Genomic DNA, 57,671 nt, shown 5'->3' on the forward strand with positions numbered 1-57,671 from the left:
CTAAGCGGTTTAAACCCCGTTCAGCAGGAAGCTGTCAAAACAACGGACGGGCCTCTTTTGCTGATGGCGGGAGCGGGAAGCGGAAAGACGCGTGTCCTGACACATAGAATTGCTTATTTAATGGCAGAAAAGCATGTGGCGCCGTGGAACATTCTGGCAATCACATTTACAAATAAAGCGGCACGCGAAATGAAAGAACGTGTGGAAAGCATCCTCGGACCCGGCGCGGACGATATCTGGATTTCCACATTCCACAGCATGTGCGTGCGGATCTTGCGCAGAGATATCGACCGGATTGGGATCAACCGAAATTTCTCCATTCTTGATACGGCTGACCAGCTTTCAGTGATCAAGGGGATTTTGAAGGAGCGCAATCTTGATCCGAAGAAGTTTGACCCGAGAAGCATCCTCGGTACGATCAGCAGTGCGAAAAACGAATTGACCGAACCGGAGGAATTCTCTAAAGTTGCCGGCGGCTACTACGATCAGGTGGTCAGCGATGTATATGCTGATTATCAGAAGAAGCTATTGAAAAACCAGTCGCTCGATTTTGACGATTTGATTATGACGACGATTAAACTGTTTGACCGAGTGCCGGAAGTACTTGAATTTTATCAGCGCAAATTCCAGTACATCCATGTTGATGAGTATCAGGATACGAACAGGGCGCAATACATGCTCGTTAAGCAGCTTGCCGAGCGTTTCCAGAACCTTTGCGTTGTGGGGGATTCAGATCAGTCAATCTACAGATGGCGCGGCGCGGATATCACCAACATCCTTTCATTTGAAAAAGATTATCCGAATGCAAGCGTGATTTTGCTAGAACAAAACTATCGTTCAACGAAACGGATTTTGCGCGCGGCAAACGAGGTCATTAAAAACAACTCTAACCGCAAACCGAAAAATTTGTGGACGGAAAACGATGAAGGCATCAAAATTTCCTATTATAGCGGTGATAATGAATTCGGTGAAGGACAGTTTGTGGCCGGTAAAATTCATCAGCTTCACAGCTCAGGCAAGCGGAAGCTGTCTGATATCGCCATATTATACCGGACAAACGCGCAGTCCCGTGTGATCGAGGAAACGCTTCTCAAAGCGGGCTTGAACTATAACATTGTCGGCGGCACAAAGTTCTATGACAGAAAAGAAATTAAAGACATTCTTGCGTACCTGCGCCTCGTATCCAATCCGGATGACGATATCAGTTTCACGCGCATTGTCAATGTGCCGAAGCGCGGAGTCGGCGCGACATCACTTGAAAAAATCGCTTCGTATGCGGCCATAAACGGCTTGTCATTTTTCCAAGCGATTCAGCAGGTTGATTTTATCGGCGTCAGTGCCAAAGCGGCAAACGCGCTTGACAGCTTTAGACAGATGATTGAAAACCTGACCAATATGCAGGATTACTTATCCATTACAGAGCTGACAGAAGAAATTCTTGATAAGACGGAATACAGAGAAATGCTGAAGGCTGAGAAATCGATCGAAGCCCAAAGCCGTTTAGAAAATATCGACGAGTTCCTGTCTGTTACGAAAAACTTTGAACAGAAAAGTGAAGACAAGACACTCGTTGCGTTCCTGACAGACTTGGCGTTAATCGCAGATATTGATCAGCTCGATCAGAAGGAGGAAGAGTCAGGCGGCAAGGATGCAATCACGCTGATGACACTGCACGCCGCGAAAGGACTGGAGTTCCCGGTTGTTTTCTTGATGGGGCTTGAAGAAGGCGTCTTCCCGCACAGCCGTTCACTCATGGAGGAAGCGGAAATGGAAGAAGAACGCCGCCTTGCGTACGTTGGGATTACAAGGGCGGAACAGGAGCTTTATCTGACCAATGCTAAAATGCGCACCTTGTTTGGCCGGACAAATATGAACCCGGAATCTCGCTTCATTGCTGAAATACCGGATGATTTATTGGAAAACCTAAATGAGAAAAAAGAAACAAGAGCGACGTCTGCGAGAAAAATGCAGCCGAGACGCGGCCCTGTTTCACGCCCGGTATCCTACGCCAGCAAAACAGGCGGCGACACCTTGAACTGGGCAGTCGGAGATAAGGCGGGCCATAAAAAATGGGGAACAGGAACTGTTGTCAGCGTGAAAGGCGAGGGAGAAGGGACGGAGCTCGATATTGCCTTCCCGAGCCCTGTCGGCGTGAAACGCCTGTTAGCAGCATTTGCTCCTATTGAAAAGCAGTAATTGAAGAGAGGAAAGGAAGAAGCAGATGGACAAAGAAACAGCGAAGCAGCGGGCAGAAGAACTGCGCCGCACCATCAACAAGTATAGCTATGAATATTACACCTTAGATGAACCGAGCGTCCCAGATGCCGAATACGACAGATTGATGCAGGAGCTGATTGCGATTGAGGAGGAGCACCCAGACCTCAGAACGCCTGACTCTCCTACGCAGCGCGTCGGCGGAGCTGTGCTTGAAGCGTTTCAGAAAGTCACCCACGGCACACCGATGCTCAGTCTGGGCAACGCCTTTAATGCTGATGATCTTCGTGATTTCGACCGCCGTGTGCGCCAAGCCGTCGGCGACGATGTGGCGTATAATGTGGAGCTGAAAATAGACGGTCTTGCTGTTTCTCTCCGTTATGAAGACGGCTATTTTGTCAGAGGGGCCACAAGAGGTGACGGAACGACGGGAGAGGATATTACGGAGAATCTGAAGACGATCCGCAATATCCCGCTCAAAATGAACCGTGAGCTGTCAATCGAAGTGCGCGGCGAGGCGTATATGCCGAAGCGTTCGTTTGAAGCTCTTAATGAGGAACGAATTAAAAATGAGGAAGAACCGTTCGCCAATCCGCGAAATGCCGCGGCGGGATCACTCAGGCAGCTCGACCCGAAAATTGCAGCGAAACGAAACCTCGATATCTTCGTCTACAGTATAGCGGAGCTTGACGAGATGGGTGTGGAGACGCAAAGCCAAGGGCTTGATTTTCTCGACGAACTCGGATTTAAAACGAATCAGGAACGAAAAAAATGCGGCGACATAGAAGAAGTCATTACGCTGATCGATGAGCTTCAGGCGAAGCGCGCTGACCTGCCGTATGAAATAGACGGCATTGTCATTAAAGTCGATTCCCTCGATCAACAGGAGGAGCTCGGTTTTACGGCGAAAAGCCCGCGCTGGGCCATCGCGTATAAGTTTCCTGCTGAAGAGGTCGTGACGAAGCTTCTTGATATCGAATTAAATGTCGGCAGAACGGGTGTGATCACGCCGACCGCGATTCTTGAGCCGGTAAAAGTTGCCGGCACAACGGTCTCAAGAGCATCCCTTCATAACGAAGATTTAATTAAAGAGAAGGACATTCGGATTTTGGATAAGGTTGTCGTCAAAAAAGCGGGGGATATCATCCCGGAAGTTGTGAATGTCCTCGTTGAACAGCGCACAGGAGAAGAAAAGGAATTCAGCATGCCGACGGAATGTCCTGAATGCGGCAGTGAGCTCGTCCGGATCGAAGGAGAAGTGGCGCTTCGCTGCATAAATCCTGAATGTCCGGCGCAAATCCGGGAAGGGCTGATCCATTTCGTTTCTCGCAATGCCATGAACATTGACGGGCTCGGCGAACGAGTGATCACACAGCTGTTTGAGGAAAACCTTGTCCGCAATGTGGCAGATTTATATAAGCTGACGAAGGAACGAGTCATCCAGCTCGAGCGCATGGGTGAAAAGTCCACTGAAAACCTGATCAGCTCTATCCAAAAATCAAAAGAAAATTCGTTAGAGCGTTTGCTGTTTGGGCTTGGCATCCGTTTTATCGGATCAAAGGCTACAAAGACGCTTGCCATGCATTTTGAAAGCTTGGAGAACCTGAAAAAAGCCTCAAAAGAGGAACTTCTCGCGGTAGATGAAATCGGTGAAAAAATGGCTGATGCTGTGATCACCTATTTTCATAAAGAAGAAATGCTTGAACTCTTGAATGAACTTCAGGAGCTGGGCGTAAACACACTCTACAAAGGCCCGAAAAAAGTAAAAGCAGAGGACAGCGATTCTTACTTTGCCGGTAAAACAATTGTTCTGACAGGAAAGCTGGAAGAGCTGTCAAGAAACGAAGCCAAAGCGCAAATTGAAGCGCTGGGCGGAAAGCTGACTGGAAGCGTCAGCAAAAACACAGACTTGGTCATCGCCGGAGAAGCGGCGGGAAGCAAGCTGACAAAAGCACAAGAGCTGAACATTGAAGTGTGGAATGAAGAACAGTTAATGGGAGAGCTAAAGAAATAAGAGGAGTGTTTTCTATTGAAAAAGACGTTGGCATTGGCGGCAACGGCGGCAGTATTAATGCTGTCTGCCTGCTCGTCAGGTTTCGGGGGGGAGAAGGAGGAAGAGATTACGCAAAAGACGGCGAAATCGTCAGAAAAAGCGATTGTCCCGAAATATAATATCTCTGACTCCTATTACAAAATGGTGCTGCCGTTTAAGGCAGGCAAAGCGCGCGGCTTAACAACGGAACAGCTGAACACAAGGCTGGACATTGACGAATTTGAAACAGGGCTGATGCGTCTTGCCCAAGATTCTTTCTCGACTGACGATTATCTGTTCCAAGAAGGACAATATTTAGATGAGGATACAGTATTAAGCTGGCTGGCCCGGAAAAAAACGGGCTCTGATTTGAAAAAAGCCGAAAAAGAAGATAAAAACTTCAAAAATGAAGGCTTGAACCCGGCGCTCCCGAGTTCTGGTTCAACAGAAGAAAAGAATGAAAGCAGCCCGATTTATTTAGCCTCCATGCTTGAGCACGATTATTTAGTCAGAAAAGACAAGAATTCTATCCAGCTTGGCGGCGTCATGATCGGACTGGCGTTAAACTCCGTGTATTACTATCGTGAAAAAACTGGCGACCCGCAAAAAGAAGTGGAGATTAAAGACAGCACGCTTCGCCAGCAGGGAGAAAAAATTGCACAGGAGGTTATTAACCGCCTCCGTAAAAAGGATAATTTGAAGAATGTGCCGATTACCGTCGCGCTTTATAAGCAGGCGTCAAAAACATCGATTGTGCCGGGGAACTTCATCGCCAAAACAGAGGTCAAAGCAGGCTCTACTGATATCTCAAATTGGGATGACATCAATGAAAAATATGTATTCTATCCGGCGGATACAACCACAGCAGAAAAATACCCGGATGACACCGAGGTCTTTAAGCGGTTCAAAAATTCAATTGAAGAATATTTCCCGAACTATACAGGCGTTGTCGGTACAGCGCTGTATGATAATGATGAAATGAAGAAAATGAAGATTGACATACCAATGCAATTCTACGGAAAAAGTGAAGTTGTCGCGTTTACCCAGTTCTTAACGGGTGAAGTGATGGACTACTACTCTAAGAGCTCAGTTGATGTCGAAGTCAATATCACGTCCTCAGACGGACAGGAAGCGGTCATTATCCGCAATGCTGGAGATAAAGAGCCGACTGTTCACATTTATGACTGATAGAAAACCCTTGTGCCATATTGGCACAAGGGTTTTTATGTTACAATTAACAGGAAAAGGGAAAATATTTCCGCTTCTGCCGAAACACAAATCAAGGGGAGGTATGTTGATGCTGGAAATCGTGTGAAAACAATCATTATCAAATCTATAGCAATGAAAGGATGTTAGACGTGCATAAAGATATCAAAAAAATATTTCATGAAGAGCAGGTTTTGGCAGAAGCTGCAGCGAGATACGGTTTCTCAAAAGATCAGGTGCGTTTTCTGGCTGATGCGGAAAACTATGTATATGAATGTATGAAAGACAATCAACCTTATATTTTAAAGATTACCCATACGATTCGGAGATCTTCTGATTATATAATGGGAGAGATGGAATGGCTCCGTCACCTTGCAATAGGGGGAATTTCAGTAGCCAAACCGCTCCCGTCGCTGAACGGAAAAGACGTAGAAGCAGTGCCGGACGGAAACGGCGGGTCATTTTTATTGAGAGTGTATGAGAAAGCGCCAGGGCAAAAAGTGGATGAATCGGACTGGAATGAAACGCTATTTTATGAGCTTGGCAGATACACAGGCAGCATGCACAGCCTGACAAAAAGCTACAAATTGAGCAATCCCGCTTTCAAAAGACAGGAATGGGATGAAGAGGAGCAATTAAAGCTGAGAAAATATGTGCCTGAAGATCAGATAAAGGTGTTTCAGCAAGCCGATTCTTTGATGAATGAACTGCGGAGGCTCCCGAAAAGCCAGGACAGCTACGGCTTGGTACATGCGGATCTGCACCACGGCAATTTTAACTGGGATCATGGCAAAATCACGGCATTTGATTTTGATGATATCGGCTACAACTGGTTTGTTAACGATATTAGCATTCTTCTCTACAATGTCCTGTGGTATCCTGTTGTGCCATATGATGATAAAGCTGCGTTTACAGAAAAATTTATGACGCATTTTATGAAAGGGTACTGGGAGGAAAATGAGCTTGATCCTGCATGGCTGATGATAATACCTGATTTCCTCCGCCTTCGCCATATGCTGATTTACGGATTGCTGCATCAGATGTTTGACCTTAACACAATAGGAGAAGAGGAAAAAGAAATGCTGGCCGGTTTCAGAAGAGATATAGAGAATGGCACGCCGATTACAGCATTTGATTTTTCAGCACTGGTGTAGATAGAAAAAGCCAATGGGATTCCAGTCCCATTGGCTTTTATAATGTATCACACTTCACGCCGACTACGCCTTCAATGGCTTTAATGTCATAGTAGACATCGGTCGTGTATCTGTTTTTATGGACGCGGACCTTCACTTCCATAATTGGAAAATCCTTTTCGCCCAGGTCGTCGATCCGAACGGAGTGTGCTTTGATATCTCTTCTTTTCATTTCTTTTAAAATCTCTGTCATTTTGTCTTTATCAGAAAGTGACATTCTGATGCGGATGTCTTTTTCCTGCAGGCGGTCGGGGCCGATTTTTCTGACCACCCATGGGAGAAATTCCACACTGATCAGGATGAACAGAAGACTGGCAAACGCTTCTTTATAAAAACCGGCTCCCGTAGCCAGCCCGAGCCCCGCTGCCCCCCAGATCATGGCCGATGTCGTCAGGCCGGAAATGACATCATTGCTTTTTCGCAGGATGACACCGGCGCCGATAAACCCGACGCCGGAGATGATTTGTGCCGGCAGACGAAGCGGATCCATCATGATGCGGTAGTATTTAGGGAAATGATATGCCGCATTAATACTGACGATCGTCAGCATGCATGAGCTGACTGCGATGACGATACAGGTTTTTAATCCGAGCGGCTTATTTTTTAATTCGCGTTCAAGCCCGATGACCATGCCAATCAATGTGGCAATGCCCAATTTCAATAAAATATCAGGATCAATATACCAGCTCAACAGCAACTTCCCCCTTCTCTAAGGTGTTTTTAAATAAATATGATTTTCTCACAGTATTTATAGCAAAACAAGAGCACAAAAGCCACCAAGCTGCGCTTGATGGCTTATTGCTTACTTTTTGCGTTTTAACAGCTTTTCCATGACACCGAATAATCGGTAAGAGGCTTTTGCAGGACGTTTTGTGATCATGCTGACAATGATGCCGGCAATCATACTGAGAATAAACCCAGGGATGATTTCGTACACACCGGTTGATTTTGCCAGGCCGGTTGTAATCCAGATCAACACGGTCGCAGCCCCGACAATCATGGCAGCAAGCGCGCCCCATTCGTTCATTCGCTTCCAATACAGACTGAGCAGAATCGCTGGCCCGAAAGCTGAACCGAAGCCGGCCCAAGCGTATCCGACCAAATCAAGAATGGTGCTGTTCGGGTTCAATGATAAGAGTACCGCGATAACGGCAATGACTAAGACGGACAAACGCCCGATCATGACCAATTCTTTATCAGAAGCTTTTCGTCTGAAAAATGACCGGTATAAATCCTCTGTTACAGCACTTGCTGTGACTAAGAGCTGTGAGGAAATCGAACTCATGATGGCAGCCAAAATAGCTGACAATAAGAACCCTGTAATTAATGGGTGGAACAAGATTTTAGAGAAGATAATGAAAATCATCTCCGGATCCTTTACAGCAACTCCGAATTTATGGGCGTATGCAACACCGATTAAACCCGTCAGCACGGAACCTAGAACTGTAATGATCATCCAGCTCATACCGATTCGGCGTGCAGGTTTTAAATCTTTAATGTCTTTAATGGCCATAAATCGGACGATGATATGAGGCTGGCCGTAGTAGCCCAACCCCCAGGCTAAATAGGAAATAATGCTAATGACGCTCGCGCCTTTAAAAATATCCAATAAATGTGGATTAACAGCGTCGATTTCATGGAAAGTCGGAGCAACGCCGCCCACATGGGTAAAAGCAACGATCGGCACAAGCACTAGTGCTGCAAACATGATCGCACCCTGCACGAAGTCAGTCAGACTGACAGCAAGGAAACCGCCAAACAGTGTGTATAACACGACAACTGCAGTGGTCAGAAACAAGCCTAATTTGTAATCCGCACCAAAAGCAGATTCAAACAGCCGTCCGCCAGATACCATACCGGAAGAGGTATACAATGTGAAAAAGATCATGATGATCAATGCAGATACGATTTTCAGCAGTGATGAAGAATGCTGGAATCGTTTATCAAAGAAATCAGGAATCGTAATCGCATCATCCGCCGCTTCCGTATAAGCACGCAGCCTTGGAGCCAGCAGCAAGTAATTTGAGTACGCCCCGATTGTAAGACCTAAAGCAAGCCATAAGGTGGACAGCCCTGTCGCAAACATCGCGCCGGGAACACCCATCAGCATCCATCCGCTCATATCGGCCGCACCGGCAGACAAAGCAGTAACGAATGGTCCGAGGCCTCTTCCTCCAAGCATGTAATCATTGATGTCAGTGGTTTTCTTGAATGCATACCAGCCGATTAACAGCATGGCAATAAAGTAAATTCCTAAAGATATAATAATTTCAATACTCACGTTTTACCCTCTCTTCATTTCTAATAATGTTGCATCACCTCTCAAATTGATGGTGCCAGTTAAGCAGCCTGGCGTAAGTGCAAATCAAAAGAAATTCTTTTGCGGGTGCACTTGGTAACTTAACCTAACAAAGTATTCCCGGCCATTCAAGCGATGAAACCTTGATCATGAGCGAGAAATACCGTTACAAACCTAGAAGGGAATAAAGAATAAAACGCTTTCAAAAAATAATTAAAGTAAAAATATTCAGAAAAATATTTCGTTTCTCCTTCTCCTCATTTTAGTATAAAATATATAGGGTATTGTTTCGAAAACACAGGCCTGTCTTAAGGCGTTTTGTTGCTTTAAAGGGCTTGTTTTTGATATGATCAGTATTATATGACTTAACGGAGAAATATGTGGAGGTGGATCATATGTCACGAATTTCAATAGAAGAAGTAAAGCACGTTGCGCACCTTGCAAGACTTGCGATTACTGAAGAAGAAGCAAAAATGTTCACTGAACAGCTCGACAGTATCATTTCATTTGCCGAGGAGCTTAATGAGGTTAACACAGACAATGTGGAGCCTACAACTCACGTGCTGAAAATGAAAAATGTCATGAGAGAAGATGAAGCGGGTAAAGGTCTTCCGGTTGAGGATGTCATGAAAAATGCGCCTGACCATAAAGACGGCTATATTCGTGTGCCATCAATTCTGGACTAAAGGAGGGACACAAGAATGTCATTATTTGATCATAAAATCACAGAATTAAAACAGCTCATACATAAAAAAGAAATTAAGATTTCTGATCTGGTTGACGAATCTTATAAACGCATCCAAGCGGTTGATGATAAGGTACAAGCCTTTTTGGCATTAGATGAAGAAAGAGCGCGCGCATACGCGAAGGAGCTTGATGAGGCGGTTGACGGCCGTTCTGAGCACGGTCTTCTTTTCGGTATGCCGATCGGCGTGAAAGATAATATCGTAACAAAAGGGCTGCGCACAACATGCTCCAGCAAAATTCTCGAAAACTTTGACCCGATCTATGACGCTACTGTCGTTCAGCGCCTTCAAGACGCTGAAGCGGTCACAATCGGAAAACTGAACATGGACGAATTCGCCATGGGGTCATCTACCGAAAACTCTGCTTACAAGCTGACGAAAAACCCTTGGAACCTGGATACAGTTCCCGGCGGTTCAAGCGGCGGATCTGCGGCTGCGGTTGCTGCGGGAGAAGTTCCGTTTTCTCTTGGATCTGACACAGGCGGCTCCATCCGTCAGCCGGCATCTTTCTGCGGCGTTGTCGGATTAAAACCTACATACGGACGTGTATCTCGTTACGGCCTGGTCGCATTTGCGTCTTCATTAGACCAAATCGGGCCGATTACACGTACGGTTGAGGATAACGCGTTTTTACTTCAAGCGATTTCCGGCGTAGACAAAATGGACTCCACGAGTGCAAATGTGGACGTGCCTGATTTTCTTTCTTCATTAACTGGCGACATCAAGGGACTGAAAATCGCCGTTCCGAAAGAATACCTTGGTGAAGGTGTCGGCAAAGAAGCGAGAGAATCTGTCCTGGCAGCGCTAAAAGTTCTTGAAGGCCTCGGCGCTACATGGGAAGAAGTGTCTCTTCCGCACAGTAAATACGCGCTTGCGACATATTATCTGCTGTCATCTTCTGAAGCGTCAGCGAACCTTGCACGCTTTGACGGCATCCGCTACGGCTACCGCACAGACAACGCGGATAACCTGATCGACCTTTACAAGCAAACGCGCGCTGAAGGTTTTGGAAATGAAGTCAAACGCCGCATCATGCTTGGAACGTTTGCTTTAAGTTCAGGCTACTACGATGCGTACTACAAAAAAGCGCAAAAAGTGCGTACGTTGATTAAGAAGGATTTCGAGGACGTATTTGAAAAATATGATGTTATTGTTGGACCGACTACACCGACACCTGCGTTTAAAATCGGTGAAAACACGAAGGATCCGCTCACAATGTACGCAAACGATATCTTAACGATTCCGGTCAACCTTGCCGGCGTACCGGGAATCAGCGTGCCATGCGGATTAGCAGACGGACTTCCGCTCGGCCTGCAAATCATCGGAAAACACTTTGACGAAAGCACTGTATACCGCGTTGCTCATGCATTTGAACAAGCGACAGACCATCATAAAGCAAAACCTGAACTGTAAGGGGTGAAAAGAATTGAACTTTGAAACGGTAATCGGACTTGAAGTCCACGTTGAGTTAAAAACAAAATCAAAAATTTTCTCAAGCTCTCCAACGCCATTCGGCGCGGAGGCGAATACGCAGACAAGCGTTATTGACCTCGGATATCCGGGCGTCCTGCCTGTTCTGAACAAAGAAGCCGTTGAATTCGCAATGAAAGCCGCTATGGCGCTCAACTGTGAGATCGCAACGGATACGAAGTTTGACCGCAAAAACTATTTCTATCCTGATAACCCGAAAGCGTATCAGATTTCTCAATTTGATAAGCCAATCGGCGAAAACGGCTGGATCGAAATTGAAGTCGGCGGCAAAACAAAACGCATCGGCATCACGCGCCTTCATCTTGAAGAGGATGCCGGAAAACTGACGCATACGGGCGACGGCTATTCCCTTGTTGACTTCAACCGCCAAGGAACGCCGCTTGTTGAGATCGTATCAGAGCCGGACATCCGCACGCCGGAAGAAGCGTACGCGTATCTTGAAAAGCTGAAATCCATCATCCAGTATACAGGCGTTTCTGACTGTAAAATGGAAGAAGGCTCACTTCGCTGTGACGCCAATATCTCTCTTCGTCCGATCGGCCAAGAGGAATTCGGCACAAAAACAGAATTGAAAAACTTGAACTCCTTTGCGTTTGTTCAAAAAGGCCTTGAGCATGAAGAAAAACGCCAAGAGCAGGTTCTTCTTTCCGGCGGCGTCATCCAGCAAGAAACTCGCCGTTATGATGAAGCAACGAAGAAAACCATTCTTATGCGTGTCAAAGAGGGATCTGACGACTACCGTTACTTCCCAGAGCCGGATCTAGTCGAGCTCTACATTGATGATGAATGGAAGGAACGCGTAAAAGCAAGCATTCCCGAGCTTCCGGATGAGCGCCGCAAGCGTTATATCGAAGAGCTTGGCTTGCCTGCATATGACGCGATGGTTCTGACGCTGACAAAAGAAATGGCTGATTTCTTCGAAGAAACCGTTCAAAAAGGCGCTGAAGCCAAACAAGCGTCTAACTGGCTGATGGGTGAAGTGTCAGCTTACCTAAACGCTGAGCAAAAAGAGCTTGCCGACGTTGCCCTGACACCTGAAGGCCTTGCCGGCATGATCAAATTGATTGAAAAAGGAACCATTTCTTCTAAGATCGCGAAGAAAGTGTTTAAAGAATTGATTGAAAAAGGCGGCGACGCTGAGAAGATTGTGAAAGAGAAAGGCCTTGTTCAGATTTCTGACGAAGGCGTGCTTCTGAAGCTTGTCACTGAGGCACTTGACAACAATCCTCAATCAATCGAAGACTTTAAAAACGGAAAAGACCGCGCGATCGGCTTCCTAGTCGGACAGATTATGAAAGCGTCCAAAGGACAAGCCAACCCGCCGATGGTCAACAAAATTCTGCTTGAAGAAATTAAAAAACGCTAATAAAAAAGCAGCCCTTAGAGGCTGCTTTTTTATGGTCAAATTGAGATAAAGACAGAGATGAGGGCACGAAGCCTTTCAACTTCTTTGTCGTTGGTTCCGGTCAAATTGGACAGCATGCCTTTAATAATCGGCTTGCGCGGTTTATCCTGAGTCAATTCTTCCTCGATAACATCAAGTGACACGGTGATATCCTCGGGCAGCGTGCTGTTTTCTTTCACTTTCTGAATGTCCTCAAGCAGCTGGTCCTTCCCCGCAGGCATCGGGTTGAAAATGTCTTTTGACACAATCGGATTGAGTGCAGAACGGCTCAGCCCCTGTACAAGATCATCCAGTCTCTCAATAATAAAGGCTGAGATTTCTTCTGCATCGATATTAAGCTCACCGTTAAATACCATCACGTTCATATAAGAATGCACAATGCCTCTTGCCATGATGGACAGATCTGCGACATACCGCTCGATTCCTTCGCCATAGGATACCAGCAAGGCGTTCCGGTACAGCTTATCCGTCTCCATGGTTACTTTGTAAAAGTATTGCTTGATTTCTTGATTTTCCGGAATGATATTTTCGGTAAGCAAAAGAACGATAAAATCTTTATGATCACGAAAATCCTCAAATTGAGCGCCAATTTGTTTTTTCAAAACTTCTTTAGGCGGCTTTCCTGCGAGATCTTCTTCTATATTTTTCATTTTGTTCATAGACATACCGATATAATATTCACAGGCAGATAACAGCAGCGCTTCTTTCGATTTGAAGTGCAAATAAAAAGCGCCCTTCGAAATGCCGCATTCACTGGCGATTTCTTGGATCGTCGTAGCTGCGAATCCTTTTTTCGCAAATAAACGAATGCTGGTTTTTATGATTCTCTCTTTTTTTTCATTCATGACGTGCTTCCCCTTAATCCTTGAAAAATTTAGTAAAATTTTCTGGTATATGAGTTGACGTTGTTGCGTTATAACGTTTAGTATTATATAGAATGACCAGTCAGTCAATAAAAAATGTAATGGAGGATATGATGAATCACGTTATTAATTTCGTTCTGAAAAACAAATTCGCCGTATGGCTGATGACGATTATTGTAACGGCAGCCGGCTTGTATGCGGGTATGAATATGAAGCAAGAGTCTATTCCTGACGTGAACATGCCTTACTTGACGATCAGCACGACATATCCGGGTGCGACACCAAGCCAAGTGGCTGATGAAGTGACCAAACCGGTTGAACAAGCCGTACAGAACTTGGACGGTGTCAGCGTTGTGACGTCGACGTCCTATGAAAACGCATCGTCGGTCATGATTGAATATGATTATGAGAAAGATATGGACAAAGCGAAAACAGAAGCAGCTGAAGCGTTAGAAAACGTCAACCTGCCTGATGACGCGAAGGATCCGGAGATTTCACGCTACAGCTTGAACTCATTCCCGATTCTGACGTTAAGTGTGTCCAGTGATAAAGATAACCTGCAAGAGCTGACGAAACAAGTGGAGGACAGCCTCGTTTCTAAGCTTGAAGGCATAGAAGGCGTTGCGTCCGTCCAAGTATCGGGCCAGCAGGTGGAAGAGGTTGAATTCTCTTTCAAAGAAGACAAACTGAAGGAATACGGCCTTGATGAAGATACTGTGAAGAAAGTGATTCAAGGTTCAGATGTGACAACTCCGCTTGGATTGTACACATTCGGAAATGAAGAAAAATCTGTCGTCGTCAGCGGCGATATTGAAACAATTAAAGATTTGAAGAATATGAGAATCCCGACGGCATCAGCTTCAAGTGCAGGCAGCAGTGCAACATCTCAAGCGGCGGCGCAGAGTGCACAGGCAGCCCAAAGCGCACAAGCGGCAGCGCAGGCGCAGCAAAGCGCAAGCACAGCAGTGCCGACGGTCAAGCTTTCTGACATTGCCACAATTAAAGATGTGAAAAAAGCTGAATCTGTTTCACGCACAAATGGCAAAGACAGCATCGGCATCAATATCGTCAAAGCAAACGATGCGAATACGGTGGAGGTTGCCGACAATGTCAAAGCTGAGCTGAAGAAGTTCAAAGAAGACCATAAAGGCTTCAATTACAGCGCAACTCTCGACATGGCGGAGCCGATCACACAGTCAGTTGACACGATGTTAAGCAAAGCCATCTTCGGTGCTATTTTTGCGATTGTGATTATTCTCTTATTCTTAAGAGATATCAAATCAACATTAATTTCTGTTGTTTCAATTCCATTATCATTGCTGATCGCACTCCTTGTGCTGCAGCAGCTTGATATCACATTGAATATTATGACGCTCGGCGCAATGACCGTTGCCATCGGACGTGTAGTCGATGACTCCATCGTTGTCATCGAGAACATTTACCGCCGCATGAGACTCAAAGATGAGCCGCTCCGCGGAAAAGCATTGGTTCGTGAAGCGACGAAGGAAATGTTTAAACCGATCATGTCATCGACGATCGTGACAATCGCGGTATTCCTGCCGCTCGCACTTGTTGGCGGACAAATCGGTGAATTGTTTATTCCGTTTGCCTTAACGATTGTTTTTGCGCTTGCCGCATCCCTGGTGATTTCAATCACGCTTGTGCCGATGCTCGCACACAGCCTGTTCAAAAAATCATTAACCGGTGCGCCGATTAAAGCGAAAGAACACAAACCAGGCAGACTTGCAAACATCTATAAAAAAGTATTGAACTGGGCGCTGAGCCACAAATGGATCACGTCTATCATCGCTGTTCTGATGCTCCTTGGAAGCTTGTTCCTCGTACCGTTAATCGGTGCCAGCTACCTGCCGTCCGAGGAAGAAAAAACGATGCAGCTCACATACAGCCCAGAACCGGGTGAAACGAAAAAAGAAGCCGAAAATGAAGCTGAAAAAGCGGAAAAAATCCTGCTTGACCGCAAGCATGTCGATACGGTTCAGTATTCATTAGGCTCTGGCAGCCCGCTTGCCGGAGGAGATTCTAACGGCGCGTTATTCTATATCAAATATGAAAGCGACACACCTGACTTTGATAAAGAAAAAGATAACGTTCTGAAGGAAATCCAAAAGCAATCTGACCGCGGAGAATGGAAGTCACAGGACTTCAGCTCTTCAGGCAATAACAACGAATTAACATACTATGTGTATGGCGATTCTGAAAACGATATTAAAGACACGGTCAAAGACATTGAAAAAATCATGAAAGATGAAAAGGATCTGAAAAACGTAAACTCAGGCCTTTCCAGCACATATGATGAGTACACATTTGTCGCTGACCAAGAAAAACTAAGTAAACTCGGTTTAACTGCGTCTCAAATTTCTCAGGCCTTAATGTCACAAACATCGCAAGAACCGCTCACCACCGTGAAAAAAGACGGCAAAGAGCTTGATGTGAACATTAAGACAGAAAAAGACGAGTATAAGAGTGTGAAAGATTTAGAGAATAAAAAGATCACTTCCGCGACTGGCCAGGAAGTCAAAATCGGCGATGTGGCAAAAGTGAAAGAAGGATCAACATCAGATACCGTGTCAAAACGTGACGGAAAAGTCTATGCGGATGTCACAGGTGAGGTTACATCTGACAACGTCACAGCCGTATCAGCTGCTATCCAGAAGAAAATCGATAAGCTAGACCATCCTGATAACGTATCGATTGACACAGGCGGTGTATCAGCGGATATCGCTGATTCCTTCACGAAGCTCGGTTTAGCGATGCTGGCAGCAATAGCGATCGTTTACCTTGTGCTCGTGATTACCTTCGGCGGAGCATTAGCGCCATTTGCGATCCTGTTCTCATTGCCGTTCACAATCATCGGTGCCCTGGTTGGACTTTACGTATCAGGTGAAACGATCAGCCTGAACGCAATGATCGGTATGCTTATGCTGATCGGTATCGTTGTGACGAATGCGATTGTCTTAATTGACCGCGTGATTCATAAGGAAGCGGAAGGCTTGTCTACGAGAGAAGCGCTTCTGGAAGCCGGCTCTACACGACTCCGTCCGATCCTGATGACAGCCATTGCGACAATCGGCGCCTTGATTCCATTAGCGCTCGGCTTCGAAGGCGGAAGCCAGGTCATTTCAAAAGGACTCGGCGTCACGGTTATCGGCGGTTTAATCAGTTCAACGCTTCTGACGCTCTTGATCGTGCCAATCGTATATGAAGTATTGGCGAAGTTCCGCAAGAAAAAACCGGGAACGGAAGAAGAGTAAAAAAACAAAAAGCCTCAGCTCTGCTGGGGCTTTTGTGCGTTTTCACCTGTAAGATTATGTACATTTTGTTGCGATTTTTTTAACTCATAGTATAATTAAAGGTTGTTAGTGTAAAAATGGATCGGATACTCTTAAGTAGGATGATGAGATAATGAAACGTGCACGCATAATATACAATCCGACTTCAGGACGGGAGATTTTTAAAAAGCATCTTGCCCAGGTCCTGCAAAAATTTGAACAAGCCGGCTATGAAACTTCCACCCATGCCACGACATGCGCAGGAGACGCTACACACGCTGCCAAGGAAGCGGCATTGCGTGAGTTTGACCTGATCATTGCGGCAGGCGGAGACGGAACGATCAACGAGGTCGTCAACGGGCTTGCGCCTTTAGACAACCGTCCGACACTCGGTGTGATTCCAGTTGGCACAACAAACGACTTCGCCAGAGCGCTCGGCATTCCGCGAGAGGATATTTTAAAAGCGGCAGATACGGTCATTAACGGCGTCGCCCGCCCGATTGATATCGGACAGGTCAACGGCCAGTATTTTATCAATATCGCCGGAGGAGGCCGCCTGACGGAGCTGACGTACGACGTGCCAAGCAAACTCAAAACAATGCTAGGCCAGCTTGCTTATTATTTAAAGGGAATGGAAATGCTGCCTTCACTTCGTCCGACAGAAGTCGAGATTGAATATGACGGCAAGCTGTTTCAAGGTGAAATCATGCTGTTTTTGGTCACGCTGACAAATTCCGTCGGCGGGTTCGAAAAGCTCGCGCCGGATTCCAGCCTGAATGACGGCATGTTTGATTTGATGATATTAAAGAAAGCAAACCTTGCTGAATTTATCAGGGTCGCCACGATGGCGCTTCGCGGCGAACATATCAACGACCAGCACATTATTTATACAAAAGCGAACCGCGTGAAAGTCAATGTATCAGAAAAGATGCAGCTGAACCTGGACGGCGAGTACGGCGGCATGCTGCCGGGCGAATTCGTGAATCTGTATCGACACATTCACGTCGTCATGCCGAAGGAGAAAGCGGAACAGCTGGATGACTAAAACTTGGCTTTGTAAGCCAAGCTCAGAATGTTGACAAAATCCTAAAACAGTTTTCGTTTTAGGATTTTGTCATCTTTTCAGCGTGATTGAAAACCTTTGAAGTCTAGGAAGGACGAGCATTGGAGCGTACTTCCGCAGGATGCGGTGACAGCGGCGTTTGAGCAGGATGCTCTAGTTTTTAGCCGCTGGTCTTTTTACGTGAGCACCGAAGCACAGGACTGACAACGAATGCGAAGGTTTGCCTACACGCTGAAACTTGGCTTGAATAGGCCAAGTTTTTCTTTCGCTTAAAACTAGAGGTGATTATAGATGAAAATGAAACCCCCAGTAGAAAAAAACGAATACTATGACGTGACATTTGAGGATTTGACGCACGAAGGAGCGGGCGTCGCAAAGGTACAGGGATTCCCGATATTCGTGCCGAACGCCCTGCCGGAGGAAAAAGCCCAAATCAAAGTGACACGTGTAAAAAAAGGGTTCGCCTTCGGCCGCCTGATCGAGCTGAAGGAAGAAAGCCCGCATAGAACCGACGCTCCATGCCCGATTTACAAGCAATGCGGCGGCTGCCAGCTTCAGCACATGACCTACGAAGGCCAGCTCCTGTTTAAACAGAAGCAAGTCAAAGACGTCTTAGAACGCATCGGCAAGCTGGACCTTTCAAACGTCACCGTGCATCCGACACTCGGCATGGAAGACCCGTGGAACTACAGAAACAAAGCACAGGTGCCGGTAGGAGAACGGGAAGGCGGACTCGTCGCGGGATTCTATCAGCAAAGAAGCCATGACATCATCGACATGAGCGCCTGCCTGATCCAGCAATCCAAAAACGACGAAGCCGTCCAAGCTGTCAAAGACATTTGCGCAAACTATGGCATCAAAGCCTACAACGAAGAACGCCACAAAGGCTGGCTTCGCCACATCATGGTCAGATACGGTGTGGTAACGGGAGAAATGATGATCGTCTTCATCACAAGAACAAACGATTTCCCGCACAAAGCGAAGATCATCGAAGACATCACAGGGCAATTCCCGCACGTTAAATCAATCGTGCAAAACATCAACCCAAACAAAACAAACGTCATTTTTGGCAACGAAACAAACGTCATCTGGGGCGAAGAATACATCTACGACCTCATCGGAGACGTCAAATTCGCCATTTCCGCCAGATCGTTCTACCAGATCAACCCGGAGCAGACAAAAGTGCTCTACGACAAAGCGCTTGAGTACGCGGAGCTTCAAGGTGAAGAAACCGTCATCGACGCCTACTGCGGCATCGGAACGATTTCTCTATTTCTGGCGAAGCAGGCGAAAAAAGTGTACGGTGTAGAGATTGTGCCGGAGGCAATTGAGGACGCAAAGCGAAACGCAGAATTAAACGGCATCACAAACGCAGAATTTGCAGTCGGGGAAGCGGAAACCGTGATTCCAAAGTGGTATGAAGAAGGCATTACAGCTGATACGCTAGTCGTCGACCCACCAAGAAAAGGCTGCGACGAAGCCCTCCTACGCACGATTGTAGAGATGAAACCGAAGCGGGTTGTGTACGTGTCCTGTAATCCTGGCACGCTTGCGAGAGATTTGCGGGTGCTTGAGGATGGCGGGTATGCGACGCGCGAAGTGCAGCCAGTGGATATGTTTCCGCATACGAATCATGTGGAGTGTTGTGCATTGCTTGTACTAAACGACGAATAACCAACACTAAGTAAAAGAACATACAAATTAGACACAGAATTCATGAGAATTATTGAGCAAAAAAAGAAGACGTATATTGATCCGAGAACCTGTAAAAGATTCTCGGACTCCCATCTTCTTTTATTTTTTTCTGTTCGATTTATAAGTTTGGTGTACCATTTTTTCATCTAGGACAGGTTTTTGAGTGATTCCTTAATTTGCTGAATCAGCTTTGATAGGTCCTCGTTTTGTCTTTAATGAAAACTTTTTTCTAACATTACTCTTTTTTATTTATTTCTTTAATCTGTAAATTGTTGTCATCTATGAGCGTTTTGATATTCTTCATTTTGAATTTCACCACGTATGTTTCTCTGATGATTAATTCAATCCAAATGTTTTGGGGAAAGGAATAAACGTTGCTTATACAAGTCAAACAAATAGTGAGAAAATAGTTAATACTGTGAATTAATTATAGGAATATCCTTTGCTTTGAAAAAGTGAATAAAAAAGATTTTGAGTATCCATAAACTTTATGGTGGAAGACAAAACTTATTGTCTGAAGTTATTTTATGCAAGTAGTTTTCTTTTGGATAATATTGAAAGGGGAATGATTCGTAATTGTGAACCGGATTAGCGAGATTACAAAGCGCGATATTCTTGATTTGTTTCAAAACGGAATGGATATAGAAGAAATATTTGAAACGAAAAAAGTTACTTATCCTTATTCCGGACAATTGGATGAGATTGAATTTCTAAAAAGATTATATGATTTAAAAAGTATGCCAAGTTCTGATTATAGATTTTCAGATGCTGAAGGTGATATATGGCAACACACGATAAACAATGATGATTACCAATATTGTTGGGTGTTTGAGGACGAACGGTTTCATTTAAAAGATGGGAACGATGAAATATACTTGAGATTTATTTGTGAAATATTTCATCCGGCAGTTAGAATTGAAAAAGGGTATTGGATGAATTTTCTTACTGAGATAAATAAATTATTACAGCATGATGGGTATGAATTATATCCTGCCGAGAAAATCTCCAACCGTGATGTGTATAGTTGGAGAATATATCAAGCAGAAAATGACATGTTTGTTCCTTTTTCTCAAAGAAATAAGAAAGCGATAAAACAGAAAGAAATAGTATTTAAAATTAAACGGGAAGCAAGAAACCAAATTTACAAAATCTTCGAGAAATACGATTCCAGAATTAGAAAGGTAAGCGAGACGGGATGGGAATATGATGTTTTAGTAAGTGAAGAAATTCTTCAAGATATAAAGATGTTTTATACTCCCAAATGCTTTAATAAAGAGAATAAATATGTCGAAACTGATAGCCCCAAAGAATTTGTCTTGTCCACTTCGCCTTATAATGTGATAGATGCAATAGAGTTTTTTGAAAAGTACTGTAATAGTGATTTTGCGGCAGATATTAATACAATATTTAATTTGAATAGTATTTCTCTGAGGTTAAACAATGGAAAAATTGAAAGCTTGGTAACTAGTCATATAACAAATAGTTCATGGGCTTCGATTGGCGAGGCAGGACTGAAAGAACTACTTCAGGAAGCTAGTAGGTATTATGAGAAAGAGAATTTGAATATCGCTGTTGAAAAACTCTGGGATGCTTTTGAAAGACTAAAGACATATTATTCGCCAACTCTAGATAAGAAAAAATCAGTAAATAGAATTATTGAAAATATGAGTGGTAACAATGAGGTCTTTAAAGAATTATTTGAAAATGAATTTCATGAGCTTACTAGAATCGGAAACAACTTTAGAATCCGTCATCATGAAACCACAAAACTCGATATTGAAGATAATAGACATTACGATTATTTTTACAAACGCTGCCTTTCTTTAGTCACAACTGCCATTAGATACTTGGATAATAAAGGAGTGATTTAAGATAAATGTTATTAAAAAAATCTCGGGCTAGTACAGTTTCAATATCATTCTTTTATTAATTTAAGGGTTGGGAGGGTCATAATTGATTGTTGCTCTCTGTTAAGAACTATATGATTGCATCTAATATTTCTTCTACCTTTAGTAAAGAAATATTATGTTTTATATTTATGCCTATTATTCTTATGAAAATAGAGTTAATTAATATAGTGTTAACCAGCAAAAGCAAAAAGGTAGACAGAATCAACGTAACTCACATTAAAATGAAATTGAGGAATGAGTGACTAACATGAGTAATACAAATACAATATTAGTATTAATAAATAAAGTATGACAATCTCTCCAAGAAAAGAGTTCCGTTCTCCTCTACATGTTTCACCAGTTTCCTTAAAGTTTTTTGATGTTTTGTATAAGGAATATCATCACATCATTCTCAGAAGAAGCTTATCATAAAATTTAATTTATTACACAGATACAAAAATATTAATTTTGTGTAATTATTTAGAAATATGCAATTTATAGTATGACTGATTTAAGGATTACTTTCTTGCTCAGATAACTAAATCTTAATTATGAGTAAGAGGATATATACATTGATAACCAATAGAAGTTGATTAACTTAATTTTAAACTTACTAACAATAACTAGGATTTTTATCTTTTATAAAGAACTAGAGGTAAGGTAGCTTCTGTAAAAAAACAGGAGTTGCTTTTTAAGGAGGAGCATTATGAAAAAAAGAAGGATTAAAACTCTAAAACCGGATAACTATGCTAACTTTGGACCAATGGAATTAGCATCATTTGGAAAAGAGGTTATTGTGAGGAATAATATGACATAGAGATGCGGCAAGAATATATAAGTCACTTAGTTAAAGAATATCCAGATGTAAAAAACAAAATAGATAAACTAGTTTTTGAAATTCGTGAATTAGTTTCAGGTTGTGATCCTTTATTATTATTACATCAAAGTTATGGTAACTATTATATGGCAATGTTGGGTAAGACATCTGAAGTGAATTACGGTTTTGATGAAATTATTTCTTTACGGATGGTGGATTATCTACAAAGTGTTATTGCTTCAACGGAGCAGAAAAAAGGGGATAATATCAACAAAAACGTCACAGAAGTATGGGGAGAAATCCACAAAAAAGTCAGCGAACTTTATTCTAATTTAAGTTATTATCACATAACACATTCGGCATTTCTAGAGAGTACCGACCCAGAATATAATCCGGAATATGATTTCTTTTATGTTCAAGCTCAGGAAATGAGAACTTCGGTAAGAGGTAAAAGGTATCCAGTTCATGATATTATTCATCATCTAGAATTATTATCTCCTCATGATGAAGTCTTTGTTGAACTCTTTGGTGTAAATATTAACGATTTTCTTTTAAGCTTGGAAAAATTACAAATATCCTTAATGCGTGGAATGAGTGATACTGTCCGTGATCTTAGTTTTATTATGGATAAAACTCTTCCGGTATTAGGAGAAAGTGTTGAGGATACATCCAAAAACCCCCAAGAAAAAATGGATGAATTATTAGTGGAAATGGGTTTAAAAGATCTTAGCGATTCCTTTAAGGGACGCTTTATGGGATATGATTTATTTGATGTGGAAAAAGTAACGGGCTTGCCAAAAGCTTTGTTAAAGCACCTGTCATGGGAGGTTGGAGAGGAAAAAAGTTTTTATTCTGATGGAGATTTTTCAGGCTGGCCACTAAGAAGAACGCCTATAGAAGAGCGGCCTTTTATAAGTATTGAAGACGTTATCTATTGCTTCGATTATTATAGTCTTTTTGACAATTTGTATAGAGTGATACAAAGGTTGATATTCAGATTAAAACCAGAGTATAAAAAAGAGTGGAATGAAAAACAAAAGATAATATCTGAACAGATACCTTTTGATTTATTTAATAGGTTATTACCAAATTCAGATATTTATAGATCTATTTATTACCAAAGTAAGACTGGGAATAACGGAAAAAACCAATGGTGTGAATGTGATGGCATATTAATTTTTGATGACCAATTACTCGTGGTGGAAGTAAAGGGTGGATCATTTAGTTATACTCATCCTACTACTGACTTCGAAGCATTCATTAAATCAATAGAGAATCTAGCAAAGAAACCTCATGAACAAGCTAGTAGATTAATAGAAACACTAAAAAATGAGGGGAGAGTTATTGTATGCGATGAGGAACATAATCCTATAAAAGAATTAAATTTCTCCGAGTATAGGCATATAACTTTATGTAGTGTTACTATAGATAATTTTAATGAGTTTGCCGCAAGGATTGATAAACTCAAACCCCTTGGAATTGAACTTGGAGAGTTTCCATCTTGGAGTATATCGCTTGATGAGTTGAGGGTTTACGCTGACTACTTTGAATCACCAAGTACATTTCTTCACTTTTTGGAACAACGAGTGAAAGCTTCGCAATCCCCTGACCTAGAAGTGTTTGATGAACTCGATCATTTAGGGTTATATATTGAACACAATTTCTATACCAAAACAGCCGAGTCAAAAAAAGGTAGCTTTAAAGTTTGGCATGGTTATAGAGAAGAGTTAGATAATTACTTCTCTTCACTTATGATTGAAGAGATGGAAAGAGTAGAAAAACCACAACAAGAAGTGCCGAGAAAGTTACAAGAGATAATAGATGAACTAGATAAACAACGAAGAAGTGGTTTCACTAGAGTTGTTAGTGACTTACTTAATTTAAAAGGTGATACACGCATAGAAATTGAAGAAAAAATGGAGACATTATTTAAAAGACAAGTAGAAACAAAAAAAATTATGCCATTAAGTATTCATGGGGAATCTAAAATAACATTTATATGTAATATAGATGGAGTTACTAAGTTTGAGCTAGATCCAGCAAGAGATTACGTACTAGCAACAATGTTAAGACCAAATGAAGACGATAGATTAGCTCTGTATTTAGATTATAATAGCCAAAGGGAATTAATTAATGTTGAATTTGAATATCTGTGTAAAGATGATATCCCACCAGAAAGAGCATCAGAGTTTATCGAATTAGCCGATAAATATGCGGAAACACGCTTACTATCATATAAAAGACAATATGGAGTAAAAAAGATTGGTCGAAATGATTCATGTCCCTGTGGAAGTGGAAAGAAATATAAAAGATGCTGTGGTGCTTGAGGTGGGGAAGTGAGGTAAATAATTTATAAATTATTTACCTCACAATCCATGTATAAAGAATGGATTTTACCTTGAAATTAAAGGATACCATTAGATTAATTATAGAATTCTTATAAAGCTAATGAGTGTTTTTTTCATTAATTTATCTTTACCATCGAAAAGTTATTTCGCTTCTTACTTAAAGCCTCGTCCATTACATTACAGTAAGTAAGCCCTTAACTTATCAACTAAGTCCCAATTTATAACATCCAGCAAATACTGATATCCATATTTGAATTGAAGGACTCCACTTATTATGGTTGAAATCAAGATCATGTTTTATTTCTCTTAGTTCAGGAAATGATCAATTGGTATGAAATAAGTATCGATCTTGTTAGGCAAATCCGATAAATTTGTTATGATTTTGTTTAAACATAAAACATTTATCACCTAATGTTCGTTTTTAGACTGTATGTCCCGTTCTAGAAAAGTTCTTACCGACTCTCTCTTAGGATATGTCCCTAAGTGTGATTATGTATGGGGGATTATAAAACATCCTCATTATCGTATTCTATTAATAACTTTCCGTTTATCTCTAGCTGAAATGTCAAGTTTGTCCAGACATCCTGGTTATTTTCTTTGAACTCATCTTGTAATTCCTCAAATGAGTCATGTAATTATAATCATAATTCATCTTAAACATCCTCACTAACATGAAAATGTTCAGGAATATTATGAGAATAGATATAATCCTTAGTTTGCGGAGGATTGAAATAAAAGAAAACCTCAGATGAATGGTTGAGTATTTCTGCATAAAGAATGACTTTTTCCCATTCAGAAAGAATGATGTCGTTAATGCCTTCAGCTATCTGTTGATATAGTTGACACATTTTTGCAGTTTCCATGATGCCTCCAGCTTTTATTATTGATTTAGATAAGTAATTAAAAATTCTCTATCCCTTCCTCGTCTTCAGACAAAATTCCAAGGGTTTTGAATTCCCATAATGCAATTCTTTAGTATCCATCTAACAAAATATCGTCATCATTATAATTAAGTTGGAATTGACCATTTGCTCTGCAATGTCAATGTAAGGTTAGTCCAAACCTGATCAATATTCTTTTTGTGTTCAATTCTTAATTCCTTAAAAAGTTCTCGAATTTCTCTTAATAACGTTTTGAAGATATCTTTACTTACGTTGTATTGGACAGGTATATCTTGTGAATAAATAAGTTGATGTTTTTCTGATGCCTTGAAGTGAAAGAGAACCATAGTAGAGTCGGCTAATACTTCTGCATAAAGATAAATTATTGTCCATTCACAAGGTATGATGTCATTTGATTTTTCACAAATAATCTGGTACAATTCATGCATTTTCTTAATTTCCTTTTTCACCTCCAATCGTCGAGAATCCTAGTTATAAAAAATAGCCCAGCAGCGAAGGCTGAGCTATTTTTGATTATTGTAAAATAGATTATTCTTCTTCCGAATTGAGATAGTGTTCCAAGAACTCCCTGTTTTTCTTACCAGTAGGAACCAAACCTAAATGTTTATATTCCCAAACTATTTGACGTTGAGTACCGTTTAGTTCTGAAGCAATAACATCATCATAATCATAGTCAATTGATAACTTTCCGGTATGCTCTAGCTTGAGTGTAAGGTTAGTCCACACATCTGAGTTATTCGCTTTCCATTCATCTCTTAGTTCATCAAATAAATCTTGTAGTTCGATTAACAAGTCATCATAAATTTGTTCACTTACTTGATAATGTTCCGGAATATCATGCGAATAAATGAAATCTTCACTATTTTTTGTATTAAAGAAAAAGTATACTTCTCTAGAGTCATCTAAAATCTCTGCGTATAGAGCAACTTTATTCCATTCTGCTGGAATCATTTCATTAATTTGTTCTGCTATTTTTTGATATAATTGGCCCATTTTTTCTGTCTCCATAATATCAACCTCCTGCTTGGTTTCTTATTGTCATATTTTTATATCTGCCGTCACCAACTTTATACTTTACTTTAAATAAAGTTGGTCTTAGTGAATCGCCTTGATATACATTTTCTATTTGCACACTAACTGTTTCGGGAGGTTCTTCTTTAAGAGCCTTTGCCCACTCCTGTTCCATCTCATACCATTTCCCGCCGCTCCTATTAATCTGAGAATTCATCGGCACGATATTGTCAAACTGGCCTGAGCCTTTGAATTGGGTGGCGATTAAATGGCCTCCGTCATCGTCAGGCTTTCGGTCTTGGGGCTTTCCAGCATTCGTTTGTGCATATTGGTTTCGTTTTGCTTCTCCCAGCTGTAAGTCTGCTTTGACACTTGTAATTCTACCATAGTTGTCAGTCGTGTACGTGTAGCCTTCTTTTGTTTTGTAGATGATATTAGGCTTCAGTACTTTCTTTCTGCTCCATCGTGCGAAATGCTCGCCGTATTTGACTGTTACCGGCGGTACATGTGGCGCTGGAGTTCGTCTTCCGCTTGATGACGTTCCGTATGGTTTCGGAAGGATGACCTTGGCGAATTTTTGCAGTCCTTCTTTAAGCGTGACCCCGTTGACTGCGTTGTAAGGAACGCCTGCCGGCACTAAATCATGACGGGGATGATACGGGAGAATATCCGCAAGTGTGAGATCTCCGATTTGATTTAACTTGGTTTTGACGTGTTTTTTTGATACTTCAATGCCTGTGTTTACTTTTTGTTTGATGTGATCAACGGTTTGTTTTGAGACTGTTATGGCTTTTTGGGCTGTTGCAGATTTGCTTGCTGCTGTTTTGACTTTGGTCGTCACTTTGGCGGCTGTGCCAGTTTTTGAGACGGCTCCTACGCCTTTTGTGCCGACAATTGATGTGACAACAGTGCCAACCGCATATGACACCCATCTTGCTCTTGAGTAGGTGTCACCATTCACCATGTCTTTTTGATACGATTCTTCGATTGCCGCTGAAATGGCTTCATACGTTTTGATCGGGTGAGCCATCGCTCCGGTAATCGCTTCAACGGTTCCGCTCGGATCTGTGACCATATCCCATAGTCCTACGACCGCGTCTTTTCCGGAATCATAAAGGCCGACGGCGACCCCTTTGAAGCCAGCTTCAAGCTCACGCGTGTTTTCGATTTGGGTGAAGTATCTCTGTTGTTCAGCTGTCAGATTTTCATAGCCGATCGTTTTTGCCATTTCGTAGAATTCATCGGCATCCGCATAATCGTAGTTTTTCAGTCTTTCTTTTAGTTTTTCAATCTCACGTTCCTTCGCTTCCTCTTTCTTAATCTTCAAGTAAGCCTCTGTCCGCTTTTCAATGTCGCCTTTTTTCTTATGTATGTCACTCTCACGGTACGCTTTGGCGTTGTAGTGGATGGGTGTAGCGTTTTTGCCTTTGCCCGTTGCTTCTTGGAGCTTTTGGAAGTCGGATTTGATGAATTGTTCGTTTGGTTCTGACAGGGCGTATTCAGTCTGCAGATCTTCGTCCAAGGCGTCCAATTTTTCCAGTGTTTTTTTGCGTTTGTCGTTGGCATCGGCCAGCTCGTCTTTGAAGGTTTCTGTTGAAAACAAGTCGAGCGGGAGAATGTCGTCGATATCGTTCAGGATGTCTTTCATCGCTTTTTTCTGTTCGGACATGATGGATTTTGATTTTTTATTTGCATTTGCCAGTTCGTGCTCCAGGAAGGACTCTTCGATGTATGCGTCTGAGAGGCCTTTGTCTTCGGCGGCTCCGGCGATGCTGTTGAAAAATGCGATTTTCATGTCGATGTAGTCGATCCATTGGTCGGTGACGCCGACGTGGTCGTGGTAGAAGGCTTTGATGTTGCTGGCGCCTTTTCCTGAGAATTCGCTGTCACTGAGATCAGCGACGCTTTTTAACGCTTTTCTCAAGTTGACCATTTGCGTTCTTAGTTCTTTGTACTCTTTTGCACGGTCTGTCGCTTCCGAAAGCAGTGTTTTCGCTTCAAATACTTTCATGACCATTTCCCTTCTTTTGTTCGCTCAATATCAAAATTTTACCACGGGGCGGGATGGGGGTGGGTGTGAGAACGTGTTTTGGTGGAAAAATGAGTCATTTGGCTTGTGTCTTTATTCGTGGAGGGATTGGCAGAAACATGGTCGAAATGTATTGTCGCTACACATTTTTTGGAAGTTTGTATTCTATATTATTTTTTAAGGAGCATGGTGATGAAGAAAAAATGGATTACATTTGGTTTATTAGGGTTAATGGTATGCATCATACTGTTTGTTCAGTTACGCAATAAAGACAGTATTCCTGTCCAATCTTCCGCCATTCACCCCGAAGAAGACCGGATCTTTTTTATCTACTCCAATCCTTTCATAAAAGAAAGCGTGCTGCTTTCAACCTCTACAGGCGAACGGTTTAACAGGCGCACGTTTAAGGTGGCGGATGTGCCTTTTATTCAAACGAAGTCGTACAAATCCATAGACATTGTATTATTAGCGGAACACGAGCCTTTTTACTATACGTTAAAGAAGGATGCGATCAAAGAGCATCCGTTGTCAGATCCATTTGCGTTTTGGTATGAGGGGAAGGATGTCTCTATTAAGGCCTATAACGTTGATACGACGGGGAATGAGATTCACATAAATGATAAAAAAATGAAAAAGGAATATAGCCTTACCTTACCTTCGCTTGTCACGATGGGGGCCAGTGATGAGAACTATATTTATATCATTCAAAGCATGGCTATTTACGTGATTGACAGAAAAACAGAGGAAATGATTGAGACCCTGAGTTTAGCTTCGTACGCTGATCAATTCGCAGACTCGGAGGAATTTATTGTCGCGAGCTCGGAGCATGAATTGACTGTGATTGAAAAAGGGACATGGAAAACGACATATATTCCGTATCCTGAAGATCTTGAATATGCAGATACTGTGTATTATGACAAAGAAAGCGGCAGTTTTTACGTGGCGTACGAGGACAAAGAGGGTGAGGCGAACTTGCTGGAGTATGGGGAGGATTTTTCTTTTCACACATACAGCTTGAATTTCCCTTATATGGAGGCGAAGTTTAAGGGGGATTTATTGTATATTGTCGCCCAGGAAGAGCATAAAAAGGGCATCGGCGGGTATGTGGGTGTGTTTGATATCCATTCTAAGAAGATGCTTTATCAGTTTGATTTGCCTGAGGAACAGGTGAAGGTGCAGGGTTTTGTTGTGGTTGAGTAAGCTCATTTCACTCCCTTTCTTCTTCTGTAAAAATGAAATGTACAAACCGACAAAAGACCTATAAAATGAGAAAGCTACCATGAGAGAACAGAAGGGTGAGAAGAGACAATGAGTTATAAATTGGGTGCGCTGCTTTTATCTATTTTATTCCTATTATCGGCGTGTTCTGATAGCGGAGCTTCTGATAAGGATCAGGAAAAGCAAGCAGTGAAGAAAGCGAGCGTTGCGATGCTGACGGAGCAGGAAGTAAAATCAGCTTTGAAAAACGATATTGATTCGATCTTCAATGCATTTGATAAAGCAGGAAAAGAAAACGGCTGGATCACGGCAAACAAGGCGGATTTCAACAAGCTGCGGCCTAGTGTGCTGCCTTATGCAACAGACACGTTTGCAGATCAGACCTTAAAGGATTTGACCGGAGAGTACTATTGCGAGTGTGATGCTTCTTTTCAACCCGGCACTGATTTCGTTGTGCGTTTTACATATGAACAGTACAAGAATAAGATAGAGGCTTCATCAATAGACCCGGCAACAGAATTAAACAACATGGGCACGGCATGGACATTTGAATTGGTGAAGCAAGATGGCGATTGGAAGATCAACAAATGGGACAGCAAGTCGCTTCAAGGGGATGATATCAAGCTGACAAAAGAAGAAGCGAAAACGATTCTGTCGAGAAACGGTGAAACGGCGGAATTTGTGAAGTCTTATGAATCGAAGGCTGCCGGCGGAACAGCTTATTTTTTCAATGTAAAAAGTTCAAATGGGGAAAGACAGGCGGCGATCAGCTCAAAGGATACCAGTATAGTGAGTGATAAAGAAAACGAGACTGAGGCTCCAGAGCAAGAGACAGCTCAGAAGACTGCGGAAACCGCATCACCTGATACAGCGGATACACAGAGCAGTGAGCAGGCAACGGGAGGCATAAAAGCAGATTATGCTGCCAAATTGTCAGCAACAGAACAGAAAGAAAAGCACAATGACTATCAAAGTGATTATCAGATGATTGAGGATTACGGTTACAACTATCAAATGTGGGACGGATTGCTGAACGAGATATACGGCGTGCTGCAAAAACAGCTTCCTGCTTCAGACATGGCGGCATTAAAAGTTAAACAGCGCCAATGGATAAAGGATAGGGATGCTGCGGCCCAGAAACGATATGATGAGGAGGGCGGCGGTTCATTATCCCGGGTCGTCCAAACGGAAGAGCTTGCCAAACAGACGAAAGAGCGCTGTTACGAGCTGATGAATACGTATATGAAATAGAATGACAAAGACCCTTGCGTAAAGGGTCTTTTTTGCGTAGAAAAACAAATTGACAGGATGAAAAAACAATTTCTTCCTTCTGTATTGTTTTCAAAATTTGGGATTGATAGAATATGACATATCTCATAGAGAAGGAGGGAAGCTATTGAGTCAAGCCATACCGTCTTCGCGTGTCGGTGTTAAGATTAATGAATGGTATAAAATGATTCGCCAGTTCAGTGTTCCGGATGCTGAGATTCTGAAAGCGGAGGTTGAGCAGGACATTCAGAAGATGGAAGAGGATCAGGATTTACTGATCTATTATTCTCTGATGTGTTTTCGGCACCAGCTGATGCTGGATTATTTGGAGCCGGGACAAACATACGGGAATCGCCCTACAGTGACAGAGCTTCTTGAAACGATTGAGACCCCTCAGAAAAAACTCACAGGCCTTTTGAAATACTACTCTTTGTTTTTCCGCGGCATGTATGAATTTGATCAAAAAGAATATGTGGAAGCGATCGGGTATTATCGCGAGGCGGAGAAAGAACTGCCGTTTGTGTCAGATGAAATTGAGAAAGCGGAATTCCATTTTAAAGTGGCCGAAGCGTATTATCACATGAAGCAAACCCATGTGTCGATGCATCATATTCTTCAAGCCTTGGACATTTATCAAAAAAATCCCCTATACAGCATTAGAACGATACAAAGCTTGTCTGTGATCGCCGGCAACTATGATGATTTCAAACATTATGATAAAGCGCTCCCGCATTTAGAGGCGGCGCTGGAATTGGCAATGGACATTCAAAATGACAGGTTTATCGCCATTTCTCTATTGAACATCGCGAACAGCTATGACAGATCAGGAGACGATCAGATGGCTGTAGAACATTTCCAAAAAGCGGCGAAAGTAAGCAGAGAGAAAGTGCCTGATCTGCTTCCGAAAGTCTTGTTTGGATTAAGCTGGACATTATGTAAGACAGGCCAAACACAGCGGGCGTTTCAGTTCATAGAGGAAGGATTAGACCAAATGACAGCACATTCTCACAAATTTTATAAAGAATTGTTTCTGTTCTTGCAGGCCGTGTACAAGGAGACTGTTGATGAACGAAAAATTCATGATCTTTTAAGCTATTTCGAAAAAAAGAACTTGCATGCGTATATTGAAGCGTGTGCCCGGAGTGCTGCCGCTGTTTTTGAAAGCAGCTGTCACTTTGAACAAGCAGCTGCGTTTTATCGGAAAGTGCTGAAAGCCCAAGAAGATATTCTAAAAGGAGAGTGTTTATATGCCTATTAAGAAAAAAGTGATGATGTGTTTGGCTGTTACTCTAGTTTTCGGAAGCATGTCGTTTCCAACCCTGACAAACTCCGGTGGATTTAAGGAATCAACAGATCGAAATACGACGTATATTGATCATTCCCCTTACAAACTTAGTGATCAGAAGAAAGCCCATAGCTAGGGCTTTTTCTTGCTTTACGGAAGACGTTCCATTTTCCACATCGCGGCATTCCTTCTATTTCTAACGCAAGACACTCGAAACAACCAAACCATTTGAGGTATAATGGATAAAGTGAATAACAGTATTTAGATTGATATATATGAAAGAGAGTGGAACATCATGGGCCGTAAGTGGAACAATATTAAAGAGAAGAAGGCGTCTAAGGACGCAAATACGAGTCGAATTTATGCGAAGTTTGGCCGTGAGATTTATGTGGCGGCGAAACAGGGCGAGCCTGATCCGGAATCCAACCAGGCGCTGAAGGTTGTGCTTGAGCGTGCGAAGACTTACAGCGTGCCGAAAAACATCATTGAACGTGCGATCGAGAAGGCGAAGGGCGGAGCGGAAGAGAATTACGATGAGCTTCGTTATGAGGGCTTCGGGCCGAACGGATCAATGATTATCGTTGATGCGCTGACGAATAATGTAAACCGGACGGCGCCGGAAGTGCGTGCGGCGTTCGGGAAAAACGGCGGAAACATGGGTGTGAGCGGATCTGTTGCTTACATGTTTGACGCGACGGCTGTAATCGGTGTGGAAGGCAAAACTGCTGACGAAGCGCTTGAAATCCTGATGGAAGCGGATGTTGATGTGCGTGACATTTTAGAAGAGGATGACAGCGCGATCGTGTATGCCGAGCCTGATCAATTCCATGCGGTGCAAGAGGCGTTTAAAAACGCGGGTGTCGAGGAATTTACAGTAGCGGAGCTGACAATGCTTGCGCAAAGTGAAGTAACGCTTCCGGATGATGCAAAGGAACAGTTTGAAAAATTGATTGATGCATTAGAAGATTTGGAAGATGTTCAGCAGGTATATCATAACGTTGATTTAGGCGAGTAAGGAGTGAGCAGGCTGTTATGGCCTGCTTTTTTTGTCCTGGAAATTGTTTTAGCTGTATGTAGGCGGCCGCCTATACGATCAGTAAGATATTCTCATACTCTGGACTGTAACCTATGTGAAGGAGAGAGTGAATATGACTGATACAAGACATATGTATGGCGGACCTGGTTGTGGTCATTATCAGGGCTTTGGTATTGGCTATCCGGGCTATGGCATGCAAAGCACAGGCCACCCGGGTTATGGCATGTATGGAGGCCACCCGGGCTTTGGCATGTATGGAGGCTACCCAGATCACGGCATACATGGAGGTGTCGGCGGCTATCCGGGATATGGAACGTACGGAGGATACGGAGGATCCGGCGGTTACCCAAGCGGCGGCTATGGAGGCTCTCCGGGAACTGTAAGTTATCCGAACATGCACCATGAAAATGATGGCCATCACCACTATTATCACCATCATCATGATGGAAAAGATAATCTTCATCACCATCATCACCATGTTGGAAAGGATAATTATCACCACCATCATGATGGTCATTATGGCCACCATCACCACCATATGGGCCACTGGGGAAAAGACGGTTATAAATAAAGAAGATGATGGTATAAAGAGGACACTCTTGCAGATCAAGAGTGTTTTTTATCTTTTTTCTTGACTGTTCAGTCTGGAAACTGGTAACATTTGTTTCAGGAGGTGATCGTCTTTTGGGGAGGAATAAAGAATTTGATACGGCACTTGTTCTTCACAGGGCGATAGAGGTTTTTGGAGAGTATGGCTACGAAGGAACGTCTCTTCAGGATCTGCTCTCTCATTTAGGCATTGCGCGCCAAAGTTTGTATGATACGTATGGCACGAAGCGTGATTTGTTTTTGTCAGCTGTGAAAACGTATCTTGAAGGGAAAAACACTGCCGTTATGGAAAGGCTTGAAGCGCCAGGATCTGTAAAGGAAGCCATTCGTGATATTTTTCAAGAAGGTGTCAATGCTTTGAGGGATCCTGAACGGGCGAAGGCGTGCTATATCATTAACAGTGCGATTGAACAGATTCCGCATGACCCTGAGCTTGCCCGGTATTTTGAAAGACAATCCAAGCAGCTTGAGGACGCTTTTTATCAGGCGCTTTTAAGAGCGAAGGATCAAGGAGAATTGAATGGCGAAGATACTGATATATCTGCGCTTGCCCGGTACCTGAATCAAAGCAGGCTGTCTCTGACATTTGTTGCGAAAGTGACGGCTGATATGGATCGGCTTCAGGACCATGTTGACGTGAGTTTATCAGTGCTTGATTAACATGTGGTAAAGGATTCTTTGCCCATGTATGTACTTTTCGGACTGAATAGTCTAGAAATAAAAATGAGGTGATGATGAATGTTGATGAATGAGTTTGAAAAAGCATGTGAAACATTGAGAAAGTTTATGGCTTATATGCTTGAGAAGGACATGAAGAGCTGGACGGAGCTTTGGGATGAGAATGCTGTATTTGAGTTTCCTTATGCGCCGGAGGGATCGCCAAAAAGAATAGAAGGAAAAGCGGCCATTTACAATTATATTAAGGATTATCCTAAGCAGATCCATCTTTCTTCATTTACCGCTCCGACAGTGTATCGTTCAGCAGACACGAATACGATGATTGCGGAGTTTCAATGTGACGGCCATGTGATTGAGACTAGGCTGCCTTATCGCCAAAGCTATATCAGTGTCATCGAAACGAGAGATGGCCGCATTGTTCGTTATAAGGATTATTGGAATCCGCTTGTTGTAAAAGAGGCCTTTGGAGGATCATTTTTGCAAACAGAGGAGAGTGGAAAACGATGAAACAGAATCCGATTTTAATTACAGGCGGGACCGGCACAACCGGCAGCCGAATCGCCAGCCGTTTAATAGAGCTGGGGCACAGGGTGCGTATTGCGAGCCGGAAAAAGGGCGCGCTTGCTGATGCTGAGTATGTGTATTTTGATTGGAAGGACGCCTCCAGTTTTACGCCTGCTCTGGAACAGGTAAAACAGATCTATCTTGTTGCTCCGGTCGGTGTATTTGATCCGGCTCCCTATGTGCTCCCCTTTTTAAAGGAGGCAAAGCGTCTCGGTGCAAAGCGTGTAGTGATGCTAAGTGCGTCTGTTGTCCCTGAGAATGGTCCCGTGTTTGGCGCGATTCATCAGGCAGTGCGCGAATTTCCCGAATGGACGGTGCTGCGGCCTTCATACTTTATGCAAAATTTTATCAATGTCCAGCATCGAAAGTCGATTCAAACTGAGGGGCGCATCATCACGGCTTCGGGCGAGGGAAAGCTAGGATTCATTGATGCTGATGACATTGCAGAAACAGCCGTGTGTGCTTTGACTGATGCCGTCCCTCATCAGACACATCATATCCTGACAGGACCCGAGGCGCTGAGCTATGCCGAAGCGGCAGAGATGATCGGTGCTGCGGCGGGACGCCGGGTGGAGCATGTCAGCATTTCTCGTTCCGAGCTGCAGAATCGGATGGAGGCAGCTGGTTTGCCGGTTGATTATGCGGGATTTATGGCGGGGCTTGATGAGGCAATCAGACATGGTGCGGAACATCGGGTAACGGATACAGTGAAGCGTGTGACGGGAAAAGAACCTCGTTCGCTGTCAGAGTTTGCGGCTGCTCATGCTGCATATTGGAAACACTGACCTCATTTTGGACTGAATAGTCTAGAAAGACCTTCGGCTCTTCCGAAGGTCTTCTTATTGAAAAAGCTAAGCCGTGTTTCAGTCATAATCATGCCCCCTGCCTCATACCTATTAAGGTCATTGTTTTTGAGAAAGGAGGAGCCGGAATGAAGGATATGCAGCCGTTTACGCCTGTCAAATCATATACGCCCTTTCACAGCCGTTTTGATCCCTGTCCGCCTATAGGGAAGAAATTTTACAGAACGCCCCCTAACCTTTATATGACCTTTCAGCCTGAGCACATGGAGCAGTTTTCGCCGATGGAGGCTTTGAGGAAAGGCACCCTTTGGAAGGATCTCTATGATTTTTATGAAAACCCTTATCGAGGGGGAGACGCACATGGCAAAAAAGGTTGATGCCGAATATTATCGTCAGCTAGAGCAAATACAGGCTGCTGATTTTGTGCTTGTTGAGCTGAGTCTTTATTTAAATACACATCCTCATGATGAAGATGCGTTGAAGCAATTCAATCAATATTCCGGCTATTCAAGGCACTTAAAAAGACAGTTCGAATCCTCTTACGGACCGCTTCTGCAGTTCGGCAACAGCCCCGCGGGCAAGGATTGGGATTGGGGAAAAGGGCCATGGCCGTGGCAAGTATAAGGAGGAATGCCTGAATGTGGGTGTATGAAAAGAAGCTGCAATACCCTGTCAAGGTCAGTACGTGCAACCCGACGCTGGCGAAGTATTTGATTGAGCAGTATGGCGGAGCGGACGGCGAGCTGGCCGCGGCTCTCCGGTATTTGAACCAGCGTTATACGATTCCTGATAAGGTCATCGGCCTTTTAACAGATATCGGCACGGAGGAGTTTGCCCATTTGGAAATGATTGCGACCATGGTCTATAAGTTAACGAAAGACGCCACACCGGAGCAGCTGCGTGAAGCGGGGCTTGGCGATCATTACGTCAATCACGACAGCGCGCTTTTTTATCATAATGCGGCGGGCGTGCCGTTTACCGCGAGCTATATCCAAGCGAAGGGCGATCCGATTGCCGATTTATACGAAGATATTGCCGCAGAAGAAAAGGCGCGGGCGACGTATCAATGGCTGATTGATATTTCGGATGATCCTGATTTAAACGACTCCCTGCGTTTTTTGCGAGAGCGTGAAATCGTACACTCTATGCGCTTCAGAGAAGCGGTTGAAATTTTAAAAGAAGAACGGGATAAAAAGAAGATTTTCTAATAGGCAGATTGGCCTCTCTTTCATACACCCTTTTACATACAGAGAAAATGGTCTGTTTTTGCAGTTTGGTCTGCATTATAATCAAGGTGTGTGTGCAAGCTTACTTTTTGATTGGGAGGCCTTTATGTCAGCTTTTAAGATTGAGAACGAAACGATTGCAGATGGATTTTACGCGTGTCCGGCCGTCTATGAGGATGCAGAATCGATTACCGGGTTGCTCGTCCGAACAGCTGAATGGCTCCGGGATCGGGGTTCTAACCAATGGAGCGGACTTCTGAAAGGGCAAGATATACATGATATCACGGGGTCAATTGAAAAGGGACATGTGTTTGTGTTTAAAAAAGATGAAGAGCTTGCGGCTGTCGTGATGCTGCTGCCTGAACCGAGCGAGTGGGACCGGACGCTTTGGGGAGACGATGGGCATGAGGAGTCCATTTATTTGCATCGCCTCGCAGTAAGCCGCCGGTTTGCGGGACAGGGGCTTGGAGCCCGCGTCCTTCAGTGGGCGGAGACGGGCATACACTTTCCGGAAAAAACGCGGATACGGCTTGACTGTGTCGCTGATAGCGACGCCCTGCATTCCTTTTATCGGCGTATGGGATATGAATTCATGGGTGCTGATGCGTCCGGATATCATTTGTTTGAGAAAGAGATTACGGCAGAATAAGCGTCCTTTGCAGGGGGCTTTTTTGTCTTTTCTAAAAGGGAGGGCAGGCGATGTTGTGGCCAATTTTATTTGTGACAGGGTTGTGACGGCTTGTCTGTTTGCTGGCGTATCCGTTTTGATGCGGATGAGGTTTCCTGACAAAAGTCGGCCAGAATGGATGTTGGCCGTGCTGATCGTCCTTGGTATGTTTGCGATCTGGTACAGCCTCGTGTATGTACGCGGCTGGGAAGGGGCTGCGCTCGGAATGCTTGGATTCAATGTCATTTTCGGGGCCATTGCCGGATATTTGGTCGATAAGGCCATCCGGCGTTACAGGAAAAGATAAAGCTGCTGCCGTCTCTCATCATGTCGAAATTTTCACAGAACGGCAGGAATTTTCTTTCGAAAGGAGAAATACATATTACTTTAAAATGAAAGCGTTTTCCGAAGCGGGAAGGTGATGTTGATGATACAGAATGTGACAAATGGGCTGAATCGTTTTTGTACGTGGGTGATGAGACTGGCCTATTTGAATGTGCTTTGGATTTTGTTTTCTCTTGCAGGCCTGGTTGTGTTTGGACTGATGCCCGCTACTGCCGCGATGTTTACAGTGGCGAGAGAATGGGCGAAGGGGAATACAGATGCCCCGGTGTTTTCTGTCTTTATTCGGGCGTTTAAAAAGGAATGGCGGGCATCACAGATCCTCGGGCTTATCGTTGTGACGGCTGCCCTGTTTCTGTTTGCGGATATGCGGATAGCGGCTCAGATGGACCAGCCTGTGCTCGTCAATGTATTCCTGAGCATTAGTTTGATTTTCGCGTTTGTTGTGCTGTATGTGTTCCCGGTATTTTCTCATTTTGACGTGAAAATCAAAGAGGTGCTGAGCATCAGCTTTTTCATTGCCTTCAGCCGTCCGGCGGTGACGCTTTTGATGGCGGCTGGCGCTGTCGGTGTGCTTTGTCTCGTTCTGTTTCATGTCACGTTTCTATTGTTTTTCAGCGGGAGTTTACTCAGCCTGATCTTAACGAAGCTGTCCTTTAAAGCGTTTCGGTCAATGGATCAGCGGCAGGAGAAAGAAAAGGCGGCATGAAGAAAAGAGTTGCTGGCTGGTACAGGCGGATGAAGATTAAGGATAAGCTGTTTGTGTTTCTATCGTTGATTATGGCCGTATCCTTTCTGTTTGTATACAGCGGGGTCCAGTATGCCTTTCATGTGTATGATGAGCAGATTTACCGCAAGTCCTCGGAGGTGCTTCGCATGTCTTCTGAAAGGATCGAAGACGAGCTGAAGAAGATAGAGGATGTGTCATATGAAATCATTACAGACGAACAGATTCAGCGCATCCTGAGTATGCAAAATCGGGATGATACGTATGATCAATATCAAATGAAGCAGGAGCTTTGGGATCAGCTTGCGGGATATGCCAGTGATGAAAAGTACATCGATTCCATTCATTTGATTGATGCCCGCGGCTCAGAGTATTCAGCCGGAAGCAGTTCTTCAGATCTTTTGCAGCAGGAGCAGGAAGAGGTATTTAAGCGAGCGAAAGCGAAAAATGGAAGAAATCTTTGGATGACGCTCGGCGGGTCAGATCCTGTCCTGATTTCAGCACGGCAGATCAGGTCCTATCACCAGCTGAGTCTGAACGGCTTGGGCATGGTGCTGATCCAAGTCAATGTAAAACAAATGATTCGTGATGTGCCGAAGGATTGGGGCGATTCAGTCGGAGACATTATGATTGCTGACCAAGGCGGTAATTTGGTGTATACGGCACATGCATCAGCGCATGTTCCTGAGGCAGCAAAAGAGACGCTGAAGCACCCCGGTTATGACTTGATAAAAAAGAATGGCAAACGTTACTTTATTTCTTATCTTCAATCATCCTACCAAAATTGGAGCTACTATAACGTTATCCCCTTTGATCAGATGTTCGCGAAAATTTCCTTTATGAAAACAGTGATCGGCACATGCTTTCTCCTCTTTTTCTGTGTGGTTTTGCTTTTCGGAAGGAAAATCGCTAACAGTATCACGGAGCCGATTGAACAGCTTGTGACCGCGATGAAATCGGTACAGCACGGCGGCATTGAAGCGGGTGTGTCGCTTTCTCTGCCGGAACATACACAGGATGAGGCCGGCATGCTGAACCGCCATTTTACTGTCATGATGAAACGGATTAATGAGCTGATGGAAGAAAATGTGGAAAAACAGCTCATTATTAAAGAAACCGAATTGAAAGCACTGCAAGCCCAGATCAATCCGCATTTTTTATATAACACGCTCGAGTCCATCAATTGGCTGGCCAAGGCGAATCAGCAAAAGCAAATCTCAAAAATGGTGGAATCGCTCGGTTTTCTTCTGCGAAACAGCATACATATGAAAAAGGATATCGTGACCATTCAGGAGGAGGCGGACATTGTACGTCACTATATGACCATTCAGCGATTTCGATTTGAAGAGCGCCTGAATTTCACGTTGGATATTGACGATGAGGTGAAGCATTGCCTCATTCCGAAACTGACGCTCCAGCCGCTTGCGGAAAATGCGATTCAATACGCGCTTGAACCCTTTACAAGACCGTGCGCCATCCGGATTCAGGCGAAAAAGGCGAAGGAATGTGTCTGTATTACGGTCGAAGATAACGGCCCTGGCATGGATGGACGGATTCTTGAATCAACGGGCGGAAGAGGAATCGGACTTTGGAATATTCGCGAGCGCATCAGCCTGACATTCGGAGAGCCATACGGATTGCGGATTCATAGTGAGCATGGAAAGGGGACGAGGATTGTGATCACAATACCGTGCCAAAATGAGGTGGTGTGATGTATAAAATTCTGCTGGCTGATGATGAGAGGATTATCCTTGATGGAATGGCAGGAATCATTGAGTGGGAGTCGCTTGGCGCCTCATTGATCGATAAAGCGCAGAACGGACATGAAGCATATGAAAAGATTGTACATAAGCAGCCGCATATCGTCATCACAGACGTCAAAATGCCCGGCATGGACGGGCTTGAGCTGATCAAAAAGGTGTCAGCCGTCAGCCCGTCGGTGCAATTTATCGTCCTGTCCGGGTTTGGAGAGTTTGAGTACGCAAAGGAAGCCATGAAATATGGGGTGAAGCATTATTTGCTGAAGCCCTGCAATGAACAGCAGATTATCAGCTCGCTGGAGGAAATCATTGCTGAGCTGAAGCGGCAAGATGTGCACAAAAAGAAAACAGCCCATCTAAAACACGAGCTCGACCATATCCGTTCCTTTGCAGCCGATCAATACTTGGAAGGCTTGATCGCCGGTGTGGCCCAGCTGTCTCCGCCGCCTTCACTTGCCGGAAAAAAGATCCGCCTCTTGATCTTAAAAGGGGAACAATCTATTGATGCCACAGCCAGAGAGGCACTCGGGTCGGCACTGACAGCGGTTTGCAGCAGCGGAGAATGGACCGTGCTCGCCGTAGAGGAGAACGCCGCTGAAAAGGCGGCGGAGGTTTTTGCAACCCGCAAGCTGGCCATCAGTCAGGCGGGAGAACTCCGGCACGCGGGGCAGCTGTTTCGTGACACAGCTGAAGCGTCTGGTGACCTGCATGGGAGCGCAGTGATTTCAAAAATGATCAGGCTTATTGCCGACGAGCTCGGAAATCCGAATCTGTCCTTAAAATGGGCGGCGAAGGATATGCTGTTTATGAATCCTGATTATCTCGGGAAGTTATTTAAGCAGGAAACAGGCGAGAAATTTTCCCAATATGTTACACGAGTGCGTCTTGAACATGCGATGAAACAGATGAAAATGAGGCGGGATGCGAGTGTATCAGAAATTGCTGAAGAAATCGGGTTTGGCGATAATCCGAAGTATTTCAGTCTTGTTTTTAAAAAATATACCGGTCTGACACCGTCAGAATTCAGAAGAAAACAGGGAGGCGCTTCCGCAGGATAGCCATCTCTGTTTTTTTGACTTTCGCCACTGTTTTTTGAGTGTTTCGCCCTATCCGAACGCTTTAAAATAAAATGTAAGCACTTACATTAAAAGGGGGGATTGGTTTGAAGAAGATTTGTTACGTGCTGTTATCCCTTGTCTGCGTCTTTATTTTCAGCGGATGTTCAGCAGGTGAAGAGGCCTCGGGAAAAAAAGAAGACGTTACACTCAGAATCGCGTGGTGGGGCGGGCAGCCAAGGCATGATTATACAACAAAGGTAATTGAACTTTACGAAAAAAAGAATCCGCACGTCCATATTGAAGCGGAATTTGCGAACTGGGATGACTACTGGAAAAAGCTCGCGCCCATGTCTGCCGCCGGCCAGCTTCCGGATGTCATTCAAATGGATACCGCTTACTTAGCCCAATACGGAAAGAAGAACCAGCTGGAGGATTTAACGCCGTATACAAAGGATGGAACGATTGACGTCAGTTCAATCGACGAGAATATGCTGTCGGGCGGAAAAATCGACAATAAGCTATATGGATTTACGCTAGGTGTCAACGTGCTGTCTGTGATTGCCAATGAAGATTTGCTGAAAAAAGCCGGTGTGTCTATCAATCAGAAAAACTGGACGTGGGAGGATTACGAGAAGCTGGCGTATGATCTTCAGGAAAAAGCCGGTGTCTACGGTTCCAACGGAATGCATCCGCCTGATATTTTCTTCCCTTATTATTTGCGCACAAAGGGTGAGCGCTTTTATAAAGAAGACGGCACTGGCCTCGCGTATCAAGATGATCAGTTGTTTGTCGATTACTTTGAGCGGCAGCTGAGGCTGGTGAAAGCGAAAACGTCCCCAACACCTGATGAAAGCGCACAGATTAAAGGGATGGAAGACGATTTTATCGTCAAAGGCAAATCAGCGATTACATGGAACTACTCCAATCAATATTTGGGCTTTGCCCGGCTGACAGACTCGCCGCTGTCTCTCTATCTGCCGCCGGAGCAAATGAAGGAAAAGGCTCTGACATTGAAGCCGAGTATGCTGTTTTCCATTCCGAAAAGCTCTGAGCATAAAAAAGAGGCAGCGAAATTTATTAATTTCTTCGTGAATAATGAGGAAGCGAACCAGCTGATTAAAGGCGAGCGAGGCGTTCCAGTCTCCGACAAGGTGGCGGATGCGATTAAACCGAAGCTGAATGAGGAAGAAGCCAACATCGTGGAGTATGTAGAAACCGCGTCAAAAAACATCAGCAAAGCCGATCCGCCAGAGCCTGTGGGAAGCGCGGAGGTCATCAAGCTGCTGAAGGATACGTCAGATCAGATTCTGTATCAGAAGGTATCGCCGGAAAAAGCCGCCAAAACGTTCCGGAAAAAGGCCAATGAGATATTAGAGAGGAATAATTGACGGGAAATGGGGCTGACGCAATGAAAAAAAGCCGGAGTATAAGAAAAGACAATCTGGCGGGATATGCTTTTATTTCTCCGTTTATCATCGGGTTCCTATGCTTTACGGTGATCCCGATGGGGGCGTCCCTGTTTCTGTCCTTCACGAGCTATGACTTGTTTACGGCGCCGAAATGGATCGGGCTCGACAACTTTAAGGAAATGTTTACGGGTGACGAAAAGTATTGGCAGTCTCTGAAGGTGACATTTACGTATGTGCTTGCCGGGGTTCCGCTCCGCCTCGGCTTCGCGCTTTTTATCGCTGTCATTTTAAACAATGCAGCAAAAGGAACGGCCATTTACAGAACGCTCTTTTATCTGCCTTCGATCATCGGCGGGAGCGTCGCCGTGGCGATTATGTGGCGCAATATTTTTGGCAATGACGGGGTCATCAATGCGCTGCTGTTTTTTGTCGGGATTGATCAAAAAATTCTTTGGTACCAGAATCCGACAAGTGCGCTGTGGACATTGATTCTGCTGTCCGTCTGGCAGTTCGGGTCGTCAATGCTGATTTTTCTGGCCGGGCTGAAAAACATTCCGTCTTCGTATTTGGAAGCGGCAAGTGTGGATGGGGCAAATCGGGTGCAGCGTTTCTTCAAGATCACGCTTCCGATTCTTACACCGATTATTTTCTTTAATCTTGTGATGCAGACGATTTCTGCTTTTATGACATTTACACCTGCCTATATCATTTCGAAGGGCGAGGGCGGGCCGCTTGACGGGACACTTCTCTATTCGCTCTATTTGTTCCAGCGTGCGTTTAACTATTTTCAAATGGGCTACGCATCGGCGATGGCGTGGGTCATGCTTGTCATTGTCGGGCTGATTACGCTCATATTGTTTAAAACATCGTCATATTGGGTTCATTACGAGTCAAAGGAGGAATGACGGATGGAGCCGGTCAACCAGCCTGTCAGAGAAGCCCCGGTTTTTGAGAGAAAAAAAAGCCGGGCGCGTCAGTCCCAAACGCATACTGTTCCATGTTTGTACAGGAACACTGGCGGTGTTACTGCTGTACCCGGTCATTTGGCTGTTTGTCAGCTCGTTTAAAGAAAGCGCCAGTATTTTTACAACCTCTCATTCACTCATTCCAGACCCTTTTATTCTCAGTAACTATGCTGAAGGGTGGAAGGGGATCGCGGGACAGCCGTTTCTGACGTTTATTAAAAACTCGGCGATTATTGTCGGGCTGTCAACAATCGGTGCCGTCCTGTCATCGGCTGTCATTGCGTACGGATTTGCGCGTATTCCGTTTAAGGGGAAAAAATTTTGGTTTGCGTGCATGATGGGGACGTTAATGCTGCCTCATGAAGTATTGATGATTCCGCAGTATATTATGTTTGCGAAATTAGACTGGCTGAATTCCTTTAAACCAATTGTCGTTCCGCAATTTTTCGGGCATGCGTTTTTTATCTTTCTGATGATCCAGTTTATCCGGACGATTCCCGAGGAGCTGGATGAAGCCGCGCGAATCGACGGATGTGGGCGCTTTGCCTGCTTTTGGCGGATCATTCTCCCGCTGATTGCCCCCGCGCTTGCGACGTCTGCGATTTTCTCCTTCTATTGGAAGTGGGAGGAGCTGATTCAGCCGCTCTTGTATTTGAATAAGCCGGAGCTTTACCCTGTTTCACTTGCGCTGAAGCTTTTTCTCGATACAGAGTCGGCTTCGAACTGGGGCGCGATGTTTGCCATGTCGGCCGTCTCGTTATTGCCTGTGATTCTTGTATTCTTTTTGTTTCAGAAATATATCGTTCAGGGCATCAGTACGACCGGATTAAAATAAAAAGGAGTGTTGCAGATGGCACAGCTTATTTTTGATGAAGAAAAGGTGACGTCGGTTATTGACCGGATCGTGAAACGGACATTTCAGATGGATTTTGCGTGGGATTGGCCGGGCGGCGTCGCGTTTTACGGCGTAGCGGAGGCCTATGAAGCGACAGAAAACGAGGAATATATCAATCTGCTAAAAACGTGGGTGGATGAACAGCTGGAGGATGGGCTGCCGCCGCTTTCGATCAACGGAGTTTCCATCGGGCATACGCTTTTGTTCCTCCACAAGGTGACGGGTGATGACGTGTATTTGGAAACAGCGGCCGAGATGGCGGAATATGTGCTGCATAAGGCGCCGCGCTTTGGCGAGGGGATCCTTCAGCATACGGTGAATGCGGCAGAATACGTATTCCCTGAACAGGCATGGGCGGATACGCTGATGATGGCTGGGCTGTTTATGCTGAGAATCGGGCGGATCATGGAGCGTGAGGATTATTTTGAAGACGGCCTGCGTCAGTTTCACGGACATGAGGATGTGCTTCAGGACCCTGTCACGAATTTGTACTACCACGCCTGGGACAACAAAGCGCAAAATCATCTGTCGGGGATTTATTGGGGCAGGGCGAACGGCTGGGCGGCACTCACGATGGCAAAGGCGCTCCCGCTTATTGAGGTGACACATCCTTCCTTTATGATCATCGACGGATCGCTCAGAGACCAGCTGAGCGCGCTTGTCCGGCTTCAGGATGAAACAGGGCTGTGGCATACGATTTTGGATGATCCGGATTCTTATCTGGAGGTTTCGGCATCAGCCGGTATTGCTTCTGCTCTGATGTCGAGCGGAAAGCTGTATACAAAATATGTGCAGAAATCGCTTGCAGCCATTTTGGATGCGGTGGAAGAGGACGGACGGGTCAGCAAGGTATCGGCCGGGACAGCCGTCATGAAAAATGCCGAAGGATACAAACAGGTGCCTTACAAACGAATACAAGGATGGGGGCAGGGACTTGCGCTGACGTTTCTTGCTGATGTTTTGAAAACGAAAAAACGCGTGTATCAGTAAAGATAGCGGCGGGGGGAGAGGGATGAAAAAACAGCTTCAACAGAAGGAACGGGTTTCTCGCTGGAAGGGAACGTATTTCAAAAGAAACTTTGTCTTCATTTTGCTGATTGCCTGTATTCCCGGATTGCTGACTGGCGGCGCAATCTACTTTCTTTCGATCGACAAGGTGGAGAAAGAGCTGCAAAGGTCGCATGAAACACAGGTGGCGCGTGAGGTCAGCCGAATGGATGAGAAGCTGGGAGTGCTTGAACTGGCACTCACCCAGATGGCCTACGATTCTTCACTGATGAACGGATTGGCCGAGAGGGATTTGGAGAAAGACTTTACGTTCTCCTATCAATTAACGAAAAAGCTGTTTCTTTTGCGGGACCAGCAGCCGCTGATCGAGCAGGCTTCCATCTTTCTGAACAGCCCCCGGCCACTTGTGCTGAGCCCTGAATACAGCGCTTTGACAGAACAGGAGGCGCTTCGCAAGTATCGCTCGCTGCTTGCCTCAGACCACAGCATTTATTGGAAACGGTCGGGAAATCAAGCGATGCTGATCCAGCTCATCCCGGGCGCGGCGGAGAAACCGTTCGGCGCGATCATGCTGGCGGTTGATCCGAAAGAAATGGAATCAATCCTGCAAAGCTTGTCCCCCTATCCTGATGGCAGTGCGCTGCTTTTAGATCAAAATCGAGAGGTGCTGTTTCATGAGGGGGAAAAAGATTTTGAAAAGACTTTACTTCATGAGATAAAAAAACAGCCTGCTGAGAACGGCCATTTTCAGATGGAATGGGAAGGCAAGGTGTATTCTGTCTCCTTTGGAGAAATGAACCGGATGCATCAGCAATGGACCTTTGTGTCAGCGGCGCCTCTTTCAGCTATTACAGCGCCGATGGTGTTTTTATCAAAAGTGATCATCGTGATGCTGGTCATTTGCATCGGTTTGGCGGTATGCATGACATGGTATGCATCAAAAAAAATCTATCGTCCCATTCAGCATTTGCTTGGCTTGTTTACCGGAGGAGAGAAGAAAACATGGCAGGCGTCCGGGCAGGATGAATTCAAGTGGATTGAAAAGAGATGGCAGGATCTATCCCTTGAAAGCCGGAAGCTCCAAGAGCAGCTCCTGCGGCAGACGCCCCATATGAAAAAAAGTTTTTTGCAGCATCTCTTGCAGGGCGATTTTTACTATGACAACGAGGAAAGCCTCAGATTGCGGATGGAGGAGGCTGGCTGGAACATCGGCGGAAACGCGTTTCATGTGCTTGATCTACAGGTGACAGGGCTCCGTTGTGAAAAAAGCATCTTCCGTGAAGGTGATGAACAGCTTGCCGTGTTTACCCTGACCAATCTGGCTGAGGAATTGGCGGATAAACGCGTTTTTCAGCTCTCCATACTTGATATCGGCCGGCTTTCTGTCACCGTTCTTGTGATGAAAACAAACAGCTCTGATCTGAAGGCGTATATAACGGAGCTGGCACGCCAATTTGGAGATGTAACCGGACTATGCCTGACCTCGACATTGAGCAGCAAGACGGAGCGTGTCACGGAAATCCCTTCTTTATTTCAGAATGTGAAAAGCGGCAAATCCCGCAGGAAGTTTTCTAACCGGGATCAGGTCATTGATTTGCAGGCCGACTTCCCTCAGGATGAGCAGTTCGCTCCTTATTACCCTTTTGAGCTGGAAAAACAAATTGTTCAGGCCATCCGGCTGGAAAGAAAACAGGAAGCCAAGGAACTGATAGATGGATGTATGAAGGAACTGTCGGAAAAAGCGGCCATAGACAGGCATGTGCATTCCGCCCTGATTCAGCTGTTTTCCCGCATTCAGGAGGATATTTTGCATTCCGGGCTCAATCCCAGCGAACTGTTTCAGCACCGGAATCCGTTTCTTGATATTTCAGAATTGCGCGAACCTAACGAAGCGGCGGCCTGGCTGATGGATGTAGTGGTGACGCCTTACCTTTCCAAGCTTGAGGGCAGAAAAAACAGACAGCAAAAGCAGCTGGCAGAACGTGTGATTGCGATGATTCACGAACAGTATATGGCGGACATTTCATTGGAAAGCTGTGCCGATGCGCTTGGCATGAATTCATATACGTTAAGCAAGGCATTTAAGCAAGTGACCGGCATTAATTTTATCGATTATGTGACCCAGATCAGAATCGAAAAGGCGAAAGAACTGCTGGTCAATACGAATAAAAAAATTCATGACGTGTCAGAAGAAGTCGGCTACCGCCACAATTACTTCAATCGGATTTTTAAAAAACAGGTCGGCATGCCGCCGGGTGTCTTCAGGCAAATGTATCAGGAAACGCCGTGAAAGGAGAGAACATGTGATGAAGAAACCGATTCAAGTATTTTTAGCGGGGGATTCCACTGTGAGTGACTGCCCGCCTCATGAAGCGCCGATGGCGGGGTGGGGGCAGGTATTCGGGCAATTGTTTTCAGAAGATGTGCTTGTCCGCAATCATGCCAAAGGTGGAGCGAGCACCAATTCTTTTGTGGAGGAAGGAAGGCTTCAAGCAATTGCCGAACGCATCACACAAGGCGATTATTTGTTGATTCAATTCGGCCACAATGACCAAAAACCGCGGGGGACGAAGCCGTACTCCACATTTCAGCAATTTCTTACCTTGTTTGCAGATACGGCACGCGAAAAGGGCGCGCATCCTGTGTTCGTTACATCGGTGCAGCGCCGCCGCTTTGATGAAAACGGACGGATCGAGCATACGCTCGGTGAGTATCCCGATGCGATGAAAGCACTGGCGAAGGAGCTCGATGTACCTGTGATTGATCTGCTTGCGAAAACAAAGGTGCTGTATGAAGCATACGGGCCGGAGGAGTCGAAGCGATTGTTCGTTTGGTTTCAGCCGAATGAACATCCGAATTACCCGGACGGCATTGAGGACAATACGCATTTTTCGGAAGAAGGTGCAATGGAGGTTGCGAAGCTTGTGGCAGAAGGCATTGAAGAGCTCGGACTTCCGCTTAAGGACCACCTTGTGAGCCGGGAGGGGAAAGAACATGTATAAGGAAGGCGCGTGCCTGTACCACAATCCGCTCCGGTCAGTTAGTGATGTAAAGGACTGGCGGATGGAGGGAGGCGGACAGATCTCATTTGACGATCACAGCTTGCACCTGTCACATGTCCAGGACGAAGCGCACTTTGTCTTATGGTGTCCGGAAACCTTTCCAGACGGCATCATTGTGACATGGGACTTCTCTCCGATCGAGCAGCCTGGACTGTGTATGCTGTTTTTTTCTGCTGCGGGAATGGGAGGCGAGGATTTGTTTGATCCAAGTCTCCAGAAAAGAACGGGAAAATACCCCGAGTATCATTCGGGGGACATCAATGCCCTCCACCTGTCATATTTCCGCAGAAAATACCCGGAGGAAAGAGCATTCCGCACCTGCAATTTAAGAAAAAGCCGCGGTTTCCACCTCGCCGCAATGGGGGCCGATCCGCTGCCTTCTCCAGACGACGCTGATTCTCCGTATCGTATGAAGCTGATCAAAGACAAAGGCTATGTGCATTTTTCAATCAATGGTCTGCCCATTCTTGAGTGGATGGACGACGGCAGCACATATGGGCCTGTGTTAACAAAAGGAAAAATCGGGTTCCGGCAGATGGCCCCCATGAAAGCTACTTACAGGGATTTTGCCGTGCATCAAGCGGTGAGAAGATGAAGACGACTGTAACGGATGCGCTTTATGCAGGCTGCGAAGCGGTGGTGAAAATAGCATGGCTCAACGGTCTGTGGCTCTTGTTTACACTTTTGGGCGGCGTTCTTTTCGGATGGGCGCCGAGCACAGCCGCGATGTGTGCCGTTATAAGGAAATGGCTGATGGGGCAAAAGGATGTCCCGGTATTTCCGTTATTTCTCGATACCTATAAAAAAGAGTTTTTCAAGATTAATGCGATCGGATTGGCGTTTTCGGCTCTTTTGCTCATATTGTCCGCGAACTATCATTATTTTTCTGCCAGTACGGATTGGCTGTCCTTTGCCGTAACAAGCTGCACGCTGCTTGCAGGGCTTTTGTATATCATCGCGCTGATGTATGTGTTTCCCCTTTATGTGCATTACCAGCTCCCGCTTCGCAAATATATTCCGCAGGCACTGCTTTTTGGCGCCATGAGACCGCTGACGACCGGCTGTATGCTGATCGGGTGCGGATTTGTCCTTTATTTGCTGTATACGCTTCCTGGCCTGATTCCATTTTACGGCCCGTGTTTATTTGGGCTTGTGTTGATGTTTTTTGCTCTTAGGGGATTTCAAAAGACGGAGGCCCAGCATCATCAAGCCGGGTAACAAAAAAATGACAAATACGCAAAAAAGTGCAGTGTCCGAAATAGGCAGATGCAAAAAAGTGAAATTGAAGACAGCTCACATAGCGCATAAAATCCAATTTAAGTAAGCGCTTACAGATAAATGAGAAGGAGCTGTCTGATGATTACACGAAGGAAACGCATGTTTACCGCTGTTACGTTGCTGGTCTTGTTGGTGATGGGAGCCTCTGTATGTCCTGTGAAAGCTGAAGGGGCAGCGCGGCAGATGGAAGCGCTGAACCGGGGGCTTGTAGCGGTCAAGACGGACGGGGGCATTTTTGTCAGCTGGCGGTTTCTTGGAACCGAAAACGCATCTGTTTTGTTCAATGTGTACAGAGACGGGCAAAAGCTAAATGCTGCGCCTGTCAAAACCACGAACTATGTGGATAAAAACGGATCGACGGGCTCTTCGTATACGGTTCGAGCTGTTGTAAACGGTACCGAACAGCCGGCTTCTGAAAAAGCCTCCGTATGGGCGCAGCCGTATCATTCTGTCCCGTTGGATAAACCGGCTGGCGGAACGACGCCAAAGGGTGAAGCTTACACGTACAGCGCTAATGACGCAAGTGTTGGCGATGTGGATGGTGACGGGCAATACGAGCTGATCCTGAAATGGGACCCTTCTAACTCAAAAGACAATTCACAGGATGGCTATACGGGTGACGTACTGATTGACGCATATAAACTGGACGGCACAAAGTTATGGCGGATCAATCTCGGCAAAAACATCAGAGCGGGCGCGCACTACACCCAGTTTATGGTGTATGACCTTGATGGTGACGGAAAAGCGGAAGTGGCAATGAAAACGGCAGACGGGACAAAAGACGGCACGGGTAAAGTAATTGGAAATGCCAATGCTGATTACAGAAATGAACAGGGGCGTGTGCTTTCAGGCCCTGAATATCTCACTGTGTTTCAAGGTTCAACCGGGAAAGAGCTTGTCACTGCAAATTTTGAACCGGCGCGCGGTAATGTGTCGGATTGGGGAGACAGCTACGGCAACCGTGTTGACCGTTTTCTCGCCGGCATTGCCTACCTTGATGGACAGCGGCCGAGCCTGATCATGACCAGAGGGTATTACGCTAAAACCATGCTAGTTGCCTATAACTTCAGGGACGGAAAGCTGTCAAAGCTTTGGACGCTGGACTCCTCAAAGTCAGGAAATGAAGCGTTTGCCGGACAGGGGAATCACAACCTGAGCATCGCGGATGTTGACGGGGATGGAAAAGATGAGATTATTTTCGGCTCAATGGCTGTTGATCATGACGGGAAAGGCATGTACTCGACCGGCTTAGGCCATGGGGATGCCCTCCATACAGGGGATCTTGATCCGGGCCGGCCGGGGCTTGAGGTGTTTCAAGTTCATGAGGACAAAAATGCAAAATACGGCTTATCTTTCCGGGATGCTGCAACCGGAAAAATCCTTTGGGGCGTTTATGCCGGCAAGGATGTAGGCCGGGGAATGGCTGCTGATATTGACCCGCGTTATCCGGGACAGGAGGTGTGGGCAAACGGTTCTCTCTACTCATCGAAAGGGGCCAAAATTGGAAGCGGGGCTCCGTCCTCGACCAACTTCGGCATCTGGTGGGACGGCGATCTGCTGCGGGAACAGCTGGACAGCAACCGAATTGATAAGTGGGATTATCAAAACGGCGTATCGAAAAATGTGCTGACTGCATCAGGCGCAGCATCTAACAACGGCACAAAAGCAACACCGGCGCTTCAGGCTGATCTGCTCGGTGACTGGCGCGAGGAAGTCGTGTGGAGAACGGAGGACAGCAGTGCTCTGCGCATTTACACGACGACCATTCCGACTGAGCACAGGCTGTATACGCTGATGCACGATCCGGTGTACCGGCTTGGCATCGCCTGGCAAAATGTCGCCTATAACCAGCCGCCGCACACAAGCTTCTTTTTAGGAGACGGCATGGCGGAACAGCCAAAACCAAATATGTATACGCCTTAACTGAAAGGGGGAAGGAACGGGCTGCGCGCAGCCCGTTCCCATCAAATGAAACCAAAAAAGAGGCAAATGGAATACTTGACCAGAGGTTTGATTGCGGTAAAGACAGATCAGGGCGTGTTTGTCAGCTGGCGTTTTCTCGGAACAGATCATGAGACGACGGCTTTTCACCTTTATCGGGATGGAAAGCGGATCACCCGCGATCCAATCGCTGAAAGCACTAATTTTCTCGATCAAAACGGAACGGCTGACTCTGTTTATCAAGTGGCGGCTGTCAATAAAGGGCGGGAAGAAAAGCTTTCCAAGGAAGCTCGTGTTTGGCAGGAAAATGTCCTGGAGGTTCCGCTTGCCAAACCGGAAGGCGGTATCACACCGGACGGAAAGCCGTACACTTACAGCGCAAATGATGCCAGTGTCGGAGATGTAGACGGGGATGGAGAATATGAAATTATTCTAAAGTGGGACCCGTCCAATTCAAAAGACAACGCTCATGACGGGTATACCGGGGAGGTGCTCATAGATGCCTATAAACTGGACGGCACCTTTTTGTGGCGCATCAACCTCGGCAGAAACATCAGGGCGGGCGCTCATTACACGCAATTTATGGTGTATGACCTGGATGGTGACGGAAAAGCAGAAATCGCCATGAAAACAGCTGACGGCACAACAGACGGGAAAGGACATATCATCGGTGATGAGCAGGCCGATTTTAGAAACGAACAGGGCAGAATTTTGTCCGGTCCGGAATATTTGACTGTGTTTAAAGGAGAAACCGGTGAGGCACTCACGACCGTGGAATATGAACCGCCCCGCGGCAAGCTGGAGGATTGGGGAGACGGATATGGAAACCGGATGGACCGTTTTCTCGCTGGAATCGCCTATTTGGATGGGGAGCGGCCGAGCCTTGTAATGGCGCGCGGCTACTATACGAGAGCCGTGCTCGTGGCATACGATTTCAGAAACGGAAGGCTCAAAAAACGCTGGGTATTTGACTCCAACCATCCGGGACATGAAGCGTACGCAGGACAGGGGAACCACAGCTTGAGCGTGGCGGACGTAGATGGAGACGGAAAAGATGAAATCATATACGGCGCAATGGCGGTCGATCATGACGGAACCGGCCTGTATACAACGGGGCTCGGGCACGGAGACGCGATGCATGTAGGGGATCTGGACCCGTCACGAAAAGGGCTTGAAGTGTTCCAGGTGCATGAGGACGCCACAAAGCCGTACGGACTGTCACTGCGAGATGCCGAAACCGGTGAGATATTATGGGGCGTCCATGCTGGAACTGACGTTGGCCGGGGCATGGCGGCTCATATTGATCCAAGCTACAAAGGGGCGCTCGTCTGGGGAATTGATCCGCCGGGCAATGATGGCATGTCGTATGGGCTTTTCACGAGCAAAGGCGAAAAAATCAGTGACAAAGCGCCCGCTTCAGCCAATTTCGCCATCTGGTGGGACGGTGATTTGGTCAGAGAACTGCTTGATCATGACTGGGACGGAACGATCGGCAGGCCAAAGATTGAAAAATGGGATGCTGAAAACGGCTGTCTGAAGACGATATTTCAGCCGGCCGGCGTGCTGTCCAACAACGGCACGAAAGGAAACCCGGTTCTTCAGGCCAACCTGTTTGGAGACTGGCGGGAAGAAGTGATATGGAGAACGGAAGACAGCAGCGCGCTCCGTATCTATACAACGACACATCTCACCCGCCACCGCTTTTACACGCTGATGCATGATCCGGTTTACAGGCTCGGCATCGCCTGGCAGAATACCGCCTACAACCAGCCGCCGCACACGAGCTTTTATCTCGGTACAGGGATGAAAAAACCGCCGAAGCCCGCCCTGTACATAGCGGGAAGTAAAGCGGAGGCGCCGCTGTAGGAGGACTAAGGGATAAGACGCAAAGGCTGAACGCTACGACAAGATGATTAACGAACGGGCAGGACAAACCAATGCTCAAGCGCCTGTACGCACCGGTCTTTTTCAAGGGAAGAGCTATCCGTGATGGAAGCTGTATAAAAAACGAGGAGGAATGAAAAAATGGTAAATCATATTTATCTTGCCGGCGATTCGACTGTTCAAACGTATGGAGACAGCACAAATCAAGGGGGCTGGGGGCAGTTTCTCGGCTCGCATCTGCCGGAGCATATTCAAGTGATCAACAGAGCGATCGGGGGAAGAAGCTCGAAAACATTTGTGGAAGAGGGCAGGCTTCAGGCAATCCTTGATGTGATCGAGCCGGATGATTGGCTGTTCGTGCAGATGGGCCATAATGACGCGTCGAAAAATAAGCCGGAGCGCTACACCGAGCCCTATACCACCTACAAAGAATATTTAAAGCAGTATATCGCTGGCGCGCGGGAAAAAGGTGCCCACCCGCTTCTCATTACCCCCGTAGCCCGCTTTCATTACGAAAACGGCGTGTTTTTGAACGATTTTCCTGATTACTGCATTGCCATGAAGCAGACGGCTGAAGAGGAGAATGTCCAGCTCATTGATCTGATGGAGAAAAGCCTTGCTTTCTTTACTGAGAAGGGCGAGGAAAAAGTATACACCTATTTTATGATTTCAGAAGGGATTAACGATTACACGCATTTTACAAAAAAAGGCGCAAATGAAATGGCGAAACTTGTGGCAAAAGGCATAAAGGAGCTCGGCCTGCCATTGACAGAATCGATCATCAAAGAAAGGTGAAAATGTGATGAGAAAACTCTATCATGGCGCTTGCTATTATCCGGAATTATGGGATGAAGAGACGATTCAGCAGGACATTGACATCATGCGTGAAGTTGGCGTAAATGTTGTGCGGATCGGCGAATTTGCATGGTCTGTCATGGAACCTGAAGAAGGAAAAATTGACGTCGGTTTTTTCAAAGAAATCATCGCCCGGCTGTATGATAGCGGGATCGAAACGATTATGTGCACGCCGACGCCTACCCCGCCGATTTGGTTCTCACATGGCCGGCCCGAACGCATGCATGTCAATGAAAAAAGAGAGATCATGGGGCATGGCTCCCGTCAGCATGCCTGTACGAACAACCCGTATTTCCGAAAAAAAGCCGCCATCATCACCACAGCCATCGCCAAGGAGCTTGGCCGGCTCTCGGGGCTGATCGGATGGCAGCTAGACAATGAGTTTAAATGCCATGTTGCAGAATGCATGTGTGAGACATGCATGCGCTTATGGCATGACTGGCTCAAAAATCGCTACGGAGTGATTGAACGGTTGAATGAAGCTTGGGGTACCGATGTGTGGAGCGAAACCTATCAGACGTTTGAGCAAGTCCCGCAGCCGGGACCGGCCCCGTTTCTGCATCATGCCTCTTTACGCACTATGTATCAGCTGTTTTCGATGGAGATGATCGCTTCGTTTGCGGATGAACAGGCCAAAATCATCCGCTGCTATTCAGATGCGCCGATCACGCATAACGGATCAGTCATGTTCAGCGTGGACAATGAGCGAATGTTTCAGAATCTCGATTTTGCCTCCTATGACACGTACGCTTCGCAGGAAAACGCCTCTGCCTTTTTATTGAACTGTGATTTATGGAGAAATCTGAAACAGGGGCGCCCGTTTTGGATTTTGGAAACGAGTCCGTCGTATGCTGCCTCGCTTGAAAGCTCCGCTTACCCGCACGCAGACGGGTATTTGCAGGCTGAAGCCGTATCGTCCTACGCCTTAGGAAGCCAGGGGTTTTGCTACTGGCTATGGCGACAGCAGCGTTCAGGCAGCGAGATTTCCCACGGTTCGGTTCTCAGTGCATGGGGCGAACCCACCATCGGCTACCAAAATGTGCTGGCGGTTGAGCGGGCAAGAAAGGAAATCGAGCCTGTTATTCTATCAACTGAACCCGTTCAAGCCGAGGCGGCGATGACTTACTCTGACAGAGCAAAAGCATTTATTAAAACTGAGCCTCACCGGGGGCTCCGGCATCGTTCGCTTGTGACGCATTTTTATGAACGTATTCTCAACACGGGGATTCACCGTGACCTTATTCCGGAAGGCGCTCCACTGGACGGCTACCGCTTGCTGTTTACGCCATTTGTGCCGTATTTGTCTTCTGAATTTATCAAAAAAGCTTCGGCATTCGCTGAAGCGGGCGGCATCTGGATCGCCGGTCCGCTGACAGGAGGGCGCACATGCGAGCATACCATTCATACCGCTTGCGGACTTGGCGAACTTGAGAAAACGTCAGGGATCAAAACACTGTTTACCTTTCCGATGAATGAGAACGTGAATTCAGGAAAAGCGTTTGGCATCACGGCGCCGCTTGGGCTGTGGAGCGCGGTGTTTGACACAGAGAGCGGAAACACCCTTGGCACGGTTGAATCAGGACCGGGGGCGGGCCATGCTTTTCTGACGGAACGGAATTACGGCGAGGGGAAAATTGTCATGCTGGGCTCGCTTCCATCCGGGAAAGAAGGGGATGCGATGCTGGAAGCGCTCGTCAGGCATTACGCGGAGGAAGCTGTTATTTCCAGCCGGTCGGATGTTACGCCCGGCACGATCGTTGCCCCGCGCAAAGGCGATAGCGGCCTTGTGTGGATCATCGTGAATATGGATGGAAAAGGAGGAAGTGTGACACTGCCGGAAGCGGGAACAGATCTGTTGACGCACCGCTTGGAAAAGGCGGGGAGGCTGGCGGTTGGACCGCATGAATACCGTGTGATTCAATTTGACAATCACAGCTGATTCTTTGCATCGAATCAGCTTTTTTCTATGGAGGGAGAGACCGATGAAAAAGATCAAATGGTTATCAGGACAGCCAAAGGTGACAAGCGGCGTGACGTGGGGCGTGCCATGGAAAAAAGGAGAATTAAAAAAGGGTGACCGTCTGGCGCTTATGAATGAAAACGCGGAAACGCGATATGTGCAAAGCGAACCGTCGGCCTATTGGCCGGACGGGAGCATCAAGTGGACGAAGCACGCGGCGGTGTTTGGCGGTAAGGAAAACCAAAGCTTTATCGTGCAAAAAAGAGAAGTCCCGCAGCCAACTGAATCGCTCAGCATTCATGAGACAGAGCATGATATCCAAGTGGATACAGGAGCACTCGTTTGTACCATTCATAAAACAGGATCCGATTTCATTCAATCATTGCAGATCAACGGAAAGCCGATCGCCGCAGGTGGGAGGCTCGTTGCCATAAGAGAAACGAGAAAAGAGTCGGCGGCGGAAACGGTTCTTTTGCATGAAAGGTCTGTCAGCTTTATCAAACGGTCGGCGATTGAGCAGAGTGGTCCTGTCAAAGCAGTAGTCAAAATCGAGGGAGTGCATGTGCTCCATAAAACGAATGAAGAATGGCTGCCGTTTGTCATCCGATTGGCGTTTTATGCCGGGCTGTCTGAGATCGGCCTTGTGCACACGCAGCTGATTGACAGGAACGGTAAACAA

The 57,671-nt window shown here is 45.5% G+C and carries 43 protein-coding genes and 6 pseudogenes (1 of these 49 running past the window's edge); 42 read left to right on the forward strand and 7 right to left on the reverse strand.

Annotated elements, in window-relative coordinates; translation table 11 throughout:
* From pcrA to AC0OMU_RS00255, 4 genes are all read left to right on the forward strand, one after another.
* Positions 1-2,196: DNA helicase PcrA (pcrA, locus tag AC0OMU_RS00240; protein WP_474240808.1), on the forward strand; the 2,196-nt coding region annotated here is incomplete at its 5' end.
* Positions 2,197-2,221: 25 nt separating this feature from the next.
* Complete coding sequence (gene ligA, locus AC0OMU_RS00245; protein WP_474240809.1) at positions 2,222-4,228, forward strand: NAD-dependent DNA ligase LigA; 2,007 nt, start codon at positions 2,222-2,224, stop codon at positions 4,226-4,228.
* Between the two features lie 15 nt (positions 4,229-4,243).
* The gene (locus AC0OMU_RS00250; RefSeq protein WP_076458660.1) at positions 4,244-5,434 is read left to right on the forward strand and encodes a CamS family sex pheromone protein; all 1,191 of its coding nucleotides are present in this window, start codon (positions 4,244-4,246) and stop codon (positions 5,432-5,434) included.
* Between the two features lie 161 nt (positions 5,435-5,595).
* Positions 5,596-6,606: a phosphotransferase enzyme family protein gene (locus tag AC0OMU_RS00255; RefSeq protein ID WP_080030642.1), complete on the forward strand. Its 1,011-nt coding sequence runs from the start codon at positions 5,596-5,598 to the stop codon at positions 6,604-6,606.
* A gap of 37 nt (positions 6,607-6,643) precedes the next feature.
* Here the strand turns inward: AC0OMU_RS00255 and AC0OMU_RS00260 are convergent, their stop codons facing one another.
* Positions 6,644-7,342, reverse strand: coding sequence for an MgtC/SapB family protein (locus tag AC0OMU_RS00260; RefSeq protein ID WP_010886431.1), 699 nt, complete (start codon positions 7,340-7,342; stop codon positions 6,644-6,646).
* A 105-nt stretch (positions 7,343-7,447) separates the two neighbouring features.
* A complete protein-coding gene (opuE, locus tag AC0OMU_RS00265; RefSeq protein WP_003242814.1) occupies positions 7,448-8,926 on the reverse strand; it encodes a proline transporter OpuE in 1,479 nt (492 codons plus the stop codon).
* A 413-nt stretch (positions 8,927-9,339) separates the two neighbouring features.
* On the opposite strand from opuE, the gene gatC reads away from it, so the two are divergent.
* From gatC to gatB, 3 genes are read left to right on the forward strand one after another with little or no spacing between them, the layout of a single operon-like run.
* Positions 9,340-9,630 (forward strand): Asp-tRNA(Asn)/Glu-tRNA(Gln) amidotransferase subunit GatC, encoded by a 291-nt coding sequence (gatC, locus tag AC0OMU_RS00270; protein ID WP_003219442.1) that lies wholly within the window; start codon positions 9,340-9,342, stop codon positions 9,628-9,630.
* A gap of 15 nt (positions 9,631-9,645) precedes the next feature.
* Positions 9,646-11,103: an Asp-tRNA(Asn)/Glu-tRNA(Gln) amidotransferase subunit GatA gene (gene gatA, locus AC0OMU_RS00275; protein ID WP_003242878.1), complete on the forward strand. Its 1,458-nt coding sequence runs from the start codon at positions 9,646-9,648 to the stop codon at positions 11,101-11,103.
* Between the two features lie 13 nt (positions 11,104-11,116).
* Positions 11,117-12,547 (forward strand): Asp-tRNA(Asn)/Glu-tRNA(Gln) amidotransferase subunit GatB, encoded by a 1,431-nt coding sequence (gene gatB / locus AC0OMU_RS00280; protein WP_003219444.1) that lies wholly within the window; start codon positions 11,117-11,119, stop codon positions 12,545-12,547.
* Here the strand turns inward: gatB and AC0OMU_RS00285 are convergent.
* Positions 12,534-13,431: pseudogene (locus tag AC0OMU_RS00285) on the reverse strand (TetR/AcrR family transcriptional regulator). The gene gatB and the pseudogene AC0OMU_RS00285 overlap by 14 nt on opposite strands.
* A 131-nt stretch (positions 13,432-13,562) precedes the next feature.
* On the opposite strand from AC0OMU_RS00285, the gene srfP reads away from it, so the two are divergent.
* From srfP to AC0OMU_RS00310, 5 genes and pseudogenes are all read left to right on the forward strand, one after another.
* Positions 13,563-16,721, forward strand: coding sequence for a surfactin resistance protein SrfP (srfP, locus tag AC0OMU_RS00290; RefSeq protein ID WP_327844127.1), 3,159 nt, complete (start codon positions 13,563-13,565; stop codon positions 16,719-16,721).
* 151 nt (positions 16,722-16,872) lie between these two features.
* On the forward strand, positions 16,873-17,784 hold the full coding sequence (locus AC0OMU_RS00295; RefSeq protein WP_003233894.1) for a diacylglycerol kinase: 912 nt from the start codon (positions 16,873-16,875) through the stop codon (positions 17,782-17,784).
* A 309-nt stretch (positions 17,785-18,093) separates the two neighbouring features.
* Positions 18,094-19,476: a 23S rRNA (uracil(1939)-C(5))-methyltransferase RlmD gene (rlmD, locus tag AC0OMU_RS00300; protein ID WP_474240810.1), complete on the forward strand. Its 1,383-nt coding sequence runs from the start codon at positions 18,094-18,096 to the stop codon at positions 19,474-19,476.
* Between the two features lie 599 nt (positions 19,477-20,075).
* Positions 20,076-21,368, forward strand: coding sequence for an AbiJ-related protein (locus tag AC0OMU_RS00305; RefSeq protein WP_069448597.1), 1,293 nt, complete (start codon positions 20,076-20,078; stop codon positions 21,366-21,368).
* Positions 21,369-24,455: 3,087 nt separating this feature from the next.
* Positions 24,456-24,530: pseudogene (locus tag AC0OMU_RS00310) on the forward strand (SEC-C metal-binding domain-containing protein); the annotation flags it as partial.
* A gap of 524 nt (positions 24,531-25,054) precedes the next feature.
* Here the strand turns inward: AC0OMU_RS00310 and AC0OMU_RS00315 are convergent.
* The 4 genes and pseudogenes from AC0OMU_RS00315 to yeeF all read right to left on the reverse strand — a co-directional run bounded on the left by AC0OMU_RS00315 (position 25,055) and on the right by yeeF (position 28,475).
* Positions 25,055-25,414, reverse strand: a pseudogene (locus AC0OMU_RS00315) (TIGR01741 family protein).
* A gap of 17 nt (positions 25,415-25,431) precedes the next feature.
* Positions 25,432-25,881 (reverse strand): annotated as a pseudogene (locus tag AC0OMU_RS00320) (TIGR01741 family protein).
* A 100-nt stretch (positions 25,882-25,981) separates the two neighbouring features.
* Positions 25,982-26,461 (reverse strand): antitoxin YezG family protein, encoded by a 480-nt coding sequence (locus AC0OMU_RS00325; RefSeq protein WP_249851209.1) that lies wholly within the window; start codon positions 26,459-26,461, stop codon positions 25,982-25,984.
* 4 nt (positions 26,462-26,465) lie between these two features.
* The gene (yeeF, locus tag AC0OMU_RS00330; protein WP_322840091.1) at positions 26,466-28,475 is read right to left on the reverse strand and encodes an LXG family T7SS effector deoxyribonuclease toxin YeeF; all 2,010 of its coding nucleotides are present in this window, start codon (positions 28,473-28,475) and stop codon (positions 26,466-26,468) included.
* 210 nt (positions 28,476-28,685) lie between these two features.
* On the opposite strand from yeeF, the gene AC0OMU_RS00335 reads away from it, so the two are divergent.
* From AC0OMU_RS00335 to AC0OMU_RS00480, 30 genes and pseudogenes are all read left to right on the forward strand, one after another.
* Positions 28,686-29,693, forward strand: a complete 1,008-nt coding sequence (locus AC0OMU_RS00335) for a hypothetical protein (protein WP_322840090.1) — start codon at positions 28,686-28,688, stop codon at positions 29,691-29,693.
* A gap of 108 nt (positions 29,694-29,801) precedes the next feature.
* Positions 29,802-30,962, forward strand: coding sequence for a lysozyme inhibitor LprI family protein (locus AC0OMU_RS00340; protein ID WP_474240811.1), 1,161 nt, complete (start codon positions 29,802-29,804; stop codon positions 30,960-30,962).
* 145 nt (positions 30,963-31,107) lie between these two features.
* Positions 31,108-32,238 carry a response regulator aspartate phosphatase RapH gene (gene rapH / locus AC0OMU_RS00345; protein WP_181218499.1) on the forward strand — a complete coding sequence of 377 codons (1,131 nt, stop codon included), beginning with the start codon at positions 31,108-31,110 and terminating at the stop codon, positions 32,236-32,238.
* Positions 32,228-32,401 (forward strand): phosphatase RapH inhibitor PhrH, encoded by a 174-nt coding sequence (phrH, locus tag AC0OMU_RS00350; RefSeq protein ID WP_181218502.1) that lies wholly within the window; start codon positions 32,228-32,230, stop codon positions 32,399-32,401. Before rapH ends, phrH begins: the two co-directional genes overlap by 11 nt.
* Before the next feature lie 159 nt (positions 32,402-32,560).
* Positions 32,561-33,280, forward strand: coding sequence for a YebC/PmpR family DNA-binding transcriptional regulator (locus tag AC0OMU_RS00355; RefSeq protein WP_003242611.1), 720 nt, complete (start codon positions 32,561-32,563; stop codon positions 33,278-33,280).
* Positions 33,281-33,413: 133 nt separating this feature from the next.
* The gene (yeeK, locus tag AC0OMU_RS00360; RefSeq protein ID WP_474240812.1) at positions 33,414-33,872 is read left to right on the forward strand and encodes a spore coat protein YeeK; all 459 of its coding nucleotides are present in this window, start codon (positions 33,414-33,416) and stop codon (positions 33,870-33,872) included.
* Positions 33,873-33,985: 113 nt separating this feature from the next.
* Positions 33,986-34,570: a TetR/AcrR family transcriptional regulator gene (locus AC0OMU_RS00365; protein WP_047182233.1), complete on the forward strand. Its 585-nt coding sequence runs from the start codon at positions 33,986-33,988 to the stop codon at positions 34,568-34,570.
* A gap of 78 nt (positions 34,571-34,648) precedes the next feature.
* Positions 34,649-35,095, forward strand: a complete 447-nt coding sequence (locus AC0OMU_RS00370; RefSeq protein ID WP_474240813.1) for a nuclear transport factor 2 family protein — start codon at positions 34,649-34,651, stop codon at positions 35,093-35,095.
* Positions 35,092-35,957 (forward strand): annotated as a pseudogene (locus AC0OMU_RS00375) (NmrA family NAD(P)-binding protein). The gene AC0OMU_RS00370 and the pseudogene AC0OMU_RS00375 overlap by 4 nt, the downstream one beginning before the upstream one ends.
* Positions 35,958-36,083: 126 nt before the next feature.
* Positions 36,084-36,332: a spore coat-associated protein CotJA gene (gene cotJA, locus AC0OMU_RS00380; RefSeq protein WP_474240814.1), complete on the forward strand. Its 249-nt coding sequence runs from the start codon at positions 36,084-36,086 to the stop codon at positions 36,330-36,332.
* Positions 36,316-36,579: a spore coat protein CotJB gene (gene cotJB / locus AC0OMU_RS00385; RefSeq protein WP_003219491.1), complete on the forward strand. Its 264-nt coding sequence runs from the start codon at positions 36,316-36,318 to the stop codon at positions 36,577-36,579. The genes cotJA and cotJB overlap by 17 nt, the downstream gene beginning before the upstream one ends.
* 14 nt (positions 36,580-36,593) lie before the next feature.
* On the forward strand, positions 36,594-37,163 hold the full coding sequence (cotJC, locus tag AC0OMU_RS00390) for a spore coat protein CotJC (RefSeq protein WP_003233850.1): 570 nt from the start codon (positions 36,594-36,596) through the stop codon (positions 37,161-37,163).
* 124 nt (positions 37,164-37,287) lie between these two features.
* Positions 37,288-37,830 (forward strand): GNAT family N-acetyltransferase, encoded by a 543-nt coding sequence (locus AC0OMU_RS00395; RefSeq protein WP_014479097.1) that lies wholly within the window; start codon positions 37,288-37,290, stop codon positions 37,828-37,830.
* Between the two features lie 22 nt (positions 37,831-37,852).
* The gene (locus tag AC0OMU_RS00400; RefSeq protein WP_474240815.1) at positions 37,853-38,155 is read left to right on the forward strand and encodes a YesK-like family protein; all 303 of its coding nucleotides are present in this window, start codon (positions 37,853-37,855) and stop codon (positions 38,153-38,155) included.
* Positions 38,156-38,269: 114 nt separating this feature from the next.
* The gene (locus AC0OMU_RS00405) at positions 38,270-38,899 is read left to right on the forward strand and encodes a YesL family protein (RefSeq protein ID WP_474240816.1); all 630 of its coding nucleotides are present in this window, start codon (positions 38,270-38,272) and stop codon (positions 38,897-38,899) included.
* Positions 38,896-40,629: a two-component system sensor histidine kinase YesM gene (yesM, locus tag AC0OMU_RS00410; protein ID WP_181218515.1), complete on the forward strand. Its 1,734-nt coding sequence runs from the start codon at positions 38,896-38,898 to the stop codon at positions 40,627-40,629. Before AC0OMU_RS00405 ends, yesM begins: the two co-directional genes overlap by 4 nt.
* Complete coding sequence (gene yesN / locus AC0OMU_RS00415) at positions 40,629-41,735, forward strand: two-component system response regulator YesN (protein ID WP_474240817.1); 1,107 nt, start codon at positions 40,629-40,631, stop codon at positions 41,733-41,735. Before yesM ends, yesN begins: the two co-directional genes overlap by 1 nt.
* Before the next feature lie 104 nt (positions 41,736-41,839).
* The gene (locus AC0OMU_RS00420) at positions 41,840-43,123 is read left to right on the forward strand and encodes an ABC transporter substrate-binding protein (protein WP_015482921.1); all 1,284 of its coding nucleotides are present in this window, start codon (positions 41,840-41,842) and stop codon (positions 43,121-43,123) included.
* Positions 43,120-44,049, forward strand: a complete 930-nt coding sequence (locus AC0OMU_RS00425) for a carbohydrate ABC transporter permease (RefSeq protein ID WP_003233835.1) — start codon at positions 43,120-43,122, stop codon at positions 44,047-44,049. Before AC0OMU_RS00420 ends, AC0OMU_RS00425 begins: the two co-directional genes overlap by 4 nt.
* 3 nt (positions 44,050-44,052) lie before the next feature.
* A pseudogene (locus AC0OMU_RS00430) lies at positions 44,053-44,944 on the forward strand (carbohydrate ABC transporter permease).
* 15 nt (positions 44,945-44,959) lie between these two features.
* Complete coding sequence (gene yesR / locus AC0OMU_RS00435; RefSeq protein WP_251218295.1) at positions 44,960-45,994, forward strand: rhamnogalacturonyl hydrolase YesR; 1,035 nt, start codon at positions 44,960-44,962, stop codon at positions 45,992-45,994.
* A 22-nt stretch (positions 45,995-46,016) separates the two neighbouring features.
* On the forward strand, positions 46,017-48,302 hold the full coding sequence (yesS, locus tag AC0OMU_RS00440) for a transcriptional regulator YesS (RefSeq protein WP_474240818.1): 2,286 nt from the start codon (positions 46,017-46,019) through the stop codon (positions 48,300-48,302).
* 13 nt (positions 48,303-48,315) lie between these two features.
* Complete coding sequence (gene rhgT / locus AC0OMU_RS00445) at positions 48,316-49,014, forward strand: rhamnogalacturonan acetylesterase (RefSeq protein WP_082098068.1); 699 nt, start codon at positions 48,316-48,318, stop codon at positions 49,012-49,014.
* Entirely contained in the window at positions 49,007-49,669 is a 663-nt protein-coding gene (locus tag AC0OMU_RS00450; protein ID WP_181218523.1) for a YesU family protein, read from the forward strand. Before rhgT ends, AC0OMU_RS00450 begins: the two co-directional genes overlap by 8 nt.
* Positions 49,666-50,292 (forward strand): YesL family protein, encoded by a 627-nt coding sequence (locus tag AC0OMU_RS00455; RefSeq protein ID WP_181218525.1) that lies wholly within the window; start codon positions 49,666-49,668, stop codon positions 50,290-50,292. The genes AC0OMU_RS00450 and AC0OMU_RS00455 overlap by 4 nt, the downstream gene beginning before the upstream one ends.
* A gap of 138 nt (positions 50,293-50,430) precedes the next feature.
* On the forward strand, positions 50,431-52,275 hold the full coding sequence (rhgW, locus tag AC0OMU_RS00460; RefSeq protein WP_474240819.1) for a rhamnogalacturonan lyase: 1,845 nt from the start codon (positions 50,431-50,433) through the stop codon (positions 52,273-52,275).
* Between the two features lie 45 nt (positions 52,276-52,320).
* Positions 52,321-54,159 (forward strand): rhamnogalacturonan exolyase, encoded by a 1,839-nt coding sequence (gene rhgX, locus AC0OMU_RS00465; RefSeq protein ID WP_474240820.1) that lies wholly within the window; start codon positions 52,321-52,323, stop codon positions 54,157-54,159.
* A gap of 159 nt (positions 54,160-54,318) precedes the next feature.
* A complete protein-coding gene (locus AC0OMU_RS00470; RefSeq protein ID WP_474240821.1) occupies positions 54,319-54,972 on the forward strand; it encodes a rhamnogalacturonan acetylesterase in 654 nt (217 codons plus the stop codon).
* Positions 54,973-54,979: 7 nt separating this feature from the next.
* Complete coding sequence (gene yesZ / locus AC0OMU_RS00475) at positions 54,980-56,971, forward strand: beta-galactosidase YesZ (RefSeq protein ID WP_474240822.1); 1,992 nt, start codon at positions 54,980-54,982, stop codon at positions 56,969-56,971.
* A gap of 43 nt (positions 56,972-57,014) precedes the next feature.
* Positions 57,015-57,671, forward strand: the beginning of a protein-coding gene (locus AC0OMU_RS00480) for an exo-rhamnogalacturonan lyase family protein (protein ID WP_474240823.1). The gene runs 1,917 nt beyond the window's last position; the window shows 657 of its 2,574 coding nt (coding positions 1-657); the start codon lies at positions 57,015-57,017; the stop codon falls past the right edge of the window.

The organism is Bacillus sp. FAU18 (assembly GCF_056033885.1).

What these genes read in the sequence shown, in the direction of transcription:
- AC0OMU_RS00355 (WP_003242611.1), top strand. Translation starts at nt 32,561, where the DNA reads ATGGGCCGTAAGTGGAACAATATTAAAGAGAAGAAGGCGTCTAAGGAC.
- AC0OMU_RS00370 (WP_474240813.1), top strand. Translation starts at nt 34,649, where the DNA reads ATGTTGATGAATGAGTTTGAAAAAGCATGTGAAACATTGAGAAAGTTT.
- yesZ (WP_474240822.1), top strand. Translation starts at nt 54,980, where the DNA reads ATGAGAAAACTCTATCATGGCGCTTGCTATTATCCGGAATTATGGGAT.
- AC0OMU_RS00255 (WP_080030642.1), top strand. Translation starts at nt 5,596, where the DNA reads ATGTTAGACGTGCATAAAGATATCAAAAAAATATTTCATGAAGAGCAG.
- AC0OMU_RS00395 (WP_014479097.1), top strand. Translation starts at nt 37,288, where the DNA reads ATGTCAGCTTTTAAGATTGAGAACGAAACGATTGCAGATGGATTTTAC.
- AC0OMU_RS00340 (WP_474240811.1), top strand. Translation starts at nt 29,802, where the DNA reads ATGAGTTATAAATTGGGTGCGCTGCTTTTATCTATTTTATTCCTATTA.
- yeeF (WP_322840091.1), bottom strand. Translation starts at nt 28,475, where the DNA reads ATGAAAGTATTTGAAGCGAAAACACTGCTTTCGGAAGCGACAGACCGT.
- cotJC (WP_003233850.1), top strand. Translation starts at nt 36,594, where the DNA reads ATGTGGGTGTATGAAAAGAAGCTGCAATACCCTGTCAAGGTCAGTACG.
- AC0OMU_RS00470 (WP_474240821.1), top strand. Translation starts at nt 54,319, where the DNA reads ATGGTAAATCATATTTATCTTGCCGGCGATTCGACTGTTCAAACGTAT.
- AC0OMU_RS00325 (WP_249851209.1), bottom strand. Translation starts at nt 26,461, where the DNA reads ATGGAGACAGAAAAAATGGGCCAATTATATCAAAAAATAGCAGAACAA.
- cotJB (WP_003219491.1), top strand. Translation starts at nt 36,316, where the DNA reads ATGGCAAAAAAGGTTGATGCCGAATATTATCGTCAGCTAGAGCAAATA.
- AC0OMU_RS00455 (WP_181218525.1), top strand. Translation starts at nt 49,666, where the DNA reads ATGAAGACGACTGTAACGGATGCGCTTTATGCAGGCTGCGAAGCGGTG.
- rhgX (WP_474240820.1), top strand. Translation starts at nt 52,321, where the DNA reads ATGAAACCAAAAAAGAGGCAAATGGAATACTTGACCAGAGGTTTGATT.
- gatC (WP_003219442.1), top strand. Translation starts at nt 9,340, where the DNA reads ATGTCACGAATTTCAATAGAAGAAGTAAAGCACGTTGCGCACCTTGCA.
- cotJA (WP_474240814.1), top strand. Translation starts at nt 36,084, where the DNA reads ATGAAGGATATGCAGCCGTTTACGCCTGTCAAATCATATACGCCCTTT.
- AC0OMU_RS00450 (WP_181218523.1), top strand. Translation starts at nt 49,007, where the DNA reads ATGTATAAGGAAGGCGCGTGCCTGTACCACAATCCGCTCCGGTCAGTT.
- gatA (WP_003242878.1), top strand. Translation starts at nt 9,646, where the DNA reads ATGTCATTATTTGATCATAAAATCACAGAATTAAAACAGCTCATACAT.
- rhgW (WP_474240819.1), top strand. Translation starts at nt 50,431, where the DNA reads ATGATTACACGAAGGAAACGCATGTTTACCGCTGTTACGTTGCTGGTC.
- yesR (WP_251218295.1), top strand. Translation starts at nt 44,960, where the DNA reads ATGGCACAGCTTATTTTTGATGAAGAAAAGGTGACGTCGGTTATTGAC.
- yeeK (WP_474240812.1), top strand. Translation starts at nt 33,414, where the DNA reads ATGACTGATACAAGACATATGTATGGCGGACCTGGTTGTGGTCATTAT.
- yesM (WP_181218515.1), top strand. Translation starts at nt 38,896, where the DNA reads ATGAAGAAAAGAGTTGCTGGCTGGTACAGGCGGATGAAGATTAAGGAT.
- AC0OMU_RS00295 (WP_003233894.1), top strand. Translation starts at nt 16,873, where the DNA reads ATGAAACGTGCACGCATAATATACAATCCGACTTCAGGACGGGAGATT.
- AC0OMU_RS00405 (WP_474240816.1), top strand. Translation starts at nt 38,270, where the DNA reads ATGTTGATGATACAGAATGTGACAAATGGGCTGAATCGTTTTTGTACG.
- yesS (WP_474240818.1), top strand. Translation starts at nt 46,017, where the DNA reads ATGAAAAAACAGCTTCAACAGAAGGAACGGGTTTCTCGCTGGAAGGGA.
- yesN (WP_474240817.1), top strand. Translation starts at nt 40,629, where the DNA reads ATGTATAAAATTCTGCTGGCTGATGATGAGAGGATTATCCTTGATGGA.
- AC0OMU_RS00335 (WP_322840090.1), top strand. Translation starts at nt 28,686, where the DNA reads ATGAAGAAAAAATGGATTACATTTGGTTTATTAGGGTTAATGGTATGC.
- srfP (WP_327844127.1), top strand. Translation starts at nt 13,563, where the DNA reads ATGAATCACGTTATTAATTTCGTTCTGAAAAACAAATTCGCCGTATGG.
- phrH (WP_181218502.1), top strand. Translation starts at nt 32,228, where the DNA reads ATGCCTATTAAGAAAAAAGTGATGATGTGTTTGGCTGTTACTCTAGTT.
- rlmD (WP_474240810.1), top strand. Translation starts at nt 18,094, where the DNA reads ATGAAAATGAAACCCCCAGTAGAAAAAAACGAATACTATGACGTGACA.
- ligA (WP_474240809.1), top strand. Translation starts at nt 2,222, where the DNA reads ATGGACAAAGAAACAGCGAAGCAGCGGGCAGAAGAACTGCGCCGCACC.